Source organism: Lentzea pudingi (assembly GCF_014646255.1).
Lineage (GTDB): Bacteria > Actinomycetota > Actinomycetes > Mycobacteriales > Pseudonocardiaceae > Lentzea > Lentzea pudingi.
This window is the reverse complement of record NZ_BMNC01000003.1, coordinates 226,579-282,891: the sequence shown is the minus strand read 5'-3', so window position 1 is coordinate 282,891 and position 56,313 is coordinate 226,579. Positions and strand designations below refer to the sequence as shown.

59 protein-coding genes (2 of these 59 cut by a window edge) are annotated in these 56,313 nt (G+C 70.8%); 34 read left to right on the top strand and 25 right to left on the bottom strand.

Annotated features, from left to right (window positions below; all coding sequences use genetic code 11):
- The 13 genes from IEY88_RS12255 to IEY88_RS12195 all read left to right on the top strand — a co-directional run.
- Positions 1-512 carry the end of a glycoside hydrolase family 10 protein gene (locus tag IEY88_RS12255; protein ID WP_189154818.1) on the top strand. 832 nt of this gene lie to the left of the window's left edge, so the window shows 512 of its 1,344 coding nt (coding positions 833-1,344); its start codon lies off the left edge, out of view; it ends in the stop codon at positions 510-512.
- 302 nt (positions 513-814) lie between these two features.
- Positions 815-2,515: an RICIN domain-containing protein gene (locus tag IEY88_RS12250; protein ID WP_189154817.1), complete on the top strand. Its 1,701-nt coding sequence runs from the start codon at positions 815-817 to the stop codon at positions 2,513-2,515.
- Between the two features lie 82 nt (positions 2,516-2,597).
- Complete coding sequence (locus IEY88_RS12245; protein WP_189154816.1) at positions 2,598-3,773, top strand: right-handed parallel beta-helix repeat-containing protein; 1,176 nt, start codon at positions 2,598-2,600, stop codon at positions 3,771-3,773.
- Between the two features lie 190 nt (positions 3,774-3,963).
- Positions 3,964-5,334, top strand: a complete 1,371-nt coding sequence (locus IEY88_RS12240; protein ID WP_189154815.1) for a glycoside hydrolase family 43 protein — start codon at positions 3,964-3,966, stop codon at positions 5,332-5,334.
- An 11-nt stretch (positions 5,335-5,345) separates the two neighbouring features.
- Complete coding sequence (locus IEY88_RS12235) at positions 5,346-6,782, top strand: family 43 glycosylhydrolase (RefSeq protein WP_189154814.1); 1,437 nt, start codon at positions 5,346-5,348, stop codon at positions 6,780-6,782.
- 4 nt (positions 6,783-6,786) lie between these two features.
- Positions 6,787-7,719 carry an arabinan endo-1,5-alpha-L-arabinosidase gene (locus IEY88_RS12230; protein ID WP_189154813.1) on the top strand — a complete coding sequence of 311 codons (933 nt, stop codon included), beginning with the start codon at positions 6,787-6,789 and terminating at the stop codon, positions 7,717-7,719.
- Positions 7,720-7,729: 10 nt separating this feature from the next.
- Complete coding sequence (locus IEY88_RS12225; RefSeq protein WP_189154812.1) at positions 7,730-9,169, top strand: family 43 glycosylhydrolase; 1,440 nt, start codon at positions 7,730-7,732, stop codon at positions 9,167-9,169.
- Positions 9,166-9,987: a rhamnogalacturonan acetylesterase gene (locus IEY88_RS12220; protein WP_229693305.1), complete on the top strand. Its 822-nt coding sequence runs from the start codon at positions 9,166-9,168 to the stop codon at positions 9,985-9,987. The genes IEY88_RS12225 and IEY88_RS12220 overlap by 4 nt, the downstream gene beginning before the upstream one ends.
- Positions 9,988-10,015: 28 nt before the next feature.
- Positions 10,016-10,852 carry a GDSL-type esterase/lipase family protein gene (locus IEY88_RS12215; RefSeq protein WP_229693304.1) on the top strand — a complete coding sequence of 279 codons (837 nt, stop codon included), beginning with the start codon at positions 10,016-10,018 and terminating at the stop codon, positions 10,850-10,852.
- A 39-nt stretch (positions 10,853-10,891) separates the two neighbouring features.
- On the top strand, positions 10,892-12,037 hold the full coding sequence (locus IEY88_RS12210; RefSeq protein WP_189154811.1) for a hypothetical protein: 1,146 nt from the start codon (positions 10,892-10,894) through the stop codon (positions 12,035-12,037).
- Positions 12,038-12,204: 167 nt separating this feature from the next.
- Positions 12,205-12,987 (top strand): MOSC domain-containing protein, encoded by a 783-nt coding sequence (locus IEY88_RS12205; RefSeq protein ID WP_189154810.1) that lies wholly within the window; start codon positions 12,205-12,207, stop codon positions 12,985-12,987.
- Entirely contained in the window at positions 12,980-13,876 is an 897-nt protein-coding gene (locus IEY88_RS12200; protein WP_189154809.1) for a PDR/VanB family oxidoreductase, read from the top strand. Before IEY88_RS12205 ends, IEY88_RS12200 begins: the two co-directional genes overlap by 8 nt.
- Entirely contained in the window at positions 13,873-14,493 is a 621-nt protein-coding gene (locus tag IEY88_RS12195; protein WP_189154808.1) for a DedA family protein, read from the top strand. Before IEY88_RS12200 ends, IEY88_RS12195 begins: the two co-directional genes overlap by 4 nt.
- Here the strand turns inward: IEY88_RS12195 and IEY88_RS12190 are convergent.
- On the bottom strand, positions 14,471-15,376 hold the full coding sequence (locus tag IEY88_RS12190) for a LysR family transcriptional regulator (RefSeq protein WP_189154807.1): 906 nt from the start codon (positions 15,374-15,376) through the stop codon (positions 14,471-14,473). The genes IEY88_RS12195 and IEY88_RS12190 overlap by 23 nt on opposite strands.
- A 107-nt stretch (positions 15,377-15,483) precedes the next feature.
- Here IEY88_RS12190 and IEY88_RS12185 point away from each other — a divergent pair, with 107 nt between their 5' ends.
- From IEY88_RS12185 to IEY88_RS12165, 5 genes are all read left to right on the top strand, one after another.
- Complete coding sequence (locus IEY88_RS12185; RefSeq protein ID WP_189154806.1) at positions 15,484-16,596, top strand: FAD-dependent oxidoreductase; 1,113 nt, start codon at positions 15,484-15,486, stop codon at positions 16,594-16,596.
- Positions 16,593-18,419 (top strand): CocE/NonD family hydrolase, encoded by a 1,827-nt coding sequence (locus IEY88_RS12180; protein WP_189154805.1) that lies wholly within the window; start codon positions 16,593-16,595, stop codon positions 18,417-18,419. Before IEY88_RS12185 ends, IEY88_RS12180 begins: the two co-directional genes overlap by 4 nt.
- Complete coding sequence (locus IEY88_RS12175; protein ID WP_189154804.1) at positions 18,416-18,892, top strand: nuclear transport factor 2 family protein; 477 nt, start codon at positions 18,416-18,418, stop codon at positions 18,890-18,892. The genes IEY88_RS12180 and IEY88_RS12175 overlap by 4 nt, the downstream gene beginning before the upstream one ends.
- A gap of 19 nt (positions 18,893-18,911) precedes the next feature.
- Entirely contained in the window at positions 18,912-19,223 is a 312-nt protein-coding gene (locus IEY88_RS12170) for an NIPSNAP family protein (RefSeq protein WP_189154803.1), read from the top strand.
- Positions 19,224-19,317: 94 nt separating this feature from the next.
- A complete protein-coding gene (locus IEY88_RS12165; protein ID WP_189154802.1) occupies positions 19,318-20,937 on the top strand; it encodes a hypothetical protein in 1,620 nt (539 codons plus the stop codon).
- Between the two features lie 6 nt (positions 20,938-20,943).
- Here the strand turns inward: IEY88_RS12165 and IEY88_RS12160 are convergent, their stop codons facing one another.
- Both IEY88_RS12160 and IEY88_RS12155 read right to left on the bottom strand, forming a co-directional pair.
- Positions 20,944-22,152: a PP2C family protein-serine/threonine phosphatase gene (locus IEY88_RS12160; RefSeq protein WP_189154801.1), complete on the bottom strand. Its 1,209-nt coding sequence runs from the start codon at positions 22,150-22,152 to the stop codon at positions 20,944-20,946.
- A 128-nt stretch (positions 22,153-22,280) separates the two neighbouring features.
- Complete coding sequence (locus tag IEY88_RS12155; RefSeq protein WP_189154800.1) at positions 22,281-23,306, bottom strand: amidohydrolase family protein; 1,026 nt, start codon at positions 23,304-23,306, stop codon at positions 22,281-22,283.
- Positions 23,307-23,514: 208 nt separating this feature from the next.
- Here IEY88_RS12155 and IEY88_RS12150 point away from each other — a divergent pair, with 208 nt between their 5' ends.
- A complete protein-coding gene (locus IEY88_RS12150) occupies positions 23,515-23,922 on the top strand; it encodes an ATP-binding protein (RefSeq protein WP_189154799.1) in 408 nt (135 codons plus the stop codon).
- A 15-nt stretch (positions 23,923-23,937) separates the two neighbouring features.
- Here IEY88_RS12150 and IEY88_RS12145 read toward each other — a convergent pair whose 3' ends face one another.
- A complete protein-coding gene (locus IEY88_RS12145) occupies positions 23,938-24,984 on the bottom strand; it encodes a glycosyltransferase (RefSeq protein ID WP_189154798.1) in 1,047 nt (348 codons plus the stop codon).
- A 96-nt stretch (positions 24,985-25,080) separates the two neighbouring features.
- Here IEY88_RS12145 and IEY88_RS12140 point away from each other — a divergent pair, with 96 nt between their 5' ends.
- The gene (locus IEY88_RS12140; RefSeq protein ID WP_189154797.1) at positions 25,081-27,921 is read left to right on the top strand and encodes a chemotaxis protein CheB; all 2,841 of its coding nucleotides are present in this window, start codon (positions 25,081-25,083) and stop codon (positions 27,919-27,921) included.
- A gap of 6 nt (positions 27,922-27,927) precedes the next feature.
- On the opposite strand, the gene IEY88_RS12135 is transcribed toward IEY88_RS12140, so the two are convergent.
- A complete protein-coding gene (locus IEY88_RS12135; protein ID WP_189154796.1) occupies positions 27,928-28,683 on the bottom strand; it encodes an ATP-binding protein in 756 nt (251 codons plus the stop codon).
- A gap of 299 nt (positions 28,684-28,982) precedes the next feature.
- On the opposite strand from IEY88_RS12135, the gene IEY88_RS12130 reads away from it, so the two are divergent.
- The 6 genes from IEY88_RS12130 (at position 28,983) to IEY88_RS12105 (ending at position 34,204) form a co-directional block, all read left to right on the top strand.
- On the top strand, positions 28,983-29,984 hold the full coding sequence (locus IEY88_RS12130) for a chemotaxis protein CheB (protein ID WP_189154795.1): 1,002 nt from the start codon (positions 28,983-28,985) through the stop codon (positions 29,982-29,984).
- Positions 29,981-30,724 (top strand): hypothetical protein, encoded by a 744-nt coding sequence (locus tag IEY88_RS12125; protein WP_189154794.1) that lies wholly within the window; start codon positions 29,981-29,983, stop codon positions 30,722-30,724. The genes IEY88_RS12130 and IEY88_RS12125 overlap by 4 nt, the downstream gene beginning before the upstream one ends.
- A gap of 10 nt (positions 30,725-30,734) precedes the next feature.
- The gene (locus tag IEY88_RS12120; protein ID WP_189154793.1) at positions 30,735-32,588 is read left to right on the top strand and encodes a CheR family methyltransferase; all 1,854 of its coding nucleotides are present in this window, start codon (positions 30,735-30,737) and stop codon (positions 32,586-32,588) included.
- 68 nt (positions 32,589-32,656) lie between these two features.
- A complete protein-coding gene (locus tag IEY88_RS12115) occupies positions 32,657-33,217 on the top strand; it encodes a dihydrofolate reductase family protein (protein ID WP_189154792.1) in 561 nt (186 codons plus the stop codon).
- A 128-nt stretch (positions 33,218-33,345) separates the two neighbouring features.
- Complete coding sequence (locus IEY88_RS12110) at positions 33,346-33,729, top strand: STAS domain-containing protein (protein ID WP_189154791.1); 384 nt, start codon at positions 33,346-33,348, stop codon at positions 33,727-33,729.
- Between the two features lie 67 nt (positions 33,730-33,796).
- Complete coding sequence (locus IEY88_RS12105; RefSeq protein WP_189154790.1) at positions 33,797-34,204, top strand: ATP-binding protein; 408 nt, start codon at positions 33,797-33,799, stop codon at positions 34,202-34,204.
- Here the strand turns inward: IEY88_RS12105 and IEY88_RS12100 are convergent, their stop codons facing one another.
- Positions 34,205-34,609, bottom strand: a complete 405-nt coding sequence (locus IEY88_RS12100; protein ID WP_189154789.1) for an STAS domain-containing protein — start codon at positions 34,607-34,609, stop codon at positions 34,205-34,207.
- 272 nt (positions 34,610-34,881) lie between these two features.
- Between IEY88_RS12100 and IEY88_RS12095 the strand changes: the two genes are divergently transcribed.
- The 3 genes from IEY88_RS12095 (at position 34,882) to IEY88_RS12085 (ending at position 36,810) form a co-directional block, all read left to right on the top strand.
- Positions 34,882-35,601, top strand: a complete 720-nt coding sequence (locus tag IEY88_RS12095; RefSeq protein WP_189154788.1) for a GAF and ANTAR domain-containing protein — start codon at positions 34,882-34,884, stop codon at positions 35,599-35,601.
- Between the two features lie 61 nt (positions 35,602-35,662).
- Positions 35,663-35,956, top strand: coding sequence for a 3-oxoacyl-[acyl-carrier-protein] synthase III C-terminal domain-containing protein (locus IEY88_RS12090; RefSeq protein WP_189154787.1), 294 nt, complete (start codon positions 35,663-35,665; stop codon positions 35,954-35,956).
- A gap of 2 nt (positions 35,957-35,958) precedes the next feature.
- On the top strand, positions 35,959-36,810 hold the full coding sequence (locus IEY88_RS12085) for an SDR family NAD(P)-dependent oxidoreductase (RefSeq protein ID WP_189154786.1): 852 nt from the start codon (positions 35,959-35,961) through the stop codon (positions 36,808-36,810).
- Here the strand turns inward: IEY88_RS12085 and IEY88_RS12080 are convergent.
- On the bottom strand, positions 36,778-37,272 hold the full coding sequence (locus IEY88_RS12080) for a DUF2231 domain-containing protein (protein WP_189154785.1): 495 nt from the start codon (positions 37,270-37,272) through the stop codon (positions 36,778-36,780). The two genes, IEY88_RS12085 and IEY88_RS12080, sit on opposite strands and share 33 nt — an antisense overlap.
- A 63-nt stretch (positions 37,273-37,335) precedes the next feature.
- Between IEY88_RS12080 and IEY88_RS12075 the strand changes: the two genes are divergently transcribed.
- Together IEY88_RS12075 and IEY88_RS12070 are read left to right on the top strand one after the other, a co-directional pair.
- The gene (locus IEY88_RS12075) at positions 37,336-37,653 is read left to right on the top strand and encodes a hypothetical protein (RefSeq protein WP_189154784.1); all 318 of its coding nucleotides are present in this window, start codon (positions 37,336-37,338) and stop codon (positions 37,651-37,653) included.
- Positions 37,650-37,826, top strand: coding sequence for a hypothetical protein (locus IEY88_RS12070; protein WP_189154783.1), 177 nt, complete (start codon positions 37,650-37,652; stop codon positions 37,824-37,826). The genes IEY88_RS12075 and IEY88_RS12070 overlap by 4 nt, the downstream gene beginning before the upstream one ends.
- A gap of 514 nt (positions 37,827-38,340) precedes the next feature.
- On the opposite strand, the gene IEY88_RS12065 is transcribed toward IEY88_RS12070, so the two are convergent.
- The 6 genes from IEY88_RS12065 to IEY88_RS12040 are packed head-to-tail and all read right to left on the bottom strand — an operon-like array spanning position 38,341 to position 42,601.
- Positions 38,341-38,973 (bottom strand): DUF3618 domain-containing protein, encoded by a 633-nt coding sequence (locus IEY88_RS12065; RefSeq protein ID WP_189154782.1) that lies wholly within the window; start codon positions 38,971-38,973, stop codon positions 38,341-38,343.
- Positions 38,949-39,368, bottom strand: a complete 420-nt coding sequence (locus IEY88_RS12060; RefSeq protein WP_229693303.1) for a phage holin family protein — start codon at positions 39,366-39,368, stop codon at positions 38,949-38,951. Before IEY88_RS12060 ends, IEY88_RS12065 begins: the two co-directional genes overlap by 25 nt.
- Positions 39,355-40,029 carry a hypothetical protein gene (locus IEY88_RS12055; RefSeq protein WP_189154781.1) on the bottom strand — a complete coding sequence of 225 codons (675 nt, stop codon included), beginning with the start codon at positions 40,027-40,029 and terminating at the stop codon, positions 39,355-39,357. Before IEY88_RS12055 ends, IEY88_RS12060 begins: the two co-directional genes overlap by 14 nt.
- A gap of 33 nt (positions 40,030-40,062) precedes the next feature.
- A complete protein-coding gene (locus IEY88_RS12050) occupies positions 40,063-40,506 on the bottom strand; it encodes a DUF2243 domain-containing protein (protein WP_189154780.1) in 444 nt (147 codons plus the stop codon).
- A complete protein-coding gene (locus IEY88_RS12045; RefSeq protein ID WP_189154779.1) occupies positions 40,503-41,723 on the bottom strand; it encodes an Nramp family divalent metal transporter in 1,221 nt (406 codons plus the stop codon). The genes IEY88_RS12050 and IEY88_RS12045 overlap by 4 nt, the downstream gene beginning before the upstream one ends.
- Before the next feature lie 14 nt (positions 41,724-41,737).
- Complete coding sequence (locus IEY88_RS12040; RefSeq protein ID WP_189154778.1) at positions 41,738-42,601, bottom strand: manganese catalase; 864 nt, start codon at positions 42,599-42,601, stop codon at positions 41,738-41,740.
- A gap of 198 nt (positions 42,602-42,799) precedes the next feature.
- Between IEY88_RS12040 and IEY88_RS12035 the strand changes: the two genes are divergently transcribed.
- Positions 42,800-43,534 (top strand): AfsR/SARP family transcriptional regulator, encoded by a 735-nt coding sequence (locus IEY88_RS12035; RefSeq protein WP_189154777.1) that lies wholly within the window; start codon positions 42,800-42,802, stop codon positions 43,532-43,534.
- Here IEY88_RS12035 and IEY88_RS12030 read toward each other — a convergent pair.
- Positions 43,523-43,858 (bottom strand): hypothetical protein, encoded by a 336-nt coding sequence (locus IEY88_RS12030; RefSeq protein ID WP_189154776.1) that lies wholly within the window; start codon positions 43,856-43,858, stop codon positions 43,523-43,525. The genes IEY88_RS12035 and IEY88_RS12030 overlap by 12 nt on opposite strands.
- A 134-nt stretch (positions 43,859-43,992) precedes the next feature.
- Between IEY88_RS12030 and IEY88_RS12025 the strand changes: the two genes are divergently transcribed.
- Positions 43,993-44,757, top strand: a complete 765-nt coding sequence (locus IEY88_RS12025) for an alpha/beta hydrolase (RefSeq protein WP_189154775.1) — start codon at positions 43,993-43,995, stop codon at positions 44,755-44,757.
- Between the two features lie 82 nt (positions 44,758-44,839).
- On the opposite strand, the gene IEY88_RS12020 is transcribed toward IEY88_RS12025, so the two are convergent.
- From IEY88_RS12020 to IEY88_RS11990, 7 genes are read right to left on the bottom strand one after another with little or no spacing between them, the layout of a single operon-like run.
- A complete protein-coding gene (locus IEY88_RS12020; protein ID WP_189154774.1) occupies positions 44,840-45,511 on the bottom strand; it encodes an SDR family oxidoreductase in 672 nt (223 codons plus the stop codon).
- A complete protein-coding gene (gene rfaE2 / locus IEY88_RS12015; RefSeq protein WP_189154773.1) occupies positions 45,511-46,785 on the bottom strand; it encodes a D-glycero-beta-D-manno-heptose 1-phosphate adenylyltransferase in 1,275 nt (424 codons plus the stop codon). Before rfaE2 ends, IEY88_RS12020 begins: the two co-directional genes overlap by 1 nt.
- Entirely contained in the window at positions 46,782-47,357 is a 576-nt protein-coding gene (locus IEY88_RS12010; RefSeq protein ID WP_189154772.1) for a D-sedoheptulose-7-phosphate isomerase, read from the bottom strand. The genes rfaE2 and IEY88_RS12010 overlap by 4 nt, the downstream gene beginning before the upstream one ends.
- Positions 47,354-48,553 carry a glycosyltransferase gene (locus tag IEY88_RS12005; protein WP_189154771.1) on the bottom strand — a complete coding sequence of 400 codons (1,200 nt, stop codon included), beginning with the start codon at positions 48,551-48,553 and terminating at the stop codon, positions 47,354-47,356. Before IEY88_RS12005 ends, IEY88_RS12010 begins: the two co-directional genes overlap by 4 nt.
- Complete coding sequence (locus tag IEY88_RS12000; RefSeq protein ID WP_189154770.1) at positions 48,550-49,410, bottom strand: glycosyltransferase; 861 nt, start codon at positions 49,408-49,410, stop codon at positions 48,550-48,552. Before IEY88_RS12000 ends, IEY88_RS12005 begins: the two co-directional genes overlap by 4 nt.
- Complete coding sequence (locus IEY88_RS11995; RefSeq protein WP_189154769.1) at positions 49,407-50,390, bottom strand: glycosyltransferase family 9 protein; 984 nt, start codon at positions 50,388-50,390, stop codon at positions 49,407-49,409. The genes IEY88_RS12000 and IEY88_RS11995 overlap by 4 nt, the downstream gene beginning before the upstream one ends.
- On the bottom strand, positions 50,387-50,902 hold the full coding sequence (locus IEY88_RS11990; protein WP_189154768.1) for a D-glycero-alpha-D-manno-heptose-1,7-bisphosphate 7-phosphatase: 516 nt from the start codon (positions 50,900-50,902) through the stop codon (positions 50,387-50,389). Before IEY88_RS11990 ends, IEY88_RS11995 begins: the two co-directional genes overlap by 4 nt.
- Positions 50,903-51,060: 158 nt before the next feature.
- Here IEY88_RS11990 and IEY88_RS11985 point away from each other — a divergent pair, with 158 nt between their 5' ends.
- The gene (locus tag IEY88_RS11985) at positions 51,061-52,404 is read left to right on the top strand and encodes an aldehyde dehydrogenase family protein (RefSeq protein WP_189154767.1); all 1,344 of its coding nucleotides are present in this window, start codon (positions 51,061-51,063) and stop codon (positions 52,402-52,404) included.
- On the opposite strand, the gene IEY88_RS11980 is transcribed toward IEY88_RS11985, so the two are convergent.
- The 4 genes in view from IEY88_RS11980 to IEY88_RS11965 are tightly spaced (each overlapping or abutting the next) and all read right to left on the bottom strand, a layout consistent with a single transcriptional unit that may run on beyond the window.
- Positions 52,388-53,602, bottom strand: a complete 1,215-nt coding sequence (locus tag IEY88_RS11980; RefSeq protein WP_229693302.1) for a UDP-glucose dehydrogenase family protein — start codon at positions 53,600-53,602, stop codon at positions 52,388-52,390. The two genes, IEY88_RS11985 and IEY88_RS11980, sit on opposite strands and share 17 nt — an antisense overlap.
- The gene (locus IEY88_RS11975) at positions 53,563-54,465 is read right to left on the bottom strand and encodes a glycosyltransferase family 9 protein (RefSeq protein WP_229693301.1); all 903 of its coding nucleotides are present in this window, start codon (positions 54,463-54,465) and stop codon (positions 53,563-53,565) included. The genes IEY88_RS11980 and IEY88_RS11975 overlap by 40 nt, the downstream gene beginning before the upstream one ends.
- Positions 54,462-55,361: a glycosyltransferase family 2 protein gene (locus tag IEY88_RS11970; RefSeq protein ID WP_189154766.1), complete on the bottom strand. Its 900-nt coding sequence runs from the start codon at positions 55,359-55,361 to the stop codon at positions 54,462-54,464. Before IEY88_RS11970 ends, IEY88_RS11975 begins: the two co-directional genes overlap by 4 nt.
- Positions 55,358-56,313, bottom strand: partial view of a carbamoyltransferase family protein gene (locus IEY88_RS11965; RefSeq protein WP_189154765.1) — the 3' portion only. It continues 640 nt past the right edge of the window; 956 of the gene's 1,596 nt are visible here — the last part of the coding sequence; its start codon lies beyond the right edge, outside the window; it ends in the stop codon at positions 55,358-55,360. Before IEY88_RS11965 ends, IEY88_RS11970 begins: the two co-directional genes overlap by 4 nt.

The following is a 56,313-nucleotide window of genomic DNA, read 5'->3' as shown; positions in this document are numbered from 1 at the left end:
GCTCGCAGGCCCAGCAGTACCAGGGCGTCACGCAGGCCTGTCTCGCGGTCGCGCGCTGCACCGGCATCACGGTGTGGGGCATCCGCGACACCGACTCGTGGCGCGCGTCCGGCACCCCGCTGCTGTTCGACGGCAGCGGCAACAAGAAGGCCGCCTACACCTCGGTCCTCAACGCCCTGAACAACGGCACGGGCGGCACGACCCCGCCGACCAGCACCACGACGACGACGTCCAACCCCGGCGGCGGGGGCTGCACGGCGACGTACTCCGAGGGCGAGAAGTGGAACGACCGCTTCAACGGCAACGTCACGGTGACCGGTACGGACAACTGGATCGTCACGGTCACCGTCAGCTCGCCGCAGCGGATCATCGCCACCTGGAACACCAGCGCGAGCTGGGACTCCGCGAACGTGATGACCGCACGCCCCAACGGCAACGGCAACACGTTCGGCTTCACCGTCCAGCACGGCGGTAACTGGAACTGGCCCAGCGTCTCCTGCCGCGTCGCCTGATCCTCGGAAACAACCGGCCCTGTCGCAGACCCCCGAGTCTGCGGCAGGGCCTTTCGCTTTGATTCACGGTGGTGAACCGAAAATGTTCACGAGTGTGACCGCCCGAAATTTTTCCGACCCGATCGCGAATCCGTTCGACAGGCGCCGACCTGGACCTTCGATGAATTCGACCTCGAACATCGACCGGAAGCCGAATTACTTCGACGTTGACCCCGTCCGAAGAATGCTCTTAGCATCCGAAGCGAACCCCGCCACGCATCCGAAGTAAAACCCTTTCTCCAGCGTAGAGAAGTGGAGTCCCCATGGGCATTTCGGAACAGTCCGCGCACCGGGCGCGCCAACGCCGCGTCCGGGCCGGACTGGCGTCAGGCGGTGCCGTCGTCGCCCTCGTCACCACGCTCGCCCTGTGGCCCGGCCTCGCCGCGACCGCGAACGCCGCGGGCACCTACGAGCTCGAGAACGCGGGCAGCGGCCTGTGCCTCGACGCGGGCACGAGCCCGTCGAGCGGCACGCAGCTGCGGCAACAGGCCTGCGCCGGGCAGCAGTGGGTGCTGACCGACGTCAGCGGCGGCGTCCGGATCACGGCGGGTGGCCTGTGCGTCGGCGTGCGCGACGCGTCGACCAGCGCGGGCAAGCCGATCCAGCTCGAGGCGTGCACCGGTGCGACGAGCCAGGTCTGGGCGCTGACGCCGAACGGCGACAACCAGCGCCTGGTCAACGCCAACGGCGGCAAGTGCATGAACGTCAAGGACAACGCCACGACCCCAGGGGCGTTGGTGCAGACCAACTCCTGCGACAACGCCGCCACCAAGCAGTGGAGGCTCGCACCGGCCGGCGGACCGACCAGCACGACGACGACGACCACCACCACGACCACCACCGGCCCGACGACGACCACCACGACGAGCACGCCACCCGCCAACGCGCTGTACGTGTCGCCGACCGGCCAGGACAGCGCGGCCGGCACGATCTCCGACCCGACCACGCTGACGGCCGCACTCCCCCGCGTCGCCGCGGGCGGCACGATCTTCCTGCGCGGCGGCACCTACAGCTTCTCGCAGACGGTGACGATCCCGCCCACCAACAACGGAACGTCCGGCGCCCGCAAGAAGCTCGTGGCCTACCAGGGCGAGAAGCCCGTGCTGAACTTCTCGGCGCAGGCCGAGGACCCTGCCAACCGGGGTCTGGCCGTGAACGGCTCGTACTGGCACGTGCAGGGCGTCGTCGTCGAACGCGCCGGGGACAACGGCATCTTCGTCGGCGGCAGCAACAACATCTTCGAGCGCACGATCACCCGGTTCAACCGCGACACCGGCCTGCAGCTCTCGCGGATGCTGTCCACGACGCCAAAAGACCAGTGGCCGTCGAACAACCTGATCCTCAGCGCGGAGTCGCACGACAACGCCGACTCCGACGGGGAGGACGCCGACGGGTTCGCCGCCAAGCTCACGTCCGGGCCCGGCAACGTGTTCCGCTACTCCGTGGCGCACAACAACATCGACGACGGCTGGGACCTCTACACGAAGTCGGACACCGGGCCGATCGGCGCCGTCACCATCGAGGACTCGCTGGCGTACAAGAACGGCACCCTGAGCAACGGCGGCCAGGCCGGCAACGGCGACCGCAACGGGTTCAAGCTCGGCGGCGAGGACATCGGCGTCAACCACACGATCACCCGCACCATCGCCCACGACAACGGCAAGCACGGCTTCACCTACAACCGCAACCCCGGCTCCATGAGCGTGTCGAGCAACCTGAGCATCGACAACGACGAGCGCAACTTCTCGTTCGACGCGGGCAGTTCGGTGTTCCGCACCAACACGTCCTGCCGCAGCAGCAGCGGGAGCAACGACAAGGTCGTCGGCAACGCCGACTCCACCAACCAGTTCTGGTCGGGTACCAACGGTTCCCGGTGCTCCGGCTACAGCGGAGCCCTCGGCTGGTCGTTCGCTTCCGACGGCAGGCTCGTCGTCACCCTCGGCGGCAAGACCGTCGCGTTCTGACCACCGTCGCCACCCATCCCAGGCCGGGTCAGTGCGTCAGCCGCGCTGGCCCGGTCTGCGGGCCCCTGCCCGGGAGCAGAAGATGAAGCTGAGTTCTCTCGTCGCCGCGGCGGCCCTGTCCGCCAGTGCCGTGCTCGTACCGCTGCCGGCTGTCGCGGCGGCCTCCGCGCTGTACGTGGCGACCACCGGCAACGACAGCAACGCCGGCACGATCGCCGCACCGTTGAAGACCATCCAGAAGGCGGTCGACCTCGTCTCGGCGGGCGGCACCATCCACGTTCGCGGCGGCACCTACGCCCCGGCGACGAACATCCAGATCCTCGAGAACGGCACGCGGAGCGCGCCGATCACGCTGCGCGCGCACAACTCCGAGCGCGTGGTGATCGACGGCGAGAACATGCCGCACACGCCCGGCCCGGTCGGCTCGTCGATCCCGAGATCCGAGCGCGGGGCGATCCACATCGAGGGCGACTGGTGGCGGCTCATCGGCCTCGAGATCATCCACGGTCCGTACGGCATCTTCGGCCTCGACGTGAACAACACGGTCTTCGACCGGATCACCACGCGGGACAACTACGAGTCCGGCCTGCACATCGTGCTCGCGTCGAGCAACAACCAGATCCTGGACCTCGACAGCTCCGGCAACCGCGACCCGCGCAAGAACGGCGAGAGCGCGGACGGCCTGGCGATCAAGGAGGGCTCCGGCACCGGCAACGTGGTGCGGGGCGCCCGGCTGTGGAACAACTCCGACGACGGCCTGGACTTCTGGATGTTCTCCTCGCCGATCCTGGTGGAGAACAGCGTGGCGTGGGGCAACGGATTCAACCGCTGGAACCTCCCGGACTTCACCGGCGACGGCAACGGCTTCAAGCTCGGCGGCAACGCGGTGGCGGCCGGCCACACCGTGCGCAACAGCGCGGCGTGGGACAACGCCGCAGGCGGCTTCGTCGACAACAACAACCCCGGCCGGCACACGGTCGACCGCAGCACGGCGTGGGACAACCCCGGCACCGGGTTCGACTTCAGCCGCTCCTCCAGCACGCTGACGAAGAACCTGTCGGTGGCCAACGGCACCGCCGTGTCGCTCGGCTCCGGCTCCACCGGCAGCGGCAACTCGTGGAACACCGGCGGTTCCTGGCCGCTGCAGAGCACGGATCCGGGCGCCGTCACAGGCCCTCGCGACGCGGACGGGTCCATCCGGTCGTCCAGCTTCCTGCGACCCGCCAGCGGCGCCGACGTCGGTGTGCGCTTCCCCTGAACGACGTTCGACACGCATCGTCGAATCCCACGTCGAACGACGTTCGACTGTGGTCAGAGCAGGACCAGCCTGCTTGTTATCGCTAACTCGATCTTGATGGTCTGAAGCACTATTGCCAGGACTACACCGCTGGCCACATAGTGTTAACGCTAACTACCCGGAGCCTCTCAATGGTGCAAGGAGCCGGTCCATGCGTTTCTCCCTGCCGCGTGCCGCCCGTCCAGCACGAAGGCGCGTGCTGACAGCAGTCACGGCCGCGTTCGCCATCGGGGCGGGTGTCGTCGCCGCCGGTCCACCAGCGGCGGCCGCCGGTCCCGTGCCCCACTACGTGATGACCGCGTTCACGAACAGCAGCGAGTCGAACATGTACGTCTACGACTCGGCGAACGCGACCGGCTTCACCCAGGTCCGGGCCAACGCCTACACGCCGCCGTCGGGCCTGATCCGCGATCCCAGCGTCATCCGGCACACCGACGGCTACTACTACATCGTCCACACCACGAACTGGACGGGCGACACCATCGGCTTCGCCCGCAGCGCGGACTACGTGAGCTGGACGTTCCTGCGCACCGTCCGGGTAGGACTCAACGGCGCCACCGGCAGCACCTGGGCGCCGGAGTGGTTCAAGGACTCCGACGGCAGCGTGCACGTGATCTTCTCCGCGTCCACGGCGGGAACGGCGGGGCAGTTCCGCCCGTACCGGATCACCGCGACGAACTCGGACCTGTCGGCGTGGAGCAGCCCGGTGGCGCTCGGCATCCCGGCCAACTACATCGACAGCTTCCTGGTCAAGGTCGGTGGCACCTACCACAACTTCCTCAAGAACGAGACCACGAAGTACATCGAGCACGCGACCGCCACGTCGCCGAACGGGCCGTGGACGTTCGTCGGCACGGGCAACTGGGCGGGCTGGGGTTCCGGGCTCGAGGGACCCGCGCTCGTGCGGCTGCCCGACGGCCACTGGCGGATCTACTTCGACCAGTACGGCCAGCGGCGGTACTTCTACGCCGACAGCTCGAACCTCAGCGGTTTCGGCGCCAAGACCGAACTCACCGCGCTGTCGGGCACCGCACGGCACTTCACCGTGCTGCGGGAGGACTCCGGCGACGGCACGGCGGTGGCGACGGGGGCCAGGTCGCTGCGGTCGGTCAACTTCCCCGACCGGTACGCCCGCCACCGCGACAACCTCGGCTACGTCGAACCGGTGAGCTCGTCCAGCTCGCTCACCACGCGCCAGGACGCGACGTTCACCGTGGTAGCGGGTCTGGCGAACGCGAACTGCTATTCGTTGCGCTCGGTGAACTTCCCGGACCGCTACCTGCGGCACTACGGCTTCCGCGTCCGGCTGGACACGGGCACCGGCGACGCGGCTTTCGCCCGTGACGCCACGTTCTGCGGCCGGGCCGGTCTCGCGGGCGGCGGCAGCACGTCGTTCGAGTCGTACTCCCACCCCGGCCGGTACCTGCGCCACCAGAACAACGAACTGCGCGTCGACTGGCGCACCTCGGACTCGGCGTTCGTGGGTGACGCGTCCTTCACCGTCACCGCGCCACTGGCCTGAAAGGACAGTCGATGAAGACGGTTCTCCTCCGCCTCGCCGTGCTGGTGCTCGCCGCCGTGACCTGCGTGGCCGGGATGCCCGTGCCGCAGGCCGGTGCGACACCCGCGGTCCGATACACCAACCCGATCGCGGAACGGCGTGCCGATCCGCACATCTTCAAGCACACCGACGGCTTCTACTACTTCACCGCGACCGTGCCGGAGTACGACCGGATCGTCCTGCGCCGCGCGACCACGATCCAGGGCCTGGCCACGGCGCCGGAGACGGTGATCTGGCGCAAGCACACCAGCGGCGAGATGGGCGCCCACATCTGGGCGCCGGAGATCCACTTCATCAACGGCCGGTGGTACGTCTACTTCGCCGCGGGCCGCACCGACGACATCTGGCGCATCCGGATGTACGTGCTGGAGAGCTCGAGCGCCAACCCCGTGACCGGGTCGTGGACCGAACGCGGCCGCATCACGACCCCCTGGGACACCTTCTCCCTGGACGCGTCGACGTTCGTGCACAACGGGGTGCGTTACCTGACCTGGGCACAGCAGGAACCGGGCATCTCCACGAACTCGAACGTCTACCTGGCGCGCATGGGCGCGAACCCGTGGACGATCACCGGCACGGTGACCCGGCTGGTGGTGCCGACGCTCGCCTGGGAGACACGCGGGTTCAAGGTGGCGGAAGGGCCCGCGGTGTTGCAGCGCAACGGAAAGGTGTTCCTGACGTACTCGGCCAGCGCCACCGACGCGAACTACTGCCTCGGCCTGCTGACCGCGCCGGCGTCCGCGGACCTGCTCAACCCGGCGTCGTGGACCAAGAGCGCCAGCCCGGTCTTCGCCACCAACGCCGCCACCGGCCAGTACGGGCCCGGCCACAACTCGTTCACGGTGTCCGAGGACGGCACCAGCGACGTCATGGTCTACCACGACCGCAACTACCGCGACATCAGCGGTGATCCCCTCAACGACCCGAACCGCCGCACGCGCGTGCAGAAGGTCTACTACCGGGCCGATGGCACACCGGACTTCGGCATCCCGGTCCCCGACGGCGCGACGCCCGTGAGGCTCCGGTCCTACGCCGCCGCCGACCGCTTCGTGCGGCACTGGGAGTACCGCGCGCGGATGGAGGCGAACGTGTCTCCGCTGGCCGACTCGCAGTTCAAGCTCGTCACGGGGCTCGCGGGCTCCGGGGTGTCGCTCGAGTCGACCAACTTCCCGGGCTACTACCTGCGGCACCGCAACAACGAGGTGTGGGTCGAGCGCAACGACGGCACCGCGTTGTTCCGCAACGACGCCAGCTTCACCCAGCGCGCGGGACTCGCGGCGAGCTCGGCGGTGTCGTTCGAGTCGGTCAACTTCCCCGGTCTCCACCTCCGCACCAGCAACGGCCTGCTCGCCCTGCAAGCGGTCACCGACGCACAGGGACGGGCGGACGCGACGTTCGTATTGGAGTGACAGCATGAGGAGCATCGCGCTGGTCTTGGCAGCCGCCCTGATCGTCGTCACGGCACCACCCGCGGAGGCCTATCCCCTGCCGGGCCGCGTGACCGGTGACGTGAGCGTGCACGACCCGAGTGCCGTCAGACGCACCGACGGCAGCTACCTCGTGGCGCACACCGGCAACGGCATCGCGCTCAAGACCTCCACCGACCGGATCGCCTTCCGCAACGCGGGTTCGGCGTTCCCCGGCGGCGCGTCGTGGACCACGCCCTACACCGGCGGCAGCAGCAACCTCTGGGCACCGGACCTGTCCTATCGCGACGGCCGTTACTGGCTGTACTACTCGGCCTCGACGTTCGGCTCGAACCGGTCGGCGATCTTCCTCGCCACCAGTCCCAGCGGCAACTCCGGGACGTGGACCCACCGCGGGCTCGTCGTCGAGTCGCGGACGTCGGACGACTTCAACGCCATCGACCCCGATCTCGTCGTGGACGACCAGGGCCGCTGGTGGCTGAGTTTCGGCTCGTTCTGGTCCGGCATCAAGATGATCGCGCTCAACCCGTCGACCGGCTTGCGGTCGGACTCGACCCTCCGCTCCCTCGCGGGCAGGAACGGCGGTCCGATCGAGGCACCGAACATCGTCAAACACGGTGCCTACTACTACCTCTACGTCTCGTTCGACTACTGCTGCAGGGGCGCGTCCAGCACGTACCGCGTCATGGTGGGCCGTTCTACGAGCGTCACCGGCCCATACGTCGACCGCAACGGCACCGCCCTGACGTCCGGTGGTGGCACGGAGATCCTCGCCGGGCAAGGCAGCGTGCACGGGCCCGGCCATCAGGACGTGCTCGACGACGTCCTCGTCTACCACTACTACACCGACACCGGCGCGTCGCGGCTGGGCATCAACCTGCTGGCCCACGACTCGGCGGGCTGGCCGTTCCTGTGGTGAGGAGAAGACCATGAACTCGATCGGCAAGCTGGCTGCCGCGGTCGTCCTGCTGAGCGGCGTGACCGTGCCGGCGGTGGCGTTCGCCGCCGTCGTGGACACCAGCGCGTCGTACGCGTTGGTGAACCGCAACAGTGGCAAGGCCTTGGACGTCTACGACCTGTCCACCGCGGAGGGTGCCCGCATCTCGCAGTACGCGCGCAACGACGGCGCCTGGCAGCAGTGGCAGTTCGTCGACTCCGGCGGCGGCTTCTACCGGGTGAAGTCCCGGCACAGCGGTAAGGTCCTGGAGTTCCCGTCGACCGCGGACCGGGCCGGACTCGTGCAGACGACGGACGCCGGCCGCACCGGTCAGCAGTTCCGGCTGGCCGACTCGCCGGACGGGCACGTCCGGCTGGTCAACCGGGCGAGCGGCAAGGCCGTCGACCTCCTCGACTTCTCCTCCGCCAACGGCGCGCAGGTGATCCAGTGGCCCGACACCGGCGCCGCGAACCAGCAGTGGCAGCTGGTGAAGATCGGCGCCTCGGGCAACTTCACCAACCCGGTCAAGCGCAGCGGTCCCGATCCGTGGCTGCAGTTCCACAACGGCTACTACTACCTCGCCACCACGACGTGGAACTCGACGATCACCATGCGCCGGTCCCGCACGCTGGCGGGCCTGTCGAGCGCGGCGGACACCGTGGTGTTCAACCTGTCGGGACGGCCCAACGGGTGCTGCAACATGTGGGCACCGGAGTTCCACCTGCTGAACGGCCGCTGGTACCTGTACTACGTCGCCGGGCAGAACGTGCAGGACTACAACCCCACCCAGCGCCTGCACGTGCTGGAGAGCGCGGGCTCCGACCCGATGGGCCCGTACACGTTCAAGGCGGACCTGGGGACCACCTGGGAGCTGGACCCGAGCATCCTGCAGCACAACGGGAAGCTGTACCTGATGGGCAGCGCGATGGACGGCACCCAGAGCCTGACGATCACCCCGCTGTCCAACCCGTACACGACCAGCGGCGCGCGGCGCACGATCTCGCAGCCCACCCTCGCGTGGGAACGGCAGACCGCGCCGGTCAACGAGGGCGCGGAACCGTTGTACCGCAACGGCCGCACCATGATCGTGTACTCGGCCAGCGCCTGCTGGGGTCCCGACTACAAGCTCGGCCTGCTCACCCTCACCGGGTCCGACCCGCTCAACCGCGCGCACTGGACGAAGTCGCCCAACCCGGTGTTCCAGCGCAACGACGAGCACGGGGTGTTCGGTCCCGCGCACAACGGGTTCTTCAAATCTCCCGACGGCACCGAGGACTGGATCGTCTACCACGGAAACACCAGCGCCTCGGCCGGTTGCGGCATGGAACGGTCCACCCGCGCGCAGAAGTTCACCTGGAACGCCGACGGCACCCCGAACTTCGGCACCCCGGTCCCGCTCGGCGCCCAGCTCCCCGCACCGTCGGGCGAGTGACGCCCATCGAAGGGAAGTCCATGCTCCTCAAGCGCACCCCCGTCGTGCTCGCCGCGGCCCTGTCGCTGCTGGCCACAGCGGGACCTGTCGCGGCGGCGCCCGCTGTCACCGTGCACGTCACGGGAGACTCCACCGCCTCCACCTACACCTCGGCGCTGGCGCCCCGGGCCGGGTGGGGGCAGGCGCTGCCGGTGTTCCTCACCGGCGGCGTCGTCACGGCGAACGAGGCGCTGTCAGGTGCCAGCTCGAAGAGCTTCGTCGACCTCGGACGGCTCGACCGCATCCTGTCCAAGATCAAACGCGGTGACTACCTGCTCATCTCGTTCGGGCACAACGACCAGAAGAAGGAAGACCCGGCCCGCTACACCGAGCCGTCGACCACCTACAAGGCATACCTCTCCCAGTACGTCGACAGGAGCCGTGCCAAGGGAGCGAAGCCGGTGCTGGTCACGTCCGTCGAACGGCGCCGCTTCACCAGCACGGGTGCCGCCGCTCCCTCCCACGGCGCGTACCCGGCCGCGATGCGCGAACTGGCGGCGGCCAAGGGTGTTCCACTGATCGACCTGACCGCGTCCAGCACGGCGCTCTGGAACCGCGCGGGCGTCGAGGGGACGAAGAAGTACTTCCTGCACCTGCCGGCCGGGTCGCATCCCCACTACCCCGACGGGGTCGAGGACAACACGCACTTCCAGGCCGCCGGGGCGATCGAGGTGGCCCGGCTCGTCGCCACCGCACTACGTGACCAGCGCGTCCTGCCGCCCGGCTCGTTCCGCCACCTCACCGCGCCGGTCCCGCCGAGCGCGATCGTCTGGCCCTGAGAACACCCCTGCCTGTCTGGAGAGCCCTGTGAAGAAGCACTTCATGGCCCTGGCCGCGCTCGTCGTACTACCGCTGCTCACCGCCGCCAGTCCTGCTTCGGCCGAGGAACCCGCGTGCGCCCCTGCCGGCACAGCGACGACCCAGGCCGCGACGGTCAAGGTCTGGCTCGCCGGCGACTCGACGATGGCGGATCCGAGGACGAGCTGCCCGGTGGGCTGGGGCAACCGGTTCGGTCGGCTCTTCACCGGTGACGTCACCGTGGTGAACAGCGCGGTGGCCGGGCGGAGCATCCAGACGTGGCTGTACGAGGGAAACGTGCAGAACACCAAGGACACGGCGGGCGAGTGCGTGGTCAGCCCGAGGACGTTCCACCAGCGCTGGCAGGCCATGCTGGACCCCGCCGCCGGGATGAAGGCCGGCGACTACCTGATGGTCCAGTTCGGCATCAACGACGGCAGCCGCGACTGCCCGCGCCACGTCGGCAGCGCCCGGTACAAGGAACTCCTCGCGCTGATGGCGAGATCGGCCAAGGACCGAGGCGTCACGCCGATCTTCCTGACGCCGGTCTCCGCGATCAGGTGCAGCGGCAGCACGGCCGTCGCCACCCGCGGCTTCCTGACCGAAACCTTCGACGCGGCCCGGGCCGCCGGCGTGACCGTCATCGACCTGCACAAGCTGAGCTACACGCTCTACAACACGCTCAAGCTCTGCCCCAACGACGGTGACTACACCAAGGGCCCGGTCGGCGCCTTCTTCTGCGACGACCACACGCACTTCGAGGCCTCCGGTGCCGGGCAGATCGCCGGGGTCGTGGCCAAGGCCCTGCGAGACCAGCGCATCCCGCTGTCGAACCACCTCAGGTGAGACGGCCCGCCGCCGCACACACCGAAGAGGAGATCTCGCATGTTCCCAACCAGGTGGCGCGTCAGCGCGGCCGTGACGGCAGCGGCCGTGCTCGGCGGTCTCGCACCCGCGACTGCGGCGCCGCAGATCTTGGCGTGCGGTGACCGGACGTTCAACGCCGAGGCGGTGCTGAACGGCAGCACGTGGACCTCGCGCAACGGCAGCCGGACCGTCTACACGGGCACCGACATGCGGTCCGCCGTCCAGGCCGCCCTGGACAGCCTCACCGCGGGCCGCACGTCCAAGCAGTGGGTCCTGGTGCGCGGCAGCGGGACGGTGAGCGCGGGGTCCCGGATCTCGTTGCCCAGCTACACCGGCATCGACGTCTGCGGCACGATCGACGTCACCGGCACCGGTTCCGGCGACCAGGCCCCGATCTACTCCCGGGGCACCCGTGACGTCGAGGTGCGCTACCTCAGCGTCACCGGCCGCCCGCTGTACGGCATCTTCCTGCGCAACGTCGACAACGCCGTGCTCGGTCAGATCGACATGCGGCTGTCCGGTGGTCTGGGCGTGCGCATCGACAACCGCGGCAACACCAGCGTGCGCAGCCGGAACATCCGGATCGACAACGCGTTCGTGTCCGGCGCGAGCAGTCACGCCGTCGAGACCTACGGCGTGGACGGCCTCACGGTCGGCACCGTGACCGCCCGCAACGTCGGCGAGTCCGGGCTGCTGCTCAACGACACGATCAACGCCACCGTCGGCACGGTGGACGCGGAGAACGCGGGCGCGGGCACCGGGTACGCGGCCTTCCGCACCGCCAACCGCAACGGGCGCATCGGCAGCAGCTATCCCACGAACGTCCGAGTCGGCACGGTGCGGGCTCGTGGCGGCGGCCGGGGTGTCTTCTGCGTGTCGGAGAGCGGCGGACTGACCATCGACCGCCTCGACCTCGCGAACACCGGAAACAACGCGGTGCTGATCGAGAACTGCACCAACGTCACACTCGCGACGCAGAGCGGCACGGTGAACGGTGGTGGTGAGATCCGGCTGGCGGCGCGCTCGGAGTTCCCGAACAACCGCGACATCACCGTGCAGAACCTGACGGTCACCAACTCGGGGGTGCGCGAGAACCCTTGTGGCACCAACACGACGTTCCGCAACCTCACGTTGAACAACAGCACCTCGAACGTGTGTCCGTGACCCGATTGCGCGAGGGTGAACTGTCCCTTGCCGAGAACGCACTTGTCGTCACGCCGAACCCTGCCTAGGTTCGAAAGGGAGCTCACGGCGATCGCCAATTCCGAACGGCGACAGTAAAGCGAGATTCCCTTGTACCACCACACATTCACGCGCAAGACCCTGCCTCCGTGGTGACGAGCGGGGGCAGGGTGCGGGAACTGTTCGTCCATCCCGTGAAGGGGCTCAGCGCACAGCCACTGGCCCAGGTGGCACTCCGGCCGGGTGAAGGGATTCCCCACGACCGGGTGTTCGCACTGGCCCGGCCGGACGGCCGGTACCACGCCGGGACGCGGGAGGGACTGCCGAAACAGGAGTTCTTCGCCCTCGTCTCGGATCATCGACTCTCCGGTGTGGACGCTCGTTTCGACGCCGGGACGGAAGTCCTCGTCGCGAGAGTGGCCGGACACGAGGTGCTGAAAGCCGATCTGGGTACGGACGAGGGCGTCGGCGAGGCGATGCGGTTCTTCGCCCGCCTGCTGGACCTGCCGGCGGGGATGGTGCCGGTGCTCGCGCGGGAACCGGGCCGGCGCTTCACCGACGCGACCGCCGCCGGCGACCGGCCGATGAACTGGATCTCGATGATCAACCTGTCGTCGGTCCGCGACCTGGAGTCGCGGACGGGTGCCACGGTCGATCCAAAACGGTTTCGCGCCAACGTTCTCGTGGACGGCCTGCCCGCGTGGTCCGAAGTGGACCTGATCGGTGAGGAGTTCGGCCTCGACGGCGTGCGCGTCCGGGCCGTGCGGCAGACCAGGCGTTGTGCCGCGACCGAGGTCGGTCCCGGAACGGGCAGGCGCGACCTGCCGGTGGTGAGCCTGCTCCAGCGGACCTACGGGCACCAGTTCATGGGGATCTACCTGGAGGTCCTGACCGCCGGAGTCGTGCGGACGGGCGGTGAGGTCGTTGTCTGAGCTGCGCCTGCGGGTCAGCGAGACGACCGACCTCACGCCGACGGTCCGCCGTTTCGTGCTGAGAGACCCCTGGGGAGCCGCGCTACCGGACCACGAACCCGGCGCGCACGTCGTGATCAGCACGCCCGCCGGGCACAAGCGCGCCTACAGCCTCGTCGATCCGGGCACGCGGGAGTACGTCGTGTGCGTGCGGCGCCAGAGCGACGGCCGGGGTGGTTCCGCAAGCATGCACGACGAGGTGCAGGTGGGCACCGAACTGCTGGTGTCGAAGCCGGCCAACAGGTTTCCCCTGCTGCCGTCGCCGAAGTACCTGTTCATCGCGGGCGGCATCGGCATCACGCCGATCCGGGCGATGGTGCACCGGTTGCGCGTCCAGGGCCACACCGGTGTGCGGCTGCTGTACCTGACGCAGTCGGCCGAAGAGACCCCATTCCTGCAGGAGTTCCCAGGCTCAGTGCATCACAGCGACGGTGGTCTGCTCGACCTGTGGCCTCACCTGGCCGATCCGGACGACGACGTCCGGGTCTACTGCTGTGGCCCCGCTCCGCTCATGCACACCGTCCGCACGCTCACCGCTCATTGGCGCGCAAGCCGGATCCACACGGAGCAGTTCACGACCGAATCCGGCGGCTTCTCGCCGTTCACGGCCGTCTGGGCTCCCACCGGCCTCCGGGTCGAGGTTCCCGCTCATCTCTCGCTGCTCGACGCCCTGCGCCGCGGCGGTGTCCCCGTCGAGTCGTCCTGCGAGGCCGGAGTCTGCGGCACCTGCCGTCTCGCGGTGCTCGACGGCGAGGCGGAGCACGACTCCGTTCTCGCCTGCGTGTCGCGGGCCGCGTCACCGCAGATCGTCGTCGGGCCGCACCACCACTTCCGAAAGGACTCCTCGTGATCGACTGGCTGCGGCTCGCCGAATCGCTCATCTCCTCACCCTGGCTCTACGCCGTGCTGGCGGCGGTGTCCTTCCTGGACTCGTTCCTGCCCCTGATCCCGAGCGAGCCCGTCGTGATCGTCGCGGGCGTCTACGCCGCGAGCGGGCAGACCGACATCGTGCTCGTCATCGCCGCCACCACGCTCGGCGCGTTCCTCGGCGACATGGTCCCGTACACGGCAGGCCGGTTGTTCGACAGGCGTCTGCTCGAGCGGCTGCCGCCCGGCAGCAAACGCCGCGCGGCGCACGACTGGTTCGCCCGCGAGCTCGACGCCCGCGGCGGCTTCATCCTGGTGACGACGCGGTTCATCCCGGTCGGGCGGTACCTGGCCACCCTGTCCACCGGGCTCGTCGGCTTCCCCCTGCGCAAGTACGCGCTGTTCGTCGCGTTCGCCACCGCGTCCTGGAGCGCCTACACCGCGCTCACCGGCTACCTCGGCGGCGTCCTGTTCCAGGAGAACACCCTGCTCGCGATCGCCGTCGGCGTCGGGCTCGCGCTCGTCGTCACGGGATTCATCGAGGTCGTGCGGCGCCTGCGCCACCGCCGGAACGCGGTCACCGAGCAGCCTCGGCCATGATGTGACGGGCGCGCTCCCGCAGGAGTTGGTGCGTGCGGTCGTGGTGGTTGCGCGGGTGCCACGCCATGCCGGCCGTCACGGACGGCAGTGCCACCGGGATCGGGAACGTGCGCAGCCCCAGCGAGTCCAGCATCCGCCGTGCCAGCCTGGCCGGGGCGACGCAGACGACGTCGGTCTCGGAGGCGATGAAGAGCGCGCTCGCGAACGTGGGCACCACCGCCGCCACCCGCCTGCTCAGGCCCAGCTCCGCCAGCTGCTCGTCGATCGGGCCCTCGGCCCGGCCACGCCGTGACACGACGATGTGATCGGCGTCGGCGAACCGTTGCGGTGTAACGGTCTTCGCCTTGGCCAGCGGGTGTGCCCGCCGCACAGCGCCGATCAGCGTCTCGGTGACGAGCGCCTCCGAGTGGATCTCCGAGTCGCCGGTGCGGATGTTGCCGATCTCCAGGTCTACGAGGCCTTCCCGCAGCGCGGGGACGTCCTCCAGGGTCTCCGGCCGCAGGCGCAGCGAGATGCCGGGCGCCTGCTCCCTCAGGTCGTCGATGAGCGAGGGGATGAACGTCGTGGACAGCATGTCGGTGACCTGCAGGTCGAACACGCGCACGGCGGTCCGCGGATCGGCCGTCGTGGACGGCGCGAACAACGCCCGCGCCCGCGACGCGATCGCGTGCACCTCGCCCCGCAGTTCCAGAGCTCGCGGGGTGGGCACGAGATCACGCCCTGCCCGCACGAGCAACGGGTCGTCGAACGCCCGCCGCAACCTGGCCAGCGCCCGGCTCATGGCGGGGGCCGAGGTGTGCAACCGGGCGGCGGCCTTGGTGACGCTGTTCTCCGCGAGCAGCGCGTCCAGCGCCTCGATCAGGTTCAGATCGATGTAGTCCACCTGCGGATTATCACATCCGCAACGCTCCAGTACCAGAGTTGCACTGGAGTTAATCGGTGCTCGCTCCTACTGTCGAGATGGAGAAGAAATCGTTGGAGGACAAGGACATGACTGTGACCCGGGCTGTGGTGGTCGGTGCTGGAATCGTGGGCCTGACGACAGGCCTCGCCCTGCGCCGAGCGGGGCTCGACGTGGTGATCTGCGAGCAGGCACCGGAGATCCGCGCGGCCGGAGCCGGGCTGGGACTCTGGGCGAACGCGCTGGCGGTGTTCGACGAACTCGGCATCGGCGACCAGGTGCGCGCCATCGGCAAACCCAGCGAGATGTACTTTCACGACCCAGCCGGGACGTTGCTCCGGAGTCCCGAGTTCGGCGTCGAGGACCACCAATACCTCCTGGTCCACCGCGCCGAACTGCTCGACCTGCTCGCCGACGCCGCGGGTCGCGAGAACATCCGCCTCGACACCGGCTTCGGCGCGTACGTGGAACACGCGGACAGCGTCACCGTCCGGTTGACCGACGGCAGCAGCGAGCAAGCCGACCTGCTCGTCGGGGCGGACGGGGCGTACTCGGCGGTGCGCGCACAACTCGTACCGGGCACCCCGGCACAGGAACACGCCGGCCACCAGGTGTGGCGCGCGGTCATCCCGGCCGACGGCCTCGAGGTGCGCGGCAACCGCCTGATCCTGGGCACCAACGGGTGCCGCGGCGGTTATGTGCGCACCCACGACGGCAGCGTGTACTGGCTGGTGAACCAGTTCAAGTCACCACCGCTGACCGGCACGCGCGGGGAGCAGGCGCTGGAACGCGCCCGCCACCTGGAGGAAGACGCGGACGGAGTGCTCGCGCGGCTGATCGCGGCGACACCGGAGGAGCTCATCCTGCACAACCAGATCATGCTCGTACCCCCGTTGCCGCACTGGGTCTCCGCCCGCGTCGCACTGGCCGGGGACGCGGCGCACGCGATGTCGCCGCACATCACCGCCGGTGCCACGCTGGGCATCGAGGACGCCGCCCTGCTCGGCCACCTGCTCGGTCCTGCGAGCGACGTGCCCGCCGCGCTGCAGACGTATCAGGCAGACCGGATCCCGCGGTACGTGCGCGTCGCGGAACTGTCCGCGGCGGTCGAGCACTCCCCCACGCCGAGGGAGTTCGCCCGGAACTACGCCGCGTTCAGCCACTGGATGCTCACGCCGCAGCGGGACCAGGTGCGGGCATGAGTTTCGTCGTGGACGTCGACGTGGCCGTGCCCATGCGGGACGGCATCACGTTGGCCACCAACGTGTGGCGACCGGAGGGCCCCGGGCCGTTCCCCGTGCTGCTGCTCCGCACCCCGTACGGCAAGGACGACGCCGGGACGTTCGGCAACCCGAAGCTGCCGGACGTGTTCGCCTTCGTGGAGGCCGGTTACGCGGTCGTGGCGCAGGACGTGCGCGGTACCTCTCGATCGCCCGGGACGTTCGTACCGGGTACCCACGAGGCTCGGGACGGCACGGACACCCTGGCGTGGCTGAGCGAACAGCCTTGGTGTGACGGCGGAATCGGCATGTGGGGCGGGTCGTACATGGGCTTCACGCAGTGGCTCGCGGCCGTGGACGCACCGCGTGCACTGCGGGCGATCGCGCCCGTGATGAGCTCCGCCGACCTGTACCGCGCACCGTGGTACTCGCCCGGTGGGGCGCTGTCCCAGGACACCGTGGTCACGTGGAGCACTCTGTCGGCTCTGCGGAACCTGCGGCGGGACCTCGACGACGGCGAGGGTGACCCGGCCGAGGTGGCGGCGTTGCTGTCCGGTTTGGACGATCCGTTCGCCGCGCGGGACGCCGTGACGCGCTCCTTGCCGTGGTTCGGTGAGGTGCTCGGCCATCCCGAACGCGACGCGTTCTGGCAGGAGGTCGCCGCCCTCGACCGCCGCGCCGCCATCGCGGTTCCGGCGCTCCAGATCGGTGGCTGGTACGACGTGTTCATCGGCGAGACCGTGCGGTCGTACCGGGCGATGCGCGACCACGGCGGCAGCGCGGCTGCGAGGGACGGTCAGCGGCTCGTCATCGGGCCGTGGGCCCATCCGGACGGCATGGACCTGGGCACGTTCCCGGACCGGTCCTTCGGACTCGCGGGCAGCATCAAGGCCACCGACGTCACCGGCGAGCACCTGCGCTTCTTCGACCACTGGGTGCGCGGCCGGACCGAGGTGCCCGGCGACCACCAGGCGCGCGACCAGACCGACGTGCCCGGCGACCACCAGGCGCGCGGCCGGACCGACGTGCCCGGCAACCACCAGGCGCGCGACCAGACCGACGTGCCCGGCGACCCCCACCGCGTCCGGATCTTCGTCATGGGCATCGACCGGTGGCGTGACGAGGAAGACTGGCCCTTGCCGGACACCCGCTACACCGACCTGTTCCTCGGCGGAGACGGCCGCGCCAACACGGTCGCGGGCGACGGGGTCCTCACGCGCGACACCGCACCGGCGGAGGCCGCGGACACCTTCCTCTACGACCCGCGCCGCCCGGTGCCGACTCTCGGCGGCACCGTGCTGACCGGCTACCCCGGCCCGGCCGATCAGGCGGCGGTCGAGACGCGGGACGACGTGTTGTGCTTCACCACCGCCGTCCTCGACGCCCCGGTCGAGGTGACCGGACACGTCACCCTCGTGCTGCACGCCTCCTCCTCCGCCCCGGACACCGACTTCACCGGCAAGCTCGTCGACGTCCACCCCGACGGCAGGGCGATCCTGCTGTGCGAGGGCATCCAGCGCGCCCGCTACCGCGACTCGCTCACCGAACCGGCGTTCCTGGAGCCCGGCACCGCGTGCGAGCTGACCGTCGACATGGGAGTCACCTCGAACGTCTTCCTGCCGGGGCACCGCATCCGGCTCGAGGTCTCCAGCAGCAACTTCCCCCGCTACGACCGCAACACCAACACCGGCGGGACCATCGCCACCGACGACCCGGTGGTCGCGGTCAACCGGGTCCACCACGGACCCGCGCACCCGAGCCGGCTGGTGCTGCCGCTGATCGACCGCGAGGAGGCGCACACGTGAGCACACTCGAAGAACTGACCGACCGAGCGGCGATCACCGACGTCGTCACCGGCCTCGCCCACGCCCAGGACGACCAGGACTGGACCGCCCTGCGGCGGTTGTTCGCCGACGAGGTGCTGCTGGACCTGTCGACCCACCACTTCGGCAGGCCACCGGCGACGATGACGGCCGCCGACCTGACCGCGTTGGCGAGCACCACCCTCGACGGCTTCGACAGCACCCACCACGCCACCTCGAACCTGGAGCTGCGCGTGTCGGGCGACGAGGCCGAGTGCCGCGTGCACGTGGTCGCCTACCACCACGTCCTCGCGGATCCCGGCGTCGTCGACCACTGCACGATGCGGGGGTACTGGCGGCTCGGGCTGAGCCGGACCGGCGGACGCTGGCTGATCACCCGCTGGGCCGTGCAGCGCACCTGCCCGTGGGAAGGGTCCCCGGCCGTCTACGCGCTCGCCGCCGCACGCACGTCCTGACCGCCGAGGAGGAAACTCGATGTTCTACGAGATCCGCACCGAACACGCACGGGCCGGCCTCGGCCCCGAGCTGGCGCTCTACATGGACGAGACCGTCATCCCGCTGCACCAGGAAGGGGGCATGACCGTGGTCGGTTCGTTCACCGTGCCCGGCGAGGACGCCTTCGTCTGGATCCGGCGCTTCGAGGACGACGCCGACCGCGAACGCGTCCTGGAGGCCGTCCACGGTCATCCCCGGTGCGGAACCGTCGCCGACACCGTGTCGGCCATGGTGGGCAGGTCGGAGTCCACGATCCGGCTGGCGCCCACACCGCGATCCGGCCTTCGCTGACCCCGCCCCGTGAACCCGATCGGGGCGTTCCGCGGACAGGGACACCCCGCAGGCCCGGTTCCAGCCGGAACCGGGCCTGTGGCAGGCTTTCCGGGTGTTCGACGCTGACGACCTGCCCGCCTTCGAGCCGCCGGAGTTCGACGAGCACCCGGACGGGGACGACGTCGAGCGGCCGCCGTTGCGCGGCACCACCTCGCCGCCCGCCGGACTGCACGACGTGGACTGGGCGGCCCTCGAAGACGCGTACGGCACCGCCGCCGAGACGCCGTGGTTCATCGAGGCGCTCACCAGCGACGACGGGGGCGACCGGAACTTCGGTGTGTACGGCCTCTACTCGGCCACCACGCACCAGGGTTCGGTCTACACGGCGTCCGAGGCCGCGATCCCGTTCCTGGCCGAGTTGGTGCGGCAGGACAACACGCTCGCGTTGCTGTTCCTGGCGAGGATCGCGGCCGGCGAGACGCACTTCGTGGCCCGGCCCGACGACGTGGGCAAGGCCACGAGCGAGTACGCGGGAGCCGTCGCGGAGTTCGCCCCCGACGTCGAGGCGATGTGGGCCCGCACCGGTGACGACGAGGCGTTGCGGTTGCTGGTGCTGCTGGGCCGGGAACCGGAGGAGCTGCCCGCCCTCACCCCGGACGCGACCGCCGGTCTGTGCCTGGCCCACGGCTTCCTCGCGGCACGCGACAACGTCGTCACGTCGGGCAGTGCCAGAAGCACGGACGCGAGAGTGGAACACGTTGCCGCAGCACGGGATCTGATGACACACAGCCCGTCGCTGTACGTGCGAGGCGCGGCCGCGGCGTGCGTCGTCTACTCCGGATTCGCCGACGACCACTCGCTGGCGCTGCTCCACCACCTCGCGCAGGGCGAGTACCCGGTGCACGACGTGTGGACGGGAGACCTCGCCGAACTGGCCGCCTCGGCGTGGACCTTCGGCACGGACGACGACGGACTGCTCACCGCACCGAACAACAGCCTTCCGAACCTGCACACCCGCCTGCTCGAACGGATGGCGCGGCAGTTCCGTCCCAGCGACCGGGTCTACCGCCCGCTCGCACCGGAGGAGCTGACGGACGCCCAGCGCACGACCCTGGAAACCGCCCTGCGCGCCTCCCCGGAGACGATCACGGGCTCGGACGTCGACCACCTGTGGATCGACGTCCCCGGAACGGTTGCCGCGGCGCACCGGTTGCTCGGCACCTCGACCGGTGAGCTGAGCCGGCGCACGTCACGGGGCCTGCTGTGGTTCGTGCTGGAGAACGGCCTGCTCGCCCGGGACGACAGGCAGTCCGCACTCGCCGCCCTGGCCGAGGTGGACGCCTGGACCGCACTCGGCGAGGTGTTCGCCGCGCGGCGACCGAACGGCACGGAGGAGTCGATCACCCTGACCGTGCGGCGCCTGCACGGCGAGGACGCCGCCACTCTCGCACTGTGCTCGGTCTTCGCCGACGCACTCGCCCACCACCTCCCCCAGGCGGAGGCGTTCCTCGCCGAGTGGCTGCCGAAGGTGTCCGAAGTGGACGGATACGACCTGGCGTTCGCGGTACCCGGTCAGCGCATCGGCACGGCACTGGCGGCACTGGCCCGATCGGGCGGGCTGCCGGCGCGCTTCCAGCCGATGGTCAAGCCGTACCACCGCTTCCCGGAGTACTCCACGGTCCCGTTGCCGCTGCTGCGGGAACTGGAGGACAGCAGGCTCACCGACGGCTGACGAGCGTCACGGGCGGTGGCGCATCGCCATCACCGCGATGTCGTCGGTCGCCTGCTGATCGCCGACCATCGTCGCCATCACCCGGATGCACGCCGCCTCGGGGCTCGTGGGCGCGACGGCCTCGCGGAGCCGTTCCAGCCCCATGTCGAGGTCCTGGTCCCGGCGTTCCACCAGTCCGTCGGTGTAGAAGACGACCAACGCGCCCGCCGGCACCTCGAAGGTGGTGGCGCGCCGGCCGGTGCCGCGCAGGTCGAAACCGATGGGCGGGTCGACGGGGGCCGCGACGAACCGGGCCTGTTCCCCGACCGCTGCGAAGACCGGCCGCAGGTGCCCCGCCAGGGAGAGGCTCATGGTGTGCGTCGCCGTGTCGATCACCGCGTAGGCGACCGTCGCCATCGTGTCGTGCTCGAAGTGGCTGGCCTTGCGGTCGAGCTTGCCGAGCACCACCGCGGGATCGGGGTACTCCAGGGCGTAGGCGCGCAACGCGCTCCGCAACCGGCCCATGATCACGGCGGCCGTGAGCCCGCTGCCGACGACGTCGCCGATCACCACCCCGATGCGGTCGCCGGGCAGTTCGAACACGTCGTACCAGTCGCCGCCGACACCGCTGCCCGCCCCCGCGACGTACCGGGTCGCGAACTCCCAGCCCTCGGTCGCCGGCAACCGGCCGGGCAGCAGGCTCTCCTGCAACAGCGCCGCCGCCGCGCGTTCGGTGCGGGTGCGGTCCACGTAGACCGCGACCGCCAGGCGGTCGGCTACCAGCCGCAGCGCTTCGACCTCCTCGTCGGTGAACCGGCGCGAGACGGTGCTGCCGACGTGCACGACCCCGGTCAACTCCCCCTCGGCGATCATCGGCACGCCGAGGAGCGAGTGCAGCCCGTGCTTCCACAGCAGCGGGTTCACCACCGTGGACTCGTCGACGCGGCCGATCTGCACCGGTTCCCGCTGCGCGGCCACGCGGCCCGCGAAGCCCCTGCCCAGCGGCACGCGTGCGCCCTGGTAGACCTCCTCCTCCAGGCCCGAGGTCGCCCTTGCGACGAGGTGGCCACCGCCGCGGTCCACGAGCAGGACCGTCGCCGTGTCGACCGCGAGCAGCTCGCGCACACCGCCCAGCAGCGCGTCCAGGAGCTTGTCCAGGTCGAACTCCGTGAGGGTGCGGTCCGTCACCAGGTCGAGAGCACGCAGACGGATCGACGGACTCCCAGCCACACCCATCCCCACTCCCGTCCTGGCCGAACGTGTCACGACCCTACCGCCCGGCGACCTCGGATGCCGCCGGCGATCGCCGAGGACCAGAGAATCCACTGTGGACGGACAACGTCCGCAGTGGACGAGCGGCGGCCCTAGCGGTCGGGAAGCGGCGGTCCGGGCGTGCGGGCGATCAGCGCGGCCGCGGCGATCAGGTCCCAGCCGGGCGCGTACTCGTTGCCGGTCTCCATGTGCGGGGCGTGCTTCTCGAAGAGGTCGAGCAGCTCCAGGACGGAGTCGAAGACGTCGCGGTGCGGGTGGTCCGGCCGGACGCCACAGCTGTGCTTCGCGACGTCCAGCATCTGACCCGGCGACTCGCCGCGCTTGGTCGCCTCCACACCGGCCGCGAGGTAGACGTACACGCGTTCCAGCAAAGGGTCCAGCGGCGGCACCCGGCCGGGAGCCGGGCCCAGGTCGGCGGGTTCGGCGCGGTCGACCAGCCGTCGCGCCTGGCCGCCGAGGACGCTCGCGACCTGCTCGTCGTCGAGACCGAGGTACAGGGCGCACCTGGCGGCGGCGTGCGCTCCCCAGAGCGGGGTGGAGTAGGGCACGTCGCTGCCGAACAGCACCTGACCGGGCGGCATCGTCCCGAAGAGCGTGACGATGTCGGTCGGGCTCCACCACGACGTGTCGAAGAACAGGTTCTCGATCGGTTGCCCGGACAGCCAGGCCAGGTCGGTGAGGCCCGCGTGCGCGAGGATGAACCGCGCGCCGGGGAACCGGCCGAGCACGGCGGGCAGGGTCGCACCGAACGGGTCGATCTCGGGTCCGGCGTGCACCACCACCGGCAGGTGCAGTTCGTGGGCGAGGCCGAACACCTCGGTGAGCTGCTCGTCGTCGAGTTCGAACTCGTCACTGGCGGGGTGGAGCTTGATGCCCGCCGCACCGGCCTCGACGCACCGGCGCGCCTCGCCCGCCGGATCGTCGCCCGGCGCCACCCGCGCGAAGGCGACCAGCCGGCTTCCCGGCTCGCTCGCCGCGTCGATCACCGCCTGGTTGGCGGCGCGGTAGCCATCGGGCTCCGCGAGCGGGAACACGGCGGCGTCGGCGTCCACTGAGGCCAGCGCCGCCCGCAACTCGCCGACCGTAGCCGAGAAACCGCTGGGGTCGTTCGCCCCCACGTGGGTGTGGATGTCGAACAATCGGCCCCCGGCACCGAGCGCCTCCCACCAAGGCCGTACGAGATCATCGCCGTACATCGCACCGCCCTCTAGTCGTTCTGGGGCGGGTGCCCCGGAAAGATCACCGATAAACATCCGGCGAACGCGGAGTTTCAACCCGTTCGACTCGGGGTAACTCGCGCGCAGACACCGACAGGAGGACATTCGCTTGGCCATCGGCGACGACCCTCCCGATCGGACGCACGTGCTGGGCCTGGACCGCGACGTGGCGGACATCGCCGCCGTGCGGCGCTGGGCGCGCTCGTCCCTGCCCGGAGTGGACGAGGACGATCTCGGCGACGTGCTGCTGGTCCTCACCGAACTCGTCTCGAACGTCCACGACCACGCGGCGTTCCCGGCGCGGGTCGAGCTGCGCTGGTCACCGCACGCCCACCTGGTGCGGATCGCGGTCCAGGACGGCTCCACCTCCCCGCCCCAGTTGCGGCGGTTCTCGGCCGACGCGGCACGCGGGCGCGGCCTGATGCTCGTCAACCAGCTGAGCAAGCAGTGGGGCGTGACCGAACTCGCGACCGGCAAGACCGTGTGGGCCGTGCTGCACTGCACCACGACGCCTTGACCACGTTCCCGGCACTCACCCCACCGCGTCTCCCGCGCGACGCTCCAGCAGCCCCGCGTACAGGCGCTCGACGCACTCGCCCACGACGGTCCACGTGTGCCGAGCCTGGATCCGGTCCGTGGCGGCGATGCTGCAGGAGTGCCGGAACACGTCGTACTTCAGCACCTTCCGGAGTTTCCTGACCAGCTGCTTCGGATCCTGTGACGGGACGAGCACCCCGGTCACCCCGTCGACCACGGCGTCCGGCAGGCCTCTGACCGCGGTCGCCACGACCGGCACACCGCATGCCATCACCTTCAACGCCGCGTCGTCCCACAGCGCGCGCCGGGGCACGAACGCCGCGACGTCGGCGGACCGCAGCAACGCGGGCAGGTTCCGCCTGGCGTTCGGGCCCAGCACCCGAGTGCGGTCCCCGACTCCGAACCTGCGCGCCCAGGCCTTCACCCGTTCCGCCTCACGAGGCGCCCGCGCCTCGGTGATCACCAGTTCGACGTCGTCCAGCCACGGCAGCGCGGCGACGAGGTCGGCGACACCGCTGTCCGGCGACGAGTCCGCCATGGCGACGACCCGGCGGGGGAAGCGGCGTCGAGCGATCTCACCCCGGGGCTGGAACAGGACGGTGTCCACGCCGCGCGGCACCACGACGGTCCGCGGCCGCGGAATGCCGGCGGCGGCGAGGTCGAGCACCTCCTGCTCGCCACTCGCCACGATCAACGCCGCCTCCCTGCCGATCAGGCGTTCGACGTTCACCTGGTCGCGGTCCGGACCGAGGCCGTGGAACGTCTGCACGACCGGCAGGCCGAGCCGTTGCGCGGCGAGCACGGCCGCGAGCCCCGCCTTCCACGAGTGCGCGTGCACGAGGTCCGGCCGGTCCTGGGACCACTTGTCCCGCAGCGAATCGACGAACCCGCCGAGCGACGACTCCGTCTCCTCGGGCTCCGAGGCCTGCCGGAGGTGCACGGTGACGTTGTGCCGCAACGCTCTCAGGGCCCCTGCCAGACCCGCGACGTGGTCGTTCTCCCAGACCGGCACGTCCCGCGTCGACACCATCGCGATCTTCATCGGTCCTCTTCCGGCCCGCGCGGCGACCGCGAGCGATGTCTCGGTCCCCAACCTCGTTCAGGTGCCCGGGAGCACGCGGCCTGAAACACTGACGACGTGGAACCCGACGCCGCTCGCTACCAGGCAGTGCTGATCGGCGCCTCGCTCGGCGGCGCCGAGGCCCTGCAGGTGCTGCTCGGCGGCCTGCGCACCGACCTGCCCGCCCCCGTCGTGATCGCCCAGCACCTCGGCCCCGGCGTGAGCCACCTGCACACGATGCTCGGCCGGGTGTCGCGGCACCCGGTCGTGTGGGCCGAGGACGGCCAGGTGCTCGAGGCCGGGCACGTGTACCTGTGCCCGGGACGCACGCAGGTGCGGCTGGAGCCGGACGGCACGCTGACCGTGCGGCCCCGGCCCGGCAGGTCCTCCATGCGGCAGGTGGACGAGCTCTTCGTCTCCGCCGCGGACTCGCTGGGCGCGCAGGTGCTGGCGCTGGTGCTGACCGGGATGGGCAGCGACGGCACCACCGGCGCACTGGCGGTGCGGCGGGCCGGCGGCACGGTGATCGTGCAGGACGAGTCCACGGCGACCGCGTTCGGCATGCCGTCCGCGGTGATCGCCGCGGGTGCGGCGGACCTGGTGCTGCCGCTGGGCGAACTGCCCGACCTGCTGGACCGGGTCGTCGGGTCCGGCCGCCCGGTGCCCACCCCCGCGGTGCGGGCGAGCGAGGCGATGTTCGCCGCGGGCGGGCGGCTCGGGCGGCTGATGAGCACCGTCGACTGGGGCATCACCGCGCTCGGCCCGGTCGACCGGTGGCCGGTCGTGCTGCGCGACACCCTGGCGATGGTGCTGACCAACCCGGTTCCGATGGACCTGATGTGGGGCCCGGACCTCTTGCAGCTGTACAACGACTCCTACCGCGACCTCATCAGCGAACGGCACCCCGAGGCGTTGGGGCGATCGGTGTTCCAGGTCTGGCCGGACGCGGCCACGACGTTCGGTCCCGCACTGCGCCAGGTCCTCGACACCGGGACGGCCGTGCGCCTGGTCGACCAGTCCTTCGTGGTGAACCGGGAGGGCTTCCGGGAGGAGGTGTTCGCCACCGTCGCCTACAGCCCCATCCGCGACGACGGCCGGATCGCCGGCGTGCTCGCCACGCTCGTCGAGACGACGGACCAGGTCCGCAACGCCCGTCGCCTGGACACGCTGCACCGGCTCGCCGCCACGTCGGGGCAGGCCGGCTCCACCACGTCCGACGACGAGGTCTGCCAGTGGCTGATGCGCGCGCTCTCGGCCAACTCGCAGGACGTCCCGTTCGCCCTGATCTACCTGGTCGAGGGACGCGGGGCCCGGGCAACGCTCGCCGCCTCCACCGGCCTCGCCGCGGACAGCCCCGCGCTGGAGCAGATCGTGACCAGGGACCGGGCGTCGGCCTGGCCGCTGCACGCGTGCATGCGCGAGTCGGCTCCGCAGGTGGTGGAGGACCTGGACACCCGGTTCCCGAACCTGGTCTCCGGCACGTGGGCGGAACCCCCGCACACCGCGCTCGTCCTGCCCGTCAGCCCGATCCTCGACGACGTGCCCGCGGCCGTGCTCGTGCTCGGCGTCAACTCCCACGCCCCGCTCGACGACGGCTACCGGCAGTTCTTCGACCTCGTCGCCGAGCGCGTGACGGCCACCCTGACGGCGGCCCGGATCCATCGCGAGCAACAGCGGCAGATGTCCGCGCTGGCCGAGCTCAACCGCGCCAAGACCACGTTCTTCGCCAACATCAGCCACGAGTTCCGCACTCCGCTCACGCTCCTGCTGCTGCCGCTGGAGGAGCAGCTCACCACCCTGCCGCCAGAGCACCTCGACACCGCGCGGATCGCCCACCGCAACGCGCTCCGCCTCCTGCGGCTGGTCAACACCCTGCTCGCGTACTCGGAGCTGGAGGAGGGCCGGGCGGCGCCGTCCCTGGAGGACGTCGACGACCTGGCCGCGCTGACGGTGGAGCTGACCGAGGTGTTCCGCCCGGCGGTCGAACGGGCGGGGCTCGAGCTGGTGGTCGACTGCCCGCCGCTCGGCCGGCCGGTGCGGCTCGACCCGAACACGTGGCAGACCGTCCTGCTCAACCTGCTGTCCAACGCGCTCAAGCACACCTTCACCGGATCGATCACCGTCGTGCTGCGGCCGCAACGCAGCCACGTCGAGCTCGCGGTGACCGACACCGGGACGGGCATCGAGGCCGCCGAGATCCCGCACCTGTTCACCCGGTTCCACCGCGTTGAAGGCGCGAAGGCGCGCAGCAGGGAGGGGTCCGGCATCGGGCTGGCGCTGATCCGCCAGCTCGTGTCGTGGCACCACGGCAGCATCCGGGTGCGCAGCGTTCCCGGCTCCGGCAGCACGTTCACCGTGTGGATCCCGTTCAACCAGTCGCACCGCGTGCGCGAACGTCCTGCCGGCGTGCACGCCGGCACGAACTCCCGTCTGCGGCAGGCTTTCTCCGAGGAGGCCGAGTCCTGGCTGGTCGGCGACGTGTCCTCCGTGGACGCTCACGGGAGCGAACCGGGGCACCGGACCAGCGTGCTGGTGGTCGACGACAACCCGGACATGCGCAACTACCTGCGGCACCTGCTGCAGGAGCGCTACGACGTCCACACCGCCGGCGACGGCGAACAGGCGCTCGAACGGCTTTCCGGCCACCAGGTCGATCTCATCATCAGCGACGTCGTGCTCCCCCACCTCGACGGCCTGCGGCTGATCGAACACGTGCGCGGCGACCCCGCGCTGCGCGCCACGCCGATCATCCTGCTGACGGCGCTCGGCACCACCCCGCAGACGATGGGGGGACTCGCCGCCGGCGCACACGACTACCTCGTCAAACCGTTCGCCGCCAAGGAACTGATCGCCCGCGTCGAAGCCCAGCTGGCCCTGCGCCGGGTCCGCGGCGCCACGGCGGAACGGCCGACCACCTGACCGCGCTCAGCGGGTTCCGACGACCGCCCACACGGTCTTGCGGCGGTCGGCCTCGTCCGCGAAGCACCCCCAGGTCCGCGCGAGCTGCGCGATGATGTGCACACCCCGGCCGGTGTTGGCGCGGTCACTTCCCGGATCGGCGAGCACCACCGGAGCCGGGTCGTCGTCGCCCACCGCGACGGTCAGCCGCGCACGCCGCAGTTCGAGCCGCAGCCGTGCCTCGGACCCGGTGTGCTCCATCGTGTTCTGCACGAGTTCCGACGCGATCTGCACCGCGTCCTGCATCAGGACACCGGAGAGTTCCCACTGCGCACACGTCTGGCGCACGAACTCGCGGGCGGCGCCAGGGCTGCGCGGGTCGTGCGGCAGCACCCGGTACGCGCGCCGGCGCGGTGCCGGCTCGTCGACGTTCTCGATCGCCTCGTCCACGCCCTCGAACACGCTCACGTAGCGGCGGATGGGCGACCGGCGCAGGAGTCCCGCGTGGGCGGGCCCCGTCGCGACGAGCACCGGGATGGCGGGCCAGTCGCTGATGCGCAACCACACCGTGGTGAACACGCTCAGCACGGTGCTCGCGGCGATCGTCGTGCCGCTGAGGTCGACTATCAACGCGTGGGGCTGCTCGATGGCGCACTTGAGCATGAAGTCGCGCAGGAGCGGATAGGTCGTGTACCCGAGAACGCCTTCCGGGCGGATCACCGCGCACCTGCCGCGCTCCTCGACGTGGCACCGCAGCCGTTGCTCGCCCCGCGGGCCGGTCATCAGCCGGCGCCGGCGTCGCCGGTCACGACGACACCGGACTCCTCGACGCTCGCGAACGCGATGCCGTCCGGTGTGAAGCGAGTTTCAGGCATACGAGGTTCTCCCTGTGCGGCAAGGCGGGACGAACCGGGCTGCCTGCTGAACCCGGACCACGGCGCGAAGCCAGATGCTTGTACCGTAACGCTTTCGTGCCGAGCAGTCGACCTGCGCCCGCGAGCGCGGATCTGGACGGGACGTCCGCGTGTGATGTCACCCTCCTGGGGTAACCGTGACGGAATCACAGGAGTGAGGAGCCGCGCGTGCACAGGGATCTGGTGGTCGTCGGCGCCTCCGCCGGTGGAGTGGAGGCGTTGCGGGCGTTCGTCGCCGGGCTACCCGCGGACCTGTCCGCCGCGGTGGTGGTCGTGCTGCACATGCCCGCGGGCGGTTCGTCGGCGCTGGCGGCCATCCTGGCGCGCAGCGGCGAGCTCCCGGTCGTCGCGGTGCACGACGGCATGCCACTCGAGCACGGCCGGGTCCACGTGGCCCCGCCGAGCTTCCACACCGTGGTGCAGGACGGTGTGCTGCGGCTTTCCCGGGGGCCGGCGGAGAACGGGCACCGGCCGGCGGTCAACGTGCTGTTCCGGTCCGCCGCGCTGGTGGCGGGACCCGCCGTGATCGGCGTGGTCCTGTCCGGGACGCTCGACGACGGCACCGCCGGGATGGCCGCGATCAAGACGAGAGGCGGCCTGGCGCTGGTGCAGTCGCCGGAAGACGCGCTCTACTCCGGCATGCCGGACAACGTGCTGAGGCACGTCCCCGTCGACCACGTCGTCCCGGTGGCCGAGATGGGCGCGCTGGTCGGGCGGTGCGTCGGCGAGGACGTGCTCGACGGGGCAGGCCCGGTCTCGGAGGTGCTGCGGATGGAGGTCGAGGTGTCACGCGACGACGCGGGAGCCGGCTTCGGCGACGTTCCCCGGCTCGGCAGGGCCACGAACCTCACGTGCCCGGACTGCTCGGGGTCCCTCGTCGAACTGCCGGCCGGGGGTGGGCAGTACCGTTGCCTCGTCGGTCACGGCTGGACACCGGAAGCCCTGCTCGACGCGTACGACGGCGGGCTGGAACGCGCGTTGTGGATGGCGTTGCGCACGCTGGAGGAGAAGACCTCGCTCGCACGGCGGATGGCGTCGCACTCCCGTCGGGGCGGCCGGGAGCTCGTCGCCGAGAGGTACGACAGCCAGGAGCAAGAGGCGCTGGCGGCGGCCTCGGTGCTGCGAGAGCACCTGCTCAAGCCCGTGCTGCGTGAGGAGGCTGAGGCGTGACCGGCATCAGCGTGGAGACGACCGAGCTGGACGGCGTGGTCGTGGCGACGCTCGTGGGCCGGTTGGACCTCGCGTCGTACGCGTCTCTGCGCGACGGGCTGCTCAAGCAGGCGGCGGGGACGCCGGTCGCGCTCGTGGTGCGCCTCGGCCCGGACTTCGAGGCCGCCAGCCGGGCCATGCTCGCCGTGTTCACCACGGTCTGGATGAGGATCTCGCAGTGGCCGGACATCCCGGTGGTGCTCGTCGCCGAGACCGACATGCACCGACACGACCTCAAACGCAGCGGCGTGTCCCGGCACGTGGCCACCTCGGCCGACCTGGCGGCGGCACTCGGCCGCGCCGCGGAACCACCACCGCGCCGGTACCGGCGGCTGAACCTGCCGAAGTCACTCGTGGCGGCGTTGCTGGCGCGCGAGGAGGTGCGCGACGCCTGCCAGGACTGGCAGCTGCCCGCGCTCGTCGACGACGCGCTCGTCGTGGTCACCGAGCTCGTCGAGAACGCGGTCCGGCACGCCGGGTCCGAGTCCGCTCTGCGCATCGAGCTCCGGCCCTCCGGGCTGTCCCTCGCCGTCCGCGACGACAGTCTCGCTGTCCCGGTCCGGACCGCCGCCCGGCCGGGTGTGCCGGGGCACCGGGGAATGGAACTGATCGACAGGATGTGCGTCGCCTGGGGCACCACCCCGTCCTCCGGCGGGGGCAAGATCGTGTGGGCCGTGCTGGGGCTCGAGCCGAGAAGGTAGGTTTGCGCACGTGAACGACCGTCGCCCGGCGCCCGACCAGGCCTTCGAGGAAGTCCTCCTCTACCTCAAGGAGTCACGCGGCTTCGACTTCACCGGTTACAAGCGCACGAGTCTGCAACGGCGCGTACGTCACCGGATGAGTCAGGTCGGCATGGAGAACTACGCCGACTACATCGACCAGCTGCAGGTCAACGCCGACGAGTTCAACGCGTTGTTCAACACCATCCTGATCAACGTCACCGGCTTCTTCCGCGATACCGAGACGTGGACGTACCTGCGTGAGGAAGTGATCCCGGCGATCCTTGCCGAACGCGGGCCGGACGACCCGATCCGGGTGTGGAGCGCCGGCTGCGCGTCCGGTGAGGAGGCCTACAGCCTCGCGATCGCGCTCGCCGAGGCGCTCGGCACCGACCGGTTCCGGCAGCAGGTGAAGATCTACGCCACCGACGTGGACAACGAGGCGCTGACCCAGGCCCGGCTCGCCGGCTACGGCGAACGCGACCTGCGGGACGTGCCGCCGGAGCTCACCGCCAAGTACTTCGAGCCGCAGAACGGGCGATACAGCTTCCGCAAGGACCTGCGCCGCTCGATCATCTTCGGCCGCAACGACCTCGTGCAGGACGCGCCGATCTCACGAATCGACCTGCTCGTGTGCCGCAACACGCTGATGTACTTCAACCAGGAGACCCAGTCCAAGATCCTGGGCCGGTTCCACTTCGCCCTCGTGCCGAAGGGCGTGCTGTTCCTGGGCAAGGCCGAGATGCTGCTGAGCCACAGCCGCATCTTCGACCCCATCGACCTCAAGCGGCGCATCTTCCGCAAGGCGCCCAACGGATCCGGCCATGCCGGCAGCTTCGCGTCCTACCCGATCGCGCACGATCGCAGGGTGGACGTCGCGGGCATCGACGAGCTGCGGGAGCACGCGTTCTCGGCGAGTCCGGTCGCCCAGGTCGTCGTGACCGCCGACGACGTGGTGGCGCTCGCCAACCAGCAGGCGCAGACCACGTTCGGCCTCACGGCCAAGGACGCCGGCCGGCCGTTGCGCGACCTCGACATCTCCTACCGCCCGATCGAGCTGCGCGGCTACGTCGAGCAGGCCCGGCTGGAGCGCAAGTCGTTGCGCGTCAAGGACGTCGAGTGGATGCGCGCGCCGGGCGAGTCGCTGTGGTTCGAGATCCACGTCAACCCGCTCGTCGGCACCGACAACGCGGTTCTGGGCGTGTCCGTGGTGTTCCACGACGTGACGTCCGCGCGCAGGCTGCTGGAGGACCTCGAGTTCGCCAACCGCCAGCTCGAATCGGCCTACGAGGAACTCCAGTCCACCAACGAGGAACTGGAGACCACGAACGAGGAGCTCCAGTCCACAGTGGAGGAGCTGGAGACCACCAACGAGGAGCTCCAGTCCACGAACGAGGAACTGGAGACGATGAACGAGGAGCTCCAGTCGACCAACGACGAGCTCCAGACCATCAACGACACCCTGCGCGAACGCACCGCCGAACTCGACCAGGTCAACGAGTTCCTCGAGTCCATCCTCACCTCGCTGCGCGCCGGCGTCGTCGTGCTAGACCTGCAGATGCGGGTGCTCGCCTGGAACCGCGGCGCCGAGGAACTGTGGGGCGTGCGCCGCGACGAGGCGGAGGGCGAGCACCTGCTCAACCTCGACATCGGGCTCCCGGTGGCCGACCTCCGGCCGATCGTGCGGTCGGCGCTGGCCGACCCCGCGTTCATCGACGAGGTCAAGATGGCCGCGGTGAACCGGCGCGGACGTGAGGTGGTCATCCGCGTGGTGTGCAGCTCGTTGCGCGACAACCTCGGTGAACCCGCCGGAGCGATCCTGGTCATGGAGCAGCAGAACGACTGAGCCACCGATGAGTTCTCCGCGTCGCGCCGGTCCACACGTCCAAGACCGGCTGACTGGAGGATGGCTCCATGCGAAAACTCATCTACGGCATGAACCTGAGCCTGGACGGCTACATCGCCGCGCCCGGCGGCGGCATCGACTGGGGCGCGTCGAGCGACGAGCTGTTCCAGTGGTGGCTCGAACAGGAGCAGGCTGTCGAGGTGTTCCTGTACGGGCGCATGCTGTGGGAGACGATGAGCTCCCACTGGCCGACGGGTGACCAGCGGCCGGGCGCCACCGCGGCCGAGGTCGCGTTCGCGCGGAACTGGCGGGACACGCCGAAGGTGGTGTTCTCCTCCACGGCGTTCGAGGCCGGCTGGAACACCCGCGTGGTCACGGGCGACGCGATCGCCGAGATCGCCCGGCTCAGGGCGGAGGACGGCGGGCCGATGAGGGTCGGTGGTGCGACGCTGGCCGGGACGGCCGTGCGTGCCGGGCTCGTCGACGAGTACGAGGTCGTCACCCACCCGGTCCTGGTGGGCGGCGGCACGCCGTTCTTCACCGAGCTGGCCGGCTTCGTGGAGCTGACCCTGGTGGAGACCCGGACGTTCCCCGGCGGCGCGGCCCTGGCGCGGTATCGGAGGCGTTGAACGCGGGCCCGCCGCGCCGGAGCGGTTGCGGTCTTCGTTTCGTCGGCTACAGTTCGAGGTGAGCAGTTCAGCGTGCAGCTGCGTCCTTACATCCCATGTCGGATGGCGAGGGACGAGGAGTCTCCGCTGTGATCGAAACCTCCCACCTCCAGCTGCAGGTGCAGCGTGAGGTCCACGCGCTCTCCGTCGTCGTGCGGGTCACCGGCGAGATCGACCAGGACACGGTGGCCGTGCTCCGGCAGGAGCTGCGGGTCGCGCTGGCGATCGCGACGCCGCCGTTCCCGGTGGTCGTGGACCTGTCCGGGGTCACCTTCCTCGGGTCCAGCGGCCTCGACGAGCTGCTGGAGCACCACCGCGCCGCCCGAGCCGCGCGGACCCCGTTGCGGATCGTGGCGGCGCACCGGAAGGTGGTGCGCCCGCTCACGGTGTCCGGGCTGGACCAGGTGTTCGAGCTGTGTCCGGACGTCGAGCGCGCCCTGCGCGTGAGCGGGGGCGGCAGAGCGGCGGGCTGAACGGAATTCGCCGACGTTTCGCCCGAATGTCGCGGGGTAGGTTAACCGCGACGAAGGGTGCGGCATTTTGACGAACGGCGAAAAGCCTCCGGACACCTCGCGGGTCCTGGAACTCGACGGCGGTGTCGCCGACATCACCGCAATTCGCCGGTGGGCGCTTTCGGCCCTGTCCACTCTGCACGACGACGATGCCCTCGACGTGGTACTGGTGATCACCGAACTGGTGTCGAACGTCTACGACCACGGTCGCTTCCCGGCACAACTCCACCTGTACGAGTGGGCCAGGCCGCACGTCGTCGGGATCGAGGTCGACGACTCCTCGTCGAAACGCCCGGTACTGCGGCCGTGGTCAGCCGATTCGGGACGAGGCCGCGGCCTGATCCTCGTCGACGAGCTCGCGCAGCGGTGGGGCGTCGTGCGGCGGGCCCTCGGGAAGTCCGTCTGGGCGCTCGTCCCCTGCCCCGGCACGGTCTGACTACCGGCTACCGCCGAACCGCTTGACAGCGGGCAGCGCGTGGAGTGCGAGGAGCGCGTCGCTCCGGTCAGTGAACATCGCGAGCTGCCGGTCGACCATGGTCATCGCCAGCGGTCGCAGCACGGCGGGCTGGTCCGCGACGACTCCGAGGGGGATGCCGTCCCGCCCGGCCCGTTCCTGCACGGTCAGCAACAGGTTGATGCCGGAGGAGCCGAAGAAGCTCACCGCGCGGAGGTCGATCGCGAGTCCGGACGGGGCCTGGTCCAGGACCTCGAGCACCCTGGCGAGCGGTTCCTCGAAGGTCAGCATGTCGAGCTCGCCGGCCAGCTCGACCACCACGACCTCGCCGAGTGTGACGATCCGGGTGTTCAGCACGTCCGGTGGCTCGTCGAAATGATGATTCATCGTGACGCTCCGATCGGCCCACCGCGAAAAGCGCCGACGCGAGCCGCTGCCCCACCCGGAAAACCCGTAGTACTACCTCGCCTGAAATGATCGATGTTTGCGAAATCCCTCCCCACGCTATGCCCATTCGCTGCGAGGTACAACCGCGCCCTCGTGATCTGGGAAGAGTTCACTCCGCCGTCATGGAACCCGAACTGCACTCACGTCCGGGCGCGTTCAATCGTGTTGTCGTCCACGACTGGCGGAGCCTGTTTCGGGGTACCCCTCTTCTCATGCCCGACAACAGCGCAGAGTCCGCCGACGGAGAGAAGGACCTGGCCGGACACCTGACCGGCATCGCGCGCGCCCTCCAGCGGCAGCGGGGCGAGCAGGAGACCATGGACGCGATCGTGCACGCGGCCGTCGGGACCATCCCGGGAGCCGTGCACGCCGGCATCATGACCGTGGTCGGCAGGAAGGAGATCAGCACCGTCGCCGCGACCGGTCAACTGGCCTGCGACGTGGACCAGGCGCAGTTCGACACCGGTGAGGGCCCCTGCCTGACCGCCCTGTTCGACCAGCTGATCGTCTCCGTGCCCGACGTCGTCAACGACGAACGATGGCGGGCGTTCGGGCGGCGAGTGGCGGAGCTGGACGTCGGCAGCATGTTGTCGTTCCAGCTCTACGTGCAGGACGAGGACCTGGGCGCCCTCAACCTCTACTCGCACGAGACCGCGGCGTTCGACGAGGAGTCGCAGCACGTCGGCAGCCTGTTCGCGGGGCACGCGGCGATCGCGCTGGCCTCCGTCCAGGAGCGCGAGCAGCTCGCGGCGGCCGTGCACACCCGTGACCTGATCGGTCAGGCCAAGGGAATCCTGATGGAGCGCCACAGGCTCAGCGCCGACCAGGCGTTCGCCGTGCTCACCCGCGCCAGCCAGCACACCAACGTCAAGCTGCGCGACATCGCCGAGCAGCTCACGATGACCGGGAAGCTGCCGGAACCAGGCCGCTGACCCCGTTTGCGCGGTAGCGGCACGGGTAGCCGGGCGTACTCAGAGCTCCACTCCCCCGGTGATGATCAGGAGAACGACGTCCACGACCGCCACCGCGAGCAACGCGGTGAAGTTCGCCCGCGATCCGCTCCGCTGGCCGTGCGTCCTCGACACCGTCGAGCTCGGGCTGCGGCCCGGAGCGCTCGAACCGTCGCGGCACGTGCTGCGCGAGCACGGCAACTGCTCGTCGGCCACGGTGCTGATGGTGCTCGACCACCTGCTCCGGACCAGTGCGCCACAGCCGGGTGACCCGGTGGTGGCCATGGCGTTCGGTCCGGGACTGACCCTGTACATCACGCTTCTGCGCGCGAGGTGAGCATGCGATCACTGGAAGGCACCGTCGTTCTCGTCACCGGAGGTTCGGCCGGCATCGGCCGCGTCACCGCCCGGCGTCTGGTGCGCGGCGGCGCGCGGGTCGCGATCTGCGGACGTGACCAGGAGCGGCTCGACGCCGCACTGGCGGAGATGCCCGAGGCGTGGGGAATGCGGTGCGACGTCACCGATCCGGCCGACCGCGCGCTGCTCGTGCGTGCCGTCGTCGAACACTTCGGCCGCATCGACGCGCTGGTGAACAACGCCGGTCAGGGGCGCGTCGCGAAGCTCGCCGACCTCGACGGTGATCAGGTGACGAGCCTCGTGGACGTGAACTTCACCGCCGTGGCGGAGCTGACCCGGCTGGTGCTGCCGCTGTTCGGTGCCCGCGGCGGACACGTGGTGATGATGTCGTCGATCGGCGCGTGGGCTCCGGTGCCGCCGTTGTCGTTGTACTCCGCCACGAAAGCGGGCGTGCTGGGCCTGGCGCTCGGGTTGCGGCGCGAGGTGCCGCGCGGGGTCAAGGTGCACGCCGTCTGTCCCGGGCCGATCCGCACGGAGTGGCTCACGCGCGACCTCGACGGCAGGCCCACCGAACGGTCGGCACGGCGGCGCCTGTCCGCCGGCTCCGATCCCGAGCACGTCGCCCGCGCGGTCGAGAAGTGCTTGATTTCCAGGAGGTCTCGTACCGTGGCCGTGCCGCGCTGGTGGGAGATCGCGCGGCTCGGTTCGTTCGCACCGGTCAGCCGGCTGCTCGACGTGGCGGTCGCCCCCGTGTCGACGGCGGTCGTCCGGCTGACCCGGCGCTACGGCAAGCGGCTCGGCTCACCGTCCCGAGACGGGCGCACCGCTCAGTGAGCTCGGCGCGTCGGGGTGGGCCCCCTCCTCGACGCTGACGCCGAGCCGTTCGACCAGCTCACCACCCAGCCAGCCGCCGAGCCCGCCCGCGAGCAGACCGACCCAGCCCGCGATCACCGCGGGCCACCCGGGGATCCAGTCCGGCACGGCCAGGCGCAGCGCCCAGCTCACCGCGAACACCACGAGCACGGCCCCGTTCACGAGCCCGTGCACCAGACCGATGCGCCGGGCGCGCGTGCCCCGCGGGACGACGAGCCACCAGTCGAGCCAGCCGGTCGCCGCGGTGACCACGCCCATCAGCAGGCCGGCGGCGATGAGGTGGGCGGCGGTGAACGCGAAGCTCACCCGCTCGGTCACCAGGTGCAGCACGTCGAAGCCCACCGCCGTGGTCAGCAGGCCCAGCGGGAACACGATGAGGATCGGGTGGACGGCGTGACCCGCTGCCCTGACTCGGCTGCGCATGAGGGTTTTCCCTTCCGGAGGACGACGAGGCGTACCCGGCGGCGAACCGGATACCCCCGTGCCATGAAGACCGATGAACTGCGGAGGTTCGTCCTCGACCGGCTCGACGAGGACGAACGACGTCTGGCCGACGAGAAGCTGCCGTTGCTCGACGAGGCCGAGGGCCGCGGCAGGTTGCGCATCATGCGTTCGGACGACGGCACGGGACTCCTCCTGCTGCCCGGCCCCATCCAGGCTGCCGAGGAGCGGGAACTGGTGCCGTTCCCGGAGAAGGCCGCCCTGCTGCGGACCGAGGTCGAGCAGACGGACGACGAGAGCGTGCTGCGGCTGCTGGCCGGCGCGTTCGACACCCACCACGACTGGCAGGAGGAGTGGCGATGACCAAGCCGGAACCCGACCGCGTGACCGCCGAGAGCGAACTGGAGGACGCGGACATCGGCGGTGAGCACACGCGCCCCACCCTCGCCGACGAGAACCCCGGTGGACCGCACCGGGGTCGCGACGAGTCCGAGCCCGACGGCCGGGGTGGCGACGGCGGGATGGATCCGGCGTAGCCGCAACGGTGTGAGCTCGGGGGCCGGGCGGTGATGCGGGGAGGGGTCCCGCGTCGCCGCACCGGCCCGAATGGCGTTGGAGGAGCGAATCCCGCGCAACCACACCGGTCCCGATGGCCGGATCGGCGACGTAGGGACGAATCGCGCGACGATCCGAGCCCAACGATCGGAGCGGTGACCGGGCAACGATCGCGCGCAACCACACGACTCGAACCCGACGACCGGAACGGCGACGAAGGGCGAACCCGCGTCCCCACAACAGTCCGAGCCCAACGGCGACCGAGCGACGAATCCCGCACGACCGCACTGAGCCCAACGGCCGGAGCGGCGACGAAGGGCGAACCCGCGTCCCCACAACAGTCCGAGCCCAACAACCGGAACGGCGACTCCACACAACCGCACTGAGCCCAACGGCCGGAGCGGCGACGCTGGAACGAATCCCGCGTAGCCGCACCGGCCATCATTCCCCCAGGGGGCGAGCCGCGACAACCAGCGGCCCACCCCTGCCGTCATCTCAGCCGCCCGTCGCCTGACCGGACACCCGCTGCCCGGACTCACGAGCGTGTCCGCCGACGTCCCGCGCCGCGTCCTTCGCCTCGCCCGCGGTGGTCTGCGCGGCGTCCGTGGCGACCTGCTTCACCTCGCTCGCGGCGTCGCTGACCGAGGACTTCACGTCCTCCTGCAGGTGCCGTGCCGACTCCGTCAGCGCTTCCTTCGCGGGTTCCACCACGTCGCTGAAGCTCTCGGAGAGCTGTTGCACCGCCTGCTTCTCGGCGTCGGTGCGGGGCAGCACCGCCGCGAGCAGCAGACCGCTGCCGAACGCGATGAGGCCTGCGGCCAGCGGACTTCCCTGCGTCTGCCGGGCCACCTGGCGCGGTGCGTCCTGCACCGCCTGCACGGCCTGGTCCGCCCGTTCGGCGACGGCGTTCTTGGTGTCGTGTCCTTGCTCTCGCACCGTCGACGCGGCGTCCGATGCCGTGCCCATCACTCGCTCCTTCATCGACACGAGTCCCTGCTTCACGCCGCGGACCTGCCGCTGGGCGATGCTCTTCGGACTGGTGTGGTCGACGATCCGGTTGGCGTCGGCCCGCAGCTCCGCGCGCGTCACCTCGATCTCACGCCTTATCTGGTCGGGTGTTTCGCCCATTCCGCGTCCTCCTTCAGCGTTTCGACGGTGCGTTCGGGTTTCGGGTTGACGGTGCGGAGCTTGGCGCGCCCGGTGGAGTAGAGGATTCCGCCGGCGATGCCCCAGAGCGCCGCGACGATCAGCGCGGCCCACCCGAGCGGCATGACCGCACCGAGTGCGAACACCAGCGCGAGGCTGATCAGCACCGTGGTCATGTAGCCGGCGAACCCCGCTGCCGCGAGCATTCCGGTGGCCTTGCCCGCCTTGGTGGCCTCCTGGCGCAGCTCGGCCTTGGCGAGTTCCAGCTCCTGCCGCATCAACTTCGACAGGTCGCTGGTGAGCTCACTGACGAGATCGCCCAGCGACTCCCCCGAACCGTCCACTCGCGACGGTGGTGGCATCTCAGGGACCGACATGCGGCACCCCCGCCGGCGGGATCGCGGGTGCCGGGGGGACCGCGGGCGCCGGCGGGAAGGCAGGCGCCACGGGTGGCGCGCCCGGCGTCAGCGGCGCGCCGTACTCCGTCGCCGTCGCAGGGGTTTCCGCTGCTACGGGCACCACACCGCCCTGGTTCTGCGGCTGCTGCCGCGGGCTGTCGTCGCCGCCCCCGGTCGCACTCTTGGCCACCCGTCCGACCAGGAACCCGGCCACGACGGCTCCCAGCAGGAACGTGCCGGGCTTGCGCCGGGCGTAGTCCCGTGCCGAGTCGAGCAGGCCCTGAGCACCTCGTTCGTCGAGGAACCTCGCGGCCTGCCTGCTCGTGTCCGCGGCGCTCTGGATCGCACCGGCGGACATCGAGTCACCCGGCGCGTTGCCGGCCATCTCACCCAGCTCGTCCGCGATGCGGCCGAGCTGCTTCGAGACGCGTGATGCCTGTTCTTCTGCTTCTGCCGCAACACGGTCTCGCACGTCGCGAACGACGTGACGGGCCTGGGCCGCGGTCTCCTGGGTCACGTGCGATGCCTGGTCCCGGACGGTGCTTCCCACCTGTCCGGCGGCCTCCTTGGCGTGCTGCGCGACCTCGGAGCCCTCGTCCCGGGCCGCCGTGCGCACTCCGCCCATCTGATTCTCGGTCACGGCTGACTCCTCAGCTCATCGTCGTGTCCTGGCTTACGAGCTACCCTCGGGAGCCCGCCGCAAACGAGATCGGCTCGTGAAAATCCCGGCGGCGACGAGAAGTGCTCCCACGACGAGGAACGCGATGTCGTAGGCGAGCTGGTCAGGCCCGTGCCGGACGTGGTGCAGACCGAGGATCTGGTGGTCGACGATTCCCTCGACGAGGTTGAAGACGCCCCACCCCGTGAGGATCCCGCCCGCCAGCACGGCGTTCGGCATCGGTGGCCGCCGGTTGAGCATCCCGATCCCCACGAGCACCAGCAGCAGGCACAGCAGGTGGAACAGCCCGTCGCCGAGCATCATCAGGTGCACGTCGTCCAGCGGGTACCAGCCGGACAACATGTGGTGCCAGCCGAGCAGCTGGTGGATCACGATGCCGTCGACGAACCCACCTATGCCCAGCCCCAGCACCAGTGCCGCACCGTCCACGTGCTTCATCCCGTCACCGTCCTCACGAGCAGGAAGAGGTTGAGCCCGGAGATCACGAAAGCCGCCGCTGCACCGGCCGTGGTGACACTCTTGCGGTTCACCGCGGCACCCATGACGTCGGCACGCCGGGCCAGCAGCACCAGGGGAACCAGTGCGAACGGGATGCCGAACGACAGCACGACCTGGCTCAGCACCAGCGCTTTCGTCGGATCGACGCCGAACGACAACACCGCCAGCGCCGGTGCCATCGTCACCGCCCGGCGCAGCCACAACGGGATCCGCCTGCGCAGGAAGCCCTCCATGATCACCTGGCCGGAGTAGGTGCCCACGCTCGACGCGGCGAGCCCGGAGGCCAGCAACGCCAGCGCGAACGCCAGTGCCGCACCGGGGCCGAGCAGCTGACCGAGCCCGGAGTGCATGTCCTCCAACGACTCCCGCGGCGCGCCGGCCTGGTGGAACGCACCGGCCGCCACCACGAGCATGCTCACGTTCACCGCACCGGCGATGCCCAGAGCCACCACGATGTCGGTGCGGCTGGCCCGCAACGCACCGCGCCGCGCGTCCGGCGAGGTGGTGTGGTGGCGCTGGGTCAGCGCCGAGTGCAGGTAGATCACGTGCGGCATGACCGTGGCACCGAGCATGCCGGTCGCGAGCAGCACGCTGTCGATTCCCGCGAACCCCGGCACCAGACCGGCCGCCGCGCCGGTCAGCGGGCCGAGGTGCAGCGTCTGGTACAGGAAACCGCCGAGCACGATCGCGAGCAGGCCGATGATGACCGACTCGAACCGCCGCCGGCGCAGCGGCGCCAGGGCGAGGATGCCGAACGACACCACCGCCGTGATCAGCGCCGCCGGCAGCAGCGGCACGCCGAACAACAGGTTCAGCGCCACCGCCGCACCGACGAACTCCGCCAGGTCGGTGGCCATGGCCACCAGCTCCGCCTGCACCCACAGCAGCTTCGTCACCGGCCGCGGGTAGTGCTCGCGGCAGAGCTCTGGCAGGTTCCGGCCGGTCACGATGCCGAGCTTCGCCGACTGGTACTGGACGAACATCGCCAGCAGGCTCGCGCTGACGATCACCCACAACAACAGGAACCCGTGCGTCGCCCCGCCCGCCATGTTGGTCGCGAAGTTGCCGGGGTCGACGTACGCGACCGCGACGACGAACGCGGGTCCCATGACGACCGCGGCGGACCTGAGGCGAGCGGGCATCGTGATGCCGACCATCGTCGAGACCCTCCTCAGGTGAGCTTGCGGATGGCCTTCTCGATCAGCCCGAGGTTCGCCGGGCTCGTGGCGTAGAGCAGCGGATCGGGCTTGGGCGCGGACGCGTGGCCGCCCAACGGCTCCGGGTTCATCACGTAGGAGAACTCGTGCACGCCATCGGGTGCGGTGCCGGACGCCCAGCCGCCCTCGGCTCCCAGCGCACCGTCGGAGTTGTGCCAGATCGTGCCCGCGTGCTCGGCGTGCTCCTCGTCGAACAGCGCGCTCGGGGAGATCGGACCTTCAAGGCCGTCCTCCTGGAGCTCCTCGATCGCGGCGAGCCACATGTTCTGGTGGGCCGTGTCGCGGGCGAGGTTGAACTTCAGCATGTCGCGCACGCCGGTGTCGTCGGTCATGTTGTACAGCCGCGCCGTCTGCAGCCTGCCCTGTGCCTCGGCCGCGACGTTCGCGCGGAAGTCGGCCATCAGGTTGCCGCTCGCGACGATGTACCGGCCGTTCCACGGCACGCCGTTGCTGTCCGACAACGTGGGCCCGCCGCCGCTGACGATGGCCTGCTGCGGGTCCATGCCGCCGAGCACCGCCGCGATGACGGGGTCCTTCGCCGCCACCTCGTCGGTCGCCTCCGCGGGCGCGTTCTCCAGCAGCCGCGCGACCATCACCGCGAGCATCTCGACGTGGCCGATCTCCTCGGTGGCCACGTCCATGATCAGGTCCTTGTACTTGCCCTCCATCCGGCAGTTCCAGCCCTGGAACAGGTACTGCATGGTCACGCTCATCTCGCCGTACGCGCCGCCGATCAGCTCCTGGAGCTTGCGGGCGTAGTGCGCGTCCGGCCGGTCGGGCTTCGCCTCGAACTGCAACCTGCTGGTGTGCAGGAACATCTCGCCTCCCGTGGGGTGGTGTGACTCCACGGCGAAGCTAGGCAGCCGCTGTGACTCGGACAGCTCGGTGACACCACGCCCCCGACACCGCCGCGTCACCGCCGCTGGTCGAGAAGGCGCAATTTTTTCGCGTGGGTGTGTGAGTCGGCAACGACCGGGCACCCGGCGACTCCTGACGGGGAGAGGAGGGCCCGCGAGATGACTGGACCGACCCGAGCGCCGGACCAACGGCTGCACATCGAACTGCTGGACGGCTTCCGGCTGGGTTTCGGCCGCACACGTGTCCACGTGGTGCCCGGCGCGCAACGACTTCTGGCGCTTCTCGCGTTGCGCGAGGGACCGGTGCCACGGGCGGTCGCGGCGGCACTGCTCTGGCCGGAGGCCACCGCCCGGCGCGCGGCCGCCTGCCTGCGCTCGTCGTTGTGGCGGTTGAGCGAGCTGACGCCGCTGGTCGTGTCGGTCGAGGACGCGCTGGTGCTCGACCGGGAGGTGGAGATCGACTTCCGCCGCGCCTGCGCGTTCGCCGCCGAACCGGGTGCGAACCCCGACGCCGTCGCTCTGCTCAAGGCCGATCTGCTGCCGGGCTGGACCCAGCCGTGGGTGCAGGCCGAGCGCGACTGGTGGGGTCAGGCGCGGTTGCGCGCGCTGGAGGTGCTGAGCGAGAAGTTCCGATCCCGCGGCGACCACCACCACGCGCACCAGGCCGCCCTGGCAGCCGTCCAGACCGACCCGTTGAGGGAGAGCGCACATCGCACGCTAGTGGAACTGCACCTGGCCGACGGCAATCCCGCCCAGGCGGTGCGTCAGTTCCAGAGCTACCAGGCCCTGTTGCGCGCCGAACTCGGCATGGAACCGTCCCCGCACATCCGTGACCTGATGCGGCCGCTGCTGCCGGGTGCGCGCAGGACCAGCCCGCGCGACTCAGTCGTCTGAGGAGTCGACCTCCACCACGAGCCCGCGGACCGTGAGCACCGTCGCTTCGGGACTCTCCACCAGGGCGAAGTCGGCGTCGATCGGCCCCGCGTCCCAGCGGATCGGCTCGTGCGCGGTCAACCGCACCTCGCCGTCCGGCTGCGTCACGGTGGCGCCGTCCTGCTCCAGCACGATGGTGCCGCCGTCCTCGGGACCGCCCGCGTCGGGAAGCTCGGCGGTCAACCGGATCGAGTCCGCGTCGCACTCGCCCGTGAACTCCAGGAGCATCGTCTTGGAGCGCAGCGTCACCTCGGCGCGCTCGGCGTGGCATCGAGTTTTGGCCATAGGCGTGCATACCCTCCCGCCGCCCGGCAAAACCTGAAGTGGGGTTCTTGTCGCCAAACGTCGCCTCGGTCGCGTTTGGCCTGCTCCCCCGCGGCAATCCTCGGACAACTTGATCAGGCGAGGGAGGCACGTGGATGAACCCGTTGCGATCGTTGCGCTCCGTCGCCCGCGAACACGCGGTGACGGCGAAGCTGGGGTTCCAGCTGATCGCGGACCCGGTGTGGCGCGAGGCGGATCCCGAGGAGGGCGGCGGACTGGGAGTGCTGCTCGTACCGGGGTTCGGTGCGGCCGACGTCTCGCTGAGCTTCGTCAGCACGTGGCTGGGCCACCGCGGCTACCGGCCGGCGGGCGCCCGCATCGGGTTCAACCTCGGGTGCACCACCGAGTTGGTGGACCGGATCGAGCGGCGGCTCGAGGAGCACGCGGACGCCACCGGTGGTCCCGTTGTGCTCATCGGGCACAGCCGTGGCGGCGGCCTCGCGCGACTTGCCGCCGTGCGCAGGCCCGACCTGGTCCGCGGCCTGATCATGCTGGGCAGCCCCGTCGTCGACCCGCTGGCCGCGAACCCGCACGTCATGCTCGCGGCCAGGACGCTCGCCCGGCTGGCCGCGGTCGGAGTGCCCGGCCTGATGAACCACGAGTGCTTCAACGGCGTCTGCCACGACGACAGCGTCCGGGCCCTGGCCGTACCGCTGCAGCCCGCTCTCCCTGCGGTGTCGATGTTCTCGACGTCCGACGAGGTCGTGCCGTGGCGGTTGAGCCAGGACCCGTCCGCCGAGTGCGTCGAGGTGGACAGCACCCACATCGGCATGGGCCTCGCGCCGGACGTCTACCGCGTTCTGCGGGACCGGCTCGCGGCCTGGGCGCCGGCGGCGGCGACCGTCGCACGCGCCGGCTGACCAGGGCGTGTCCCGCAAGTCTCGTCCGCGACAGCCGCGGCCGACGACCGTGACTCTCATCGAATGGACTTGCGGGACACGCCTATGGCCAGGACGGTTCCTCGGCGTGGGCGACGACGAGTTCCCTGATCTCGCAGTCCTTCGGCTGTTGCAGCGCGAAGACGATCGCCGCGGCGACGCGGTCCGGCGGGTTCAGCTTCGACAGGTCCTTCGGCCGGTACTGCTCGGTCCGGTCGTCGAAGAAGTTCGTGCGCATCCCGCCCGGGACCACCAGCGTGACGCCGACCCGTCCCGCGGTCTCGGCGGCGAGTGCTCGGGTGAACCCGACGACACCGAACTTCGAGGCGCAGTAAGCGGTCGCGTCGCCGACGGCGCGCAGCCCGAGCGTGGACGCGATCGTCACCACCCGGCCTTCGCCCAGGTGCGGCAACGCCGCCCTGATCACGGCCGCGGTGCCGAACAGGTTGACCTGGACGACCCGTTCCCACTCCTCCGCCGGCACCTCCTCCAGCGAGCCGCACCGGTCGATGCCCGCCGCCGTCACCACGGCGCTGAAACCACCGTGCCGTTCGGCGAGTGCGCGCACGGCGGCTTCGGCCGCGCGTCCGTCCGCCAGGTCCGCCAGCTCGAAGTCCGCCTCGGCCGGCGCCGACTTGTCCAGCACCAGCGGCGTTCCCCCGGCGTCGCGCACCGCCTCGACCACGGCCGCGCCGAGCCCTCCCGCGCCTCCGGTCACCAGCACGTTGCCCTGCATCACGTCCTCCTCGTCAGGATCTCGGTCGTCGAACGGCCGCGGTGGTACGGCACCACGACGCTGCGCCCGCCCCAGCGCCGCACGACGGCGGCCTCCGGCAGCTGGTCCGCGGTGTAGTCCCCACCCTTCACCCAGACGTCCGGGCGCAACCGGCCCAGCACGCGCTCCGGGGTGTCCTCGCCGAACACGACCACGTCGTCCACGGACTCCAGCGCGCGCAACACCTCGACGCGGTCGGCCTCGCGGTTGACCGGCCTGCTCTCGCCCTTCAACCGCCGCACGGACAGGTCGGAGTTGAGGCACACCACCAGGCAGTCGCCCAACGCGCGCGCTGCCGCGAGCATCCGCACGTGTCCGCTGTGCAGGACGTCGAAGCACCCGCCGGTGGCGACCACGGTCCCGCCACGGCTGCGCACGGACTCCACAGTGGACGGACGCGGGGCGGACATGCCGGAAACCCCTCCTGAGGCGAGGAATCCGGCCGCCGACGCCACTGCGGCGGCCACCGCCTCGTCCGGTGCCGCACCGCTGCCCAGCCGGGCGGCGGCCGTGACCGCGAACCGGTCGCCGGCACCGCACGGATCGGCCACCGGGACCATCGGCGCCGGTACCGCGACCGGTGTCCCTCCGGAAAAGATCAACGCGCCGGCGCCTCCCATCGTCACGACGACCGCCCGTGCCCGCCAGCGGGACAGCAACTCACGCGCCGCCCCCTCCGGATCGGCCGTGCCGCTGAACGTCGTGGCCTCGGACAGGTTCGGCGTCGCCAGCCGCACGCCCGGCACGGGGGCCGGACCGCGCGGGTGGGGGTCCCAGACGACCGGGACGCGGGTGAGCGCCGACCGCAGCCGTTCGTCACGCAGGAACCCACGGCCGTAGTCGGACGCCAGCACGAAGTCGGCGGAGAGCACCAGGTCCAGCATGTCGTCCGTGATCTCCGGGACGCCGGCACCGCCCCGGTCCATCCGGGCCAGAGACGTTCCGCCGCACCGCAACCGGGTCTTCACAGGGATCGACTCCGTGCGGCCGTAGAGTCCCGGCACCTCGACCAGGGACCGCAACCGCTCCCCCGCCTCGTCGCACGACAGCGCGCTGACCAGCGTCACGTCCAGGCCGTCCCGTGCGGCCATCGTCGCCGCCAGTGCCGCTCCACCGGGCCGAGCATGTTCGGCCGCGACGTCCAGCACCGGTGCGGGAGCGTCGGGACAGAGCCGCTCGACGGTGCCCTCGACGTCGACGTCGAGCAAGGAATCGCCTACGACGACCAGCTTCACGACACCCTCCGCACGGACGCGGGCAGCGCGGCCTCGAACGCCTCGCACAACGCATGGACCACCACCAGTTGTGCCTCCTGCACGTGACACGCGTTGCCGGGCAGGGCGAGCGTGTCGTCGGCGAGTGACGCCAGGGGGTTCGGCAACGCACCAGTCAGTGCCCACACGGTCGCCTCGGCCCGTCGCGCGGCGTGCGCGGCCTCCAGCAGGTTCGGGCTGCTTCCGCTGGTGGACAACAGGATCACGAGGTCACCCGGCCGTGCGTGGGCGGAGACCTGACGGGCGAACACCTGGTCGTAGCCGTAGTCGTTGGCTATCGCGGTGATGCTGGAGGTCTCGGCGCACAACGCCAGCGCGGAGAACGGCGCGCGGTCGTGCCGGTAGCGGCCGACCAGTTCCGCGGTGAGGTGTTGAGCCTCCGCCGCCGACCCGCCGTTGCCCGCCGCGAGCACCCTCCCACCGGCTCCGAGCACTCGCGCGAGCAGAACGCCCCAGTGGTGGATGCGCGGCGCCTGGGCGCGGAGGCCCGCCAGCGTGCCCGTGAGTCCGTCCAGATGGCTCTCGACCGTCATGGTGCCACCGCCAGTTCCTCGCTCGCGCGCGCTCGTTGGTAGACGAGTTCTGTGCGGGCGGCGATGGCCTCCCACGTGTACCGGGCGTCCACGCGGTCCTTGCCCGCGATGCCGTAGGTCAGCCCGCGATACGGATCAGCGAGCAGCGTGCGCAGTGCGCGACCGAGGCTCCGCCGATCCCTGGGCGGTACGAGCACACCCGTCACGCCGTGCACCACCGTGTCGGTCAGACCGCCGACCGCGGACGCGACCACGGGCACACCGCAGGCCATGGCCTCCAACGGAACGATGCCGAACGGTTCGTACCAAGGCACGCACGCCACGACATCCGCGGACCGCAGCAGAGCGGGCATGTTCGACCGCGCGACCTGCCCGGCCAGGTGCACGCGGTCCGCCACGCCGACCGCCTCCGCGCACGCGCGCAGCCGTCGCGCCTCCGGGTCGGACCGCAGGTCGCGCGGCCCTCCCACGATCACCAGCTCGGCGTCGGGAACGAGCGGCAGCGCACCGACCAGGTCCGCGAAACCCTTGCGCGGCACCAGCCTGCCGACCGACACGATCCGGTGGGGCGCGGTGCGCCCGCGCACGGGGCCGTCCACGGCGAACAACTTCGTGTCGACCCCGCACGGGACGACCGTGATCTTCTGCCGCCGCACCCCCATCACGAGCAGTTCCTCGACCTCGTCGTCGCACGTCGCCAGCACGACGTCCGCGTCGCTGCCGATCAACCTCTCCACCGCGATCCGGTCGGGCGGGCTCGTGTCCCGCGCGCCCTGGTGACGGCGCTTGACCGTGCCGAGGGCGTGGTAGGTGTGCACGACCGGGATGTGGCTGTGCCGCGCGGCCAGCACCGACGCCAGCCCGGACATCCAGAAGTGGCTGTGCACGACGTCCGGCCGCCGGTCCTGCCAGTCGTTCACCAGGAAGCGGGAGAAGGAGGTCATGTGCGGCAGCAGGTCGTCCTTGTCCATCCGCTTGGCGGGCCCGGCCGGCACGTGCACCACCTCGTAGCCGTCGGGGGCGCCGACTCGGCGGGGCAGCGTCCGGCCGTCCCGCCGGGTGTAGACCGTGACCTCGTGGCCCCGGCGCACCAGACCGGCGGCCAGCGCGGCCACGTGCACGTTCTGCCCTCCCGCGTCGGCATCTCCCAAAGCCGCGAGCGGGCTGGCGTGCTCCGACACCATCGCGATCCTCATCCGATCACCTCCTCCAGCAGCACGTCCCAGTGGCGCAGGAACGCGTCGAGCCCGTAGTGGGCCAGCGCGAACTCGCGGGCCCGGAGTCCTTTCTCCCTGGCGAGATCCGGGTCGGCGATCAGCTTCCGCGCCGCACGGACCAGCTCCCCCACGTCCGCCGACGCCGTGCCCACGTCCGGGGGCACGGCTCGGACCGCCTCCGTGCTGGCCAGGGCGACGACCGGCATGCCGAGGTGCATCGCCTCCAGCAACGACAACCCGAGCGACGTCCAGCGCGCGGTGTGCACGTAGACGCGGCGGCGAGCGAGTTCCCGATGCAGCGCTTCGAGTCCGTGGTCTCCTCTGCCGCCGATCTGCTCGGTGCCCATGCCGAACACGTCGATGGGGTCGAACCTCGGCAGCAGGTCGGTGCCCACGATCCGGCCGCGGCGGACGGGTTCGTTGATGACCGCCGCCGCTCGGGGGAGCTCTCCGCTGTAGAGCGGTCCCGGGTCGACCACGCCGTGCTCGACCACGACCGTTCTCGTCTTGCCGCAGTCCCACATCAGGTCGTTGAAGTGCGTGACGTGGACGATCGTCCCGTCCCAGTCGGCGAGCGGGTGCTCCTGCGAGGGCCTGCTCGGCGTGTTGTGCTCGAGGTAGACCACCGGGACACCGGCCGGCACCCAGGAGAGCTCCTCGGTCCGTTGCACGACCGCGATGTCAGCGTCCACTTCGGACGGATCGACCTCGGTGGCGCGCCACGGGCGTCCGGCGAGGCCGATGCCGTGCGGTGGCCCGGGAATCAGGTAGTCGTGCCGCCCCTGGACGAACGAGTGCGTCCACGATCCGTGCACGTGCCAAATCAGGATCTTCACGCCGTCACCTCCTCCACCGCCGCCACGACTTCGGCCGGGTCCACCAGGTCGAGGCACGGGTGTCCGGACACCGGGCATTCGCGTGCTCTCGTACCGCGGCAAGGCGCGTTCTGGTCACCGAGCAGCACGTGCCGCCCGTGCGGTGCCCACCTGGCCGCCGGGACGACGGGGGCGAACAGCGAGACGACCGGGGTGCCGACCGCGGCCGCGAGGTGGGCGGGGCCGGTGTTGCCGACGACGACGGCGTCCGCACCGGCCAGCACCCCGGCCAGTTCCCTCAGGCTGGTGCGCCCGCCGAGATCGGATCCGCACGCGCCCGCGACGTGAGCGGTCAGCTCGGCCTCGGCCGGGCCTCCCGTGACGACCACGCGGTGCCCGGCCGCGGTCAGCGCGACCACGGCCTTCGCCCACCGGTCGGGCGACCAGGTGCGGGCGGGCGCCGACGCACCGGGGTGCACCACCACGTACGGATGGCCTTGTCCTGTTCTGGGCGGAGCGACGACGGCCAGGCCGCCGTCGTCACCGTCCGGCAGCTCGAACCCCGCGGCCCGCGCGACCTCCAGCGCCCGCAACGCTTCCGGAACGTCCGGATCGCCGGTCAGACGTACGTCCAGCAGCGAACCGGGGTAGTCGTCCGACCGCGCGACGATCTTCGGAACGCCCGCGAGCCGCAGCATCAGGGCCAGCGGCAACGGGCTCTGGTGGAACGAGGTCAGGACCAGCGCCACGTCGGCGCGGACGCCGTGCACCAGCGCGATGACCGCCTCGACGTCGAACGGCCGGACGTCGGGGGCGGGGAAGGCGATCCACGGACACTCCCACTCGATGATCCGCGTGACACCGGGGAGCAGTTCCGCGGCCCGGACACCGTTCGGGCCGCACAGGAGGACGACGTCCCCCGCTGTCGCCGCCGCGCGCACCGCCGGTCCGGCCAGCAGCACGTCACCGTCGCTGTCCAGACGGGCGACCAGCGTCCTCACAAGATCATCTCAATCGCGGCGCGCAGGGTCGGTGCGGTGCGCGGCGCACGCTCGACCTCGTCCTGCCTGGTCACGGCGGTGGGTACCAGTACGGACCACGCACCGGCCGCTTCGGCGGCCAGCACGTCCGCGCCGATGTCCCCCACGACGACCGCTCGTGCCGGCCGCACGTCCAAGGCCTCGCAGGCGGCGAGAACCAGCCCGGGAGCGGGCTTGCGGCACGCGCAGCCGTCGGCGGGGTGGTGCGGGCAGATCTGCCAGGTGCCGAACCTGCCGAGCAGCTCCTCGACCCGTGCGTTGACCGCGCCGACCTGCGCGGCGGTCAGCAGCCCCCGGCCGATGCCGGACTGGTTGCTCACCACGCCGGTGCGCACGCCCCGGGCCCGGAGATCTCGCAGGACCCCGCGAGCACCGGGCATCAGGGTCACGCGCGCCGGGTCGCCGTTGTAGGGAACGTCCCGGATCAGCGTGCCGTCGCGGTCGAAGAGGACCGCGTCGAAAGGCTCGTCCATAGAGGAGAGTTAGCCGAGAAAAACCGCTTGAAACGCTACTCGGCGAAGCGGTTCACGGGCACCTGGCGGGGCTGTCCGCGCCTACAGCACCCGCTGTCGGTCACCGAGCGTGACCTCGCGTCGATGTTTCCGGCGGCGCTCACGGGTACCCGACCGCCATGACCGCCATCGACGTCCGCAGCCCGCGCGACTCCCAGCTCGTCGGACGGCTTCCCGCCAGCACGACACCGGAGGTCTCGGCGGCGCTGACGACCGCGCGATCCGCCTGGCCGGGATGGGCCGCCGCACCCGCTGCCGAGCGTGGCGCGGCAGTCCGGGAGGCGGCCGCGTCCGTGCGCGCACGGGCGGACGACCTCGCGGCGATCCTGGAGCAGGAGACGGGACGACCGTTGTCCTCCGCGCGGGAAGGAGTGCTCGCGGGAGCGTCGACGCTGGACCAGTACGCCGAGCTGGGTCCAGTCCATCGTGGACGGTCGCTGCTCGGATCGGCGGTCGACTTCATGGTGCCCGAACCGCGCGGTGTGGTGGTGGCGCTGACGCCGTGGAACGACCCGGTCGCCGTGGCCTGCGGGCTGCTGGGCGCCGCCCTGGTCACCGGGAACGTCGTGGTGCACAAGCCGAGCGAACGCTGCCCGCACACCGGTTTGCTGCTCGCGGACGTGCTGGCGCCGAGCTTCCCCGCTGGCGTGCTGCAGACGCTGGTCGGTGACGGTGAGATCGGTGCCGCGCTGGTGGGTTCGCCCGGGGTCGACCTCGTGGCGCACGTCGGCAGCACCGCGACCGGGCGGTCGATCGCCCGCGCTTCCTCGGCGAAGCTGTTGCTGGAGAACGGGGGCAACGACCCGTTGCTGGTCGACGACGACGTGGATCCCGTGTGGGCGGCGGAGCAGGCGGCGCTGGGGGCGTTCACCAATGCCGGTCAGCTGTGCACGTCGGTCGAGCGGATCTACGTGCACGAGGCGATCGCGCCGGTCTTCCTCGACGCGTTGTGCGCCAAGGCACTCGAGTGGAACGGTGATCCGCAGCCGTTGGTCGACACCCGTCATCGTGACTTCGTGCACGAGCAGGTGGCCGACGCGGTCAGCTTCGGAGCACGTGCGCTGACGGGTGGCGTCGTCCCGTCCGGACCGGGGGCCTACTACCCGGCGACGGTGCTGGCGGACTGTTCCGCGGACATGCGGATCATGCGCGAGGAGACCTTCGGCCCGATCGCGCCCGTGCAGCTCGTGTCGTCGTTCGACGAAGGCCTGGCCGCGGCCTGCTCCGGTGAGTACGGCCTGGCCGCGACGGTGCTGACCGCGTCGATGGAACACGCCCAGGTCGCGTGGCGGGCGCTGCCGGTGGGCACCGTGAAGGTCAACGCCGTGTTCGGCGGGGCACCCGGCGGCGCAGCCCAGCCCCGTGGCGCCTCCGGCACGGGGTTCGGCTACGGACCGGAACTGCTCGACGAGATGACCACGACCAAGGTGGTCCACCTCGGCGTTCCTACCGGCCGGTCCTGATCAGCCGGAACCCCGCGTCCTCGACCTTGTCCCGCGGCACGACGTTGCGCGTGTCGAAAAGCAGCGGGCACCGCACCCGCTCCGCCAGGTCGGGCCAGTCCAGCTCGGCGAACTCCGGCCACTCGGTCAGCACCACGAGGACGTCCGCATCGGCCGCCGCCTCGGCCGCGCTGTCCACCACCGCGACACCGGGCTGGTTCTCGGTGACGCACGGGTCGTAGGCGGTGATCTCGGCGCCCTCCTGCGCGAGCACGGCCGCGACGACGAGCGCCGGCGAGTCGCGCAGGTCGTTGGTGCCTGCCTTGAACGTCAGGCCGAGCACCCCGATCCTGGCGCCCGCCAGCGGTCCGGCCTCCGCGCGGATCCGGTCCACGACGCGTCGCGACTGGTGCCGGTTCGTGGTGATCGCCGCTTCGAGGGTCGCGAAGTCGACGCCCACCGTCCGGGCCGTCGCGAGCAGCGCCAAGGTGTCCTTGGGCAGGCACGAGCCGCCCCAGCCCGGCCCGGGGGCCAGGCACGACGCCCCGATCCGGTCGTCGAGCCGCATGCCCTCGGTGACGCCGTCGATGTCGGCGTCGAGCTGCTCGCACAGTTCGGCGAGGGTGTTGACGTAGGACAACTTCAGGGCCAGGAAGCCGTTGCTCGCGTACTTCACCAGTTCGGCGCTCGTGTTGTCGGTGAGCACCACCGGCGCGCGGGTCCCCGCGTACAACTCGGCCACCTCACGGGCCTGCCGTTCGTCCTGGGCGCCGACCACGATCCGTTGCGGCCGCAGGAAGTCCTCGACGGCGTGGCCCTCGCGCAGGAACTCCGGGTTCGACACGACACCGGGATGCCGCGCGGCGGTCCCGACCGGCACCGTCGACTTCAGCACCACCGGGAACTCCGCCCTGCCCAGCACCTCCTCGACCGCGGACAGGTCCGCCGAGCCGTCCGGTCCGGCCGGCGTCTGCACGCAGACGAACGTGAAGTCCACATCGGACAGTGCGCCGCCGTGGACGAACCGCAGCCGGCCGCTGTCCAGTCCCTGCGCGACGAGGTCGCCCAGGCCCGGTTCGTGCAGGCCGACCTCGCCCGCGTTCAGCGCCCCGACCTTCGCCTCGTCGACGTCCGCGCAGACCACCTCGTGGCCCAGGTGCGCGAAGCACGCGGCGGTCGTCAGACCGACGTATCCCGCGCCGATGACACCGATTCGCACAACGCACCTCCTGCCGCGTCCAGGACTTCGCCGACCGTGATGCGGAGCAGGCCGGGATCCGGCTCGTCCGCGAACGTGTCCCCGGTCTCGCCGTGCCACAGCACCTGGTGCGGGCCTCGCCGCGGCCCCCAGAGCCGTGGCGGCACGGGACCGAACAGCAGGACCGACGGCGTCCGGTAAGCGGTGGCGACGTGCGCCACCCCCGTGTCGCCGCAGATCACCAGCCTGGCGGTGGCGACGAGGTCCAGGAGCTCGGCGAGGGTGCCGCTCACCACCGCGGGTCCGACCTGCCGGGCGAGGTCGTGCTCCCCCGGGCCGGCCGTGACGACGGCCCGGGGGCCCAACGCCCGCACCACGGCCGCGTACCTCTCGGCCGGCCACCTCCGCGCGCCGGTGCTCGCGCCGGGATGGACCACGACCCGCTCCGTGCGCGGTCCGGCGGGGGTCAGCCGGAAGTCGTCGGGATCGCACCGGATCCCCCTGCCCTGCAACAGATCGCACCACCGCAGCACCTCGTGCCGTTCGGCGGGCCACTCGGTCGCGATCACCCGCTCGTCCGAGTATCCCTGACGCGTGTAGGTGATCAGCTTGCGCGGCTCGGTGGCCAGCAGCCTCTCGACGCTCTGCGGCCCGGGGCCGTGCAGGTTGACGGCGAGGTCGGGCCGCTGGAAGTCGATCGGGGCGAGTTCCGGGGTCGGCAGGAACCGGTCCACGGCGTCGATCCGCGCGACGACGTCCGCCAACCACTCCGGCGCGGCCAGGGTGATCTCCGACCGCGGGAAGGCCGTCCGCAGGCCCCTGAGCGCGGGTACCGCCGTCAGCAGGTCGCCCAGTCCGAGCGCCCTGAGCACCAGGATCCTCACGGACGTGCCCGCCGGTGCCGGATCTCGCCCAGTACCCGGTGCCAGCACGCGACCGGCGGGATCAGGGCGCTGGTCACGGCCATCCGTGCGATCTCGCCCCACGTCCTGGGTCCGGGCGCGATCCGCTCGGCGGCGAACCACGCGGTGCGGCCCACCCACACCAAGGCGAGAGCCGCAGCCGGTCCCCGCCGTCCGGAGACTCCACAAAGGACGGACAGCAGCCCGGCGGCGGTGGTCACCGCGTGCGACCGCAGCCGTCCTCGCTTCCCGCCGATGCGCGAGCGCCACCGCGCCCCCGCCAGCCGGCGCATCAGAGCGTCGTCGGCGTTGCCGCGCTGGTCGCGCACACTGGTCAGGAACGTCGCGGGCTTCACCGGATGTGTCGTCACCCGGGATCCCCGCACGATCCGGTACCCGAGGTCCTGCACGCGCAACGCCAGTTCGGCGTCCTCGCGGTAGGCGCGCGGGAACCGTTCGTCGAAGCCACCGGCCCTGGCCAGCGCCGCCCGCCGGTAGGCCATGTCCGCGGTGATCCAGTCCGCGGTGGCGAGGCCTGCCGTGCCTCGTTCGGCGTCGGTCGGTTCTCGGTCGGCGGGCAGGGGCACGACGATCCGGGCCTGGCTCGCGCCGACGTCGTCGGGGAGGCCGTCGAGGTCGGCGCTCAGCCGGGCCTTCCAGTCCCAGGCGAGCACCACGTCGTCGTCGAGGAACGCCACCCAGTCGCCGCACGCCTCCCGCCACCCCGTGTTGCGCGCCGCCGCCGGGCCGAGGCCCGTCTCGCGGTCGTCCACCACGATGATCTCGCACGGGTCGGGGCCGGTGCCCTCGGCCAGCGACTCCAGCAGGACGTCGAGGTTCGGCCGGCCCACCGTGGGGATCACGACGGAGTAGCTCATCGGCGCACCAAGAACGGGCCGATGGCGAGCAGGTCGATCGGCGAGGACCCGAAGCACTCCAGCGCGTCGCGCGGGGTGTCGACCATCGGCCGGCCGGCGGTGTTGAGGCTGGTGTTCACCACGACCGGAACGCCGCTGCGCGCCTCGAACTCGTGCAGCATCCGTTCGAGCAACGGGTCGCCGGAGACGGTCTGCGCCCGCGCGGTGCCGTCCACGTGCACCACGGCGGGGATCCGTTCCGTCCACTCCGGACGAACGTCGTGCACGAACAGCATGTACGGACTGGGGATCGGCCCGCGCGTGAACACCTCGCTCGCGCGTGAGGCCAGCACCATGGGCGCGACCGGCCGGAACTGCTCACGGCCCTTCACGTCGTTCAAGCGGGTCAGGTTCTCGGCGAAGCAGGGGTTCGCGAACAACGACCGGCGGCCGAGCGCGCGGGGACCGTACTCGCTGCGGCCCTGGAACCACGCCACGATCTTGTCGGCGGCCAAGGCCTCGGCGACCTCCAGCGCGACGTCCGACGACCTCTTGTACGGCACCGCGGCGGTGCGCAGAGCCGACTCGATCTCCTCGTCGGAGAAGCCCCGGCCCAGGTCGGCGCCGGGCATCGGCGCGACCTCGTCCGTGCTGACCGCCATGGCCGCGCCCAGTGCCGTGCCGGAGTCGCCGGCGGCGGGCTGGATCCAGACCTGCTCGAACGGGCCCTCCGCGAAGATCCTGGTGTTCGCGACGCAGTTCAGCGCCACGCCACCGGCCATGGCGAGCCTGGTCTCGCCGGTGTGGGTGTGCAGCCACCGCACGAGCTCCAGCAGCACCTCTTCCAGGCGCATCTGGACGCTGGCGGCGAGCTCGGCGTGTTCGCGCGTCAGGTCTTCGTCCTCCGACCGCCGCTTGGCGAGGGTGTTCCAGTCAACCGGGCGGATCTGGAAGCCGCCCTCGTGCACGACGA

Coding starts and splice junctions, on each gene's coding strand:
- IEY88_RS12085 (WP_189154786.1), top strand. CDS start 35,959: ATGCGATCACTGGAAGGCACCGTCGTTCTCGTCACCGGAGGTTCGGCC.
- IEY88_RS12250 (WP_189154817.1), top strand. CDS start 815: ATGGGCATTTCGGAACAGTCCGCGCACCGGGCGCGCCAACGCCGCGTC.
- IEY88_RS12115 (WP_189154792.1), top strand. CDS start 32,657: ATGCGAAAACTCATCTACGGCATGAACCTGAGCCTGGACGGCTACATC.
- IEY88_RS12100 (WP_189154789.1), bottom strand. CDS start 34,609: ATGAATCATCATTTCGACGAGCCACCGGACGTGCTGAACACCCGGATC.
- IEY88_RS12010 (WP_189154772.1), bottom strand. CDS start 47,357: ATGACGGTCGAGAGCCATCTGGACGGACTCACGGGCACGCTGGCGGGC.
- IEY88_RS12080 (WP_189154785.1), bottom strand. CDS start 37,272: ATGCGCAGCCGAGTCAGGGCAGCGGGTCACGCCGTCCACCCGATCCTC.
- IEY88_RS11990 (WP_189154768.1), bottom strand. CDS start 50,902: ATGGACGAGCCTTTCGACGCGGTCCTCTTCGACCGCGACGGCACGCTG.
- IEY88_RS11970 (WP_189154766.1), bottom strand. CDS start 55,361: ATGAGCTACTCCGTCGTGATCCCCACGGTGGGCCGGCCGAACCTCGAC.
- IEY88_RS12035 (WP_189154777.1), top strand. CDS start 42,800: ATGACTGGACCGACCCGAGCGCCGGACCAACGGCTGCACATCGAACTG.
- IEY88_RS12235 (WP_189154814.1), top strand. CDS start 5,346: ATGAAGACGGTTCTCCTCCGCCTCGCCGTGCTGGTGCTCGCCGCCGTG.
- IEY88_RS12020 (WP_189154774.1), bottom strand. CDS start 45,511: ATGCAGGGCAACGTGCTGGTGACCGGAGGCGCGGGAGGGCTCGGCGCG.
- IEY88_RS12040 (WP_189154778.1), bottom strand. CDS start 42,601: ATGTTCCTGCACACCAGCAGGTTGCAGTTCGAGGCGAAGCCCGACCGG.
- IEY88_RS12025 (WP_189154775.1), top strand. CDS start 43,993: ATGAACCCGTTGCGATCGTTGCGCTCCGTCGCCCGCGAACACGCGGTG.
- IEY88_RS12225 (WP_189154812.1), top strand. CDS start 7,730: ATGAACTCGATCGGCAAGCTGGCTGCCGCGGTCGTCCTGCTGAGCGGC.
- IEY88_RS12180 (WP_189154805.1), top strand. CDS start 16,593: ATGAGTTTCGTCGTGGACGTCGACGTGGCCGTGCCCATGCGGGACGGC.
- IEY88_RS12065 (WP_189154782.1), bottom strand. CDS start 38,973: ATGGGCGAAACACCCGACCAGATAAGGCGTGAGATCGAGGTGACGCGC.
- IEY88_RS12245 (WP_189154816.1), top strand. CDS start 2,598: ATGAAGCTGAGTTCTCTCGTCGCCGCGGCGGCCCTGTCCGCCAGTGCC.
- IEY88_RS12045 (WP_189154779.1), bottom strand. CDS start 41,723: ATGGTCGGCATCACGATGCCCGCTCGCCTCAGGTCCGCCGCGGTCGTC.
- IEY88_RS12135 (WP_189154796.1), bottom strand. CDS start 28,683: ATGACCGGCCCGCGGGGCGAGCAACGGCTGCGGTGCCACGTCGAGGAG.
- IEY88_RS12070 (WP_189154783.1), top strand. CDS start 37,650: ATGACCAAGCCGGAACCCGACCGCGTGACCGCCGAGAGCGAACTGGAG.
- IEY88_RS12005 (WP_189154771.1), bottom strand. CDS start 48,553: ATGAGGATCGCGATGGTGTCGGAGCACGCCAGCCCGCTCGCGGCTTTG.
- IEY88_RS12230 (WP_189154813.1), top strand. CDS start 6,787: ATGAGGAGCATCGCGCTGGTCTTGGCAGCCGCCCTGATCGTCGTCACG.
- IEY88_RS12185 (WP_189154806.1), top strand. CDS start 15,484: ATGACTGTGACCCGGGCTGTGGTGGTCGGTGCTGGAATCGTGGGCCTG.
- IEY88_RS12240 (WP_189154815.1), top strand. CDS start 3,964: ATGCGTTTCTCCCTGCCGCGTGCCGCCCGTCCAGCACGAAGGCGCGTG.
- IEY88_RS12090 (WP_189154787.1), top strand. CDS start 35,663: ATGATCAGGAGAACGACGTCCACGACCGCCACCGCGAGCAACGCGGTG.
- IEY88_RS12170 (WP_189154803.1), top strand. CDS start 18,912: ATGTTCTACGAGATCCGCACCGAACACGCACGGGCCGGCCTCGGCCCC.
- IEY88_RS12095 (WP_189154788.1), top strand. CDS start 34,882: ATGCCCGACAACAGCGCAGAGTCCGCCGACGGAGAGAAGGACCTGGCC.
- IEY88_RS12050 (WP_189154780.1), bottom strand. CDS start 40,506: ATGAAGCACGTGGACGGTGCGGCACTGGTGCTGGGGCTGGGCATAGGT.
- IEY88_RS12145 (WP_189154798.1), bottom strand. CDS start 24,984: ATGAAGATCGCGATGGTGTCGACGCGGGACGTGCCGGTCTGGGAGAAC.
- IEY88_RS12160 (WP_189154801.1), bottom strand. CDS start 22,152: ATGGGTGTGGCTGGGAGTCCGTCGATCCGTCTGCGTGCTCTCGACCTG.
- IEY88_RS12030 (WP_189154776.1), bottom strand. CDS start 43,858: ATGGCCAAAACTCGATGCCACGCCGAGCGCGCCGAGGTGACGCTGCGC.
- IEY88_RS12075 (WP_189154784.1), top strand. CDS start 37,336: ATGAAGACCGATGAACTGCGGAGGTTCGTCCTCGACCGGCTCGACGAG.
- IEY88_RS11985 (WP_189154767.1), top strand. CDS start 51,061: ATGACCGCCATCGACGTCCGCAGCCCGCGCGACTCCCAGCTCGTCGGA.
- IEY88_RS12210 (WP_189154811.1), top strand. CDS start 10,892: ATGTTCCCAACCAGGTGGCGCGTCAGCGCGGCCGTGACGGCAGCGGCC.
- IEY88_RS12060 (WP_229693303.1), bottom strand. CDS start 39,368: ATGTCGGTCCCTGAGATGCCACCACCGTCGCGAGTGGACGGTTCGGGG.